General features: G+C 53.6%; 45 protein-coding genes. 40 read left to right on the top strand and 5 right to left on the bottom strand.

Features of this window, described 5'->3' with window-relative positions; genetic code table 11:
* The first annotated feature begins 148 nt into the window (after positions 1-148).
* The gene (locus tag ACE99V_RS14765) at positions 149-1,390 is read left to right on the top strand and encodes an aspartate kinase (protein ID WP_400491995.1); all 1,242 of its coding nucleotides are present in this window, start codon (positions 149-151) and stop codon (positions 1,388-1,390) included.
* 56 nt (positions 1,391-1,446) lie between these two features.
* On the opposite strand, the gene ACE99V_RS14760 is transcribed toward ACE99V_RS14765, so the two are convergent.
* Positions 1,447-1,896: a DUF2507 domain-containing protein gene (locus ACE99V_RS14760; protein WP_400491994.1), complete on the bottom strand. Its 450-nt coding sequence runs from the start codon at positions 1,894-1,896 to the stop codon at positions 1,447-1,449.
* A gap of 344 nt (positions 1,897-2,240) precedes the next feature.
* Between ACE99V_RS14760 and ACE99V_RS14755 the strand changes: the two genes are divergently transcribed.
* The 17 genes from ACE99V_RS14755 (at position 2,241) to ACE99V_RS14675 (ending at position 20,347) form a co-directional block, all read left to right on the top strand.
* Positions 2,241-2,852 (top strand): succinate dehydrogenase cytochrome b558 subunit, encoded by a 612-nt coding sequence (locus tag ACE99V_RS14755; RefSeq protein ID WP_400491993.1) that lies wholly within the window; start codon positions 2,241-2,243, stop codon positions 2,850-2,852.
* Between the two features lie 18 nt (positions 2,853-2,870).
* The gene (gene sdhA, locus ACE99V_RS14750) at positions 2,871-4,628 is read left to right on the top strand and encodes a succinate dehydrogenase flavoprotein subunit (protein WP_400491992.1); all 1,758 of its coding nucleotides are present in this window, start codon (positions 2,871-2,873) and stop codon (positions 4,626-4,628) included.
* Positions 4,629-4,646: 18 nt separating this feature from the next.
* Entirely contained in the window at positions 4,647-5,396 is a 750-nt protein-coding gene (gene sdhB, locus ACE99V_RS14745; RefSeq protein ID WP_400491991.1) for a succinate dehydrogenase iron-sulfur subunit, read from the top strand.
* A gap of 175 nt (positions 5,397-5,571) precedes the next feature.
* On the top strand, positions 5,572-9,342 hold the full coding sequence (locus tag ACE99V_RS14740; RefSeq protein ID WP_400491990.1) for a S8 family serine peptidase: 3,771 nt from the start codon (positions 5,572-5,574) through the stop codon (positions 9,340-9,342).
* A 79-nt stretch (positions 9,343-9,421) separates the two neighbouring features.
* Positions 9,422-9,805, top strand: a complete 384-nt coding sequence (locus ACE99V_RS14735) for a hypothetical protein (protein WP_400491989.1) — start codon at positions 9,422-9,424, stop codon at positions 9,803-9,805.
* Positions 9,806-9,892: 87 nt separating this feature from the next.
* Entirely contained in the window at positions 9,893-10,354 is a 462-nt protein-coding gene (locus tag ACE99V_RS14730) for a chemotaxis protein CheX (protein ID WP_400491988.1), read from the top strand.
* Positions 10,355-10,536: 182 nt separating this feature from the next.
* Positions 10,537-11,379, top strand: a complete 843-nt coding sequence (locus ACE99V_RS14725) for an ABC transporter permease subunit (RefSeq protein WP_400491996.1) — start codon at positions 10,537-10,539, stop codon at positions 11,377-11,379.
* A gap of 40 nt (positions 11,380-11,419) precedes the next feature.
* A complete protein-coding gene (locus ACE99V_RS14720; RefSeq protein WP_400491987.1) occupies positions 11,420-12,343 on the top strand; it encodes an ABC transporter permease in 924 nt (307 codons plus the stop codon).
* A 164-nt stretch (positions 12,344-12,507) separates the two neighbouring features.
* Entirely contained in the window at positions 12,508-12,729 is a 222-nt protein-coding gene (locus ACE99V_RS14715; RefSeq protein ID WP_003387736.1) for a helix-turn-helix domain-containing protein, read from the top strand.
* A gap of 120 nt (positions 12,730-12,849) precedes the next feature.
* Positions 12,850-13,764 carry a cysteine synthase A gene (cysK, locus tag ACE99V_RS14710; protein WP_400491986.1) on the top strand — a complete coding sequence of 305 codons (915 nt, stop codon included), beginning with the start codon at positions 12,850-12,852 and terminating at the stop codon, positions 13,762-13,764.
* A gap of 180 nt (positions 13,765-13,944) precedes the next feature.
* Entirely contained in the window at positions 13,945-16,209 is a 2,265-nt protein-coding gene (locus tag ACE99V_RS14705; RefSeq protein WP_400491985.1) for an immune inhibitor A domain-containing protein, read from the top strand.
* A gap of 101 nt (positions 16,210-16,310) precedes the next feature.
* Positions 16,311-16,463 (top strand): hypothetical protein, encoded by a 153-nt coding sequence (locus ACE99V_RS14700; RefSeq protein WP_400491984.1) that lies wholly within the window; start codon positions 16,311-16,313, stop codon positions 16,461-16,463.
* Between the two features lie 288 nt (positions 16,464-16,751).
* Positions 16,752-17,582, top strand: coding sequence for an electron transfer flavoprotein subunit beta/FixA family protein (locus ACE99V_RS14695; protein ID WP_400491983.1), 831 nt, complete (start codon positions 16,752-16,754; stop codon positions 17,580-17,582).
* On the top strand, positions 17,579-18,610 hold the full coding sequence (locus ACE99V_RS14690; protein ID WP_400491982.1) for an electron transfer flavoprotein subunit alpha/FixB family protein: 1,032 nt from the start codon (positions 17,579-17,581) through the stop codon (positions 18,608-18,610). Before ACE99V_RS14695 ends, ACE99V_RS14690 begins: the two co-directional genes overlap by 4 nt.
* Complete coding sequence (locus tag ACE99V_RS14685) at positions 18,594-19,889, top strand: FAD-dependent oxidoreductase (RefSeq protein ID WP_400491981.1); 1,296 nt, start codon at positions 18,594-18,596, stop codon at positions 19,887-19,889. Before ACE99V_RS14690 ends, ACE99V_RS14685 begins: the two co-directional genes overlap by 17 nt.
* Positions 19,889-20,185 (top strand): ferredoxin family protein, encoded by a 297-nt coding sequence (locus ACE99V_RS14680; protein WP_400491980.1) that lies wholly within the window; start codon positions 19,889-19,891, stop codon positions 20,183-20,185. The genes ACE99V_RS14685 and ACE99V_RS14680 overlap by 1 nt, the downstream gene beginning before the upstream one ends.
* A 15-nt stretch (positions 20,186-20,200) precedes the next feature.
* Positions 20,201-20,347 (top strand): hypothetical protein, encoded by a 147-nt coding sequence (locus ACE99V_RS14675; protein WP_400491997.1) that lies wholly within the window; start codon positions 20,201-20,203, stop codon positions 20,345-20,347.
* 56 nt (positions 20,348-20,403) lie between these two features.
* On the opposite strand, the gene ACE99V_RS14670 is transcribed toward ACE99V_RS14675, so the two are convergent.
* Complete coding sequence (locus ACE99V_RS14670; RefSeq protein ID WP_400491979.1) at positions 20,404-21,363, bottom strand: superoxide dismutase; 960 nt, start codon at positions 21,361-21,363, stop codon at positions 20,404-20,406.
* A 175-nt stretch (positions 21,364-21,538) separates the two neighbouring features.
* Between ACE99V_RS14670 and racE the strand changes: the two genes are divergently transcribed.
* The 12 genes from racE (at position 21,539) to ACE99V_RS14610 (ending at position 35,701) form a co-directional block, all read left to right on the top strand.
* A complete protein-coding gene (racE, locus tag ACE99V_RS14665; RefSeq protein WP_400491978.1) occupies positions 21,539-22,360 on the top strand; it encodes a glutamate racemase in 822 nt (273 codons plus the stop codon).
* 103 nt (positions 22,361-22,463) lie between these two features.
* The gene (locus tag ACE99V_RS14660) at positions 22,464-23,516 is read left to right on the top strand and encodes a GerMN domain-containing protein (RefSeq protein WP_400491977.1); all 1,053 of its coding nucleotides are present in this window, start codon (positions 22,464-22,466) and stop codon (positions 23,514-23,516) included.
* 439 nt (positions 23,517-23,955) lie between these two features.
* Complete coding sequence (gene rph / locus ACE99V_RS14655; RefSeq protein ID WP_400491976.1) at positions 23,956-24,738, top strand: ribonuclease PH; 783 nt, start codon at positions 23,956-23,958, stop codon at positions 24,736-24,738.
* On the top strand, positions 24,731-25,330 hold the full coding sequence (locus ACE99V_RS14650) for an XTP/dITP diphosphatase (protein ID WP_400491975.1): 600 nt from the start codon (positions 24,731-24,733) through the stop codon (positions 25,328-25,330). The genes rph and ACE99V_RS14650 overlap by 8 nt, the downstream gene beginning before the upstream one ends.
* Positions 25,331-25,332: 2 nt before the next feature.
* Positions 25,333-25,857 (top strand): metallophosphoesterase family protein, encoded by a 525-nt coding sequence (locus ACE99V_RS14645; RefSeq protein ID WP_400491973.1) that lies wholly within the window; start codon positions 25,333-25,335, stop codon positions 25,855-25,857.
* 129 nt (positions 25,858-25,986) lie between these two features.
* A complete protein-coding gene (tig, locus tag ACE99V_RS14640) occupies positions 25,987-27,279 on the top strand; it encodes a trigger factor (RefSeq protein ID WP_400491972.1) in 1,293 nt (430 codons plus the stop codon).
* Between the two features lie 191 nt (positions 27,280-27,470).
* The gene (gene clpP / locus ACE99V_RS14635; RefSeq protein ID WP_400491970.1) at positions 27,471-28,052 is read left to right on the top strand and encodes an ATP-dependent Clp endopeptidase proteolytic subunit ClpP; all 582 of its coding nucleotides are present in this window, start codon (positions 27,471-27,473) and stop codon (positions 28,050-28,052) included.
* Positions 28,053-28,073: 21 nt separating this feature from the next.
* Positions 28,074-29,339: an ATP-dependent protease ATP-binding subunit ClpX gene (gene clpX, locus ACE99V_RS14630; RefSeq protein ID WP_400491968.1), complete on the top strand. Its 1,266-nt coding sequence runs from the start codon at positions 28,074-28,076 to the stop codon at positions 29,337-29,339.
* Between the two features lie 168 nt (positions 29,340-29,507).
* Positions 29,508-31,205 carry an ATP-dependent protease LonB gene (gene lonB, locus ACE99V_RS14625; RefSeq protein WP_400491966.1) on the top strand — a complete coding sequence of 566 codons (1,698 nt, stop codon included), beginning with the start codon at positions 29,508-29,510 and terminating at the stop codon, positions 31,203-31,205.
* 135 nt (positions 31,206-31,340) lie between these two features.
* Positions 31,341-33,695, top strand: coding sequence for an endopeptidase La (lon, locus tag ACE99V_RS14620; RefSeq protein WP_400491965.1), 2,355 nt, complete (start codon positions 31,341-31,343; stop codon positions 33,693-33,695).
* On the top strand, positions 33,676-34,320 hold the full coding sequence (gene yihA, locus ACE99V_RS14615) for a ribosome biogenesis GTP-binding protein YihA/YsxC (RefSeq protein WP_400491963.1): 645 nt from the start codon (positions 33,676-33,678) through the stop codon (positions 34,318-34,320). Before lon ends, yihA begins: the two co-directional genes overlap by 20 nt.
* Before the next feature lie 28 nt (positions 34,321-34,348).
* Positions 34,349-35,701, top strand: coding sequence for a protein O-GlcNAcase (locus ACE99V_RS14610; RefSeq protein ID WP_400491961.1), 1,353 nt, complete (start codon positions 34,349-34,351; stop codon positions 35,699-35,701).
* Positions 35,702-35,881: 180 nt separating this feature from the next.
* On the opposite strand, the gene ACE99V_RS14605 is transcribed toward ACE99V_RS14610, so the two are convergent.
* Complete coding sequence (locus ACE99V_RS14605) at positions 35,882-36,823, bottom strand: DMT family transporter (protein ID WP_400491959.1); 942 nt, start codon at positions 36,821-36,823, stop codon at positions 35,882-35,884.
* A 232-nt stretch (positions 36,824-37,055) separates the two neighbouring features.
* On the opposite strand from ACE99V_RS14605, the gene hemA reads away from it, so the two are divergent.
* The 8 genes from hemA (at position 37,056) to ACE99V_RS14565 (ending at position 44,871) form a co-directional block, all read left to right on the top strand.
* A complete protein-coding gene (gene hemA, locus ACE99V_RS14600; protein WP_400491957.1) occupies positions 37,056-38,426 on the top strand; it encodes a glutamyl-tRNA reductase in 1,371 nt (456 codons plus the stop codon).
* Positions 38,427-38,450: 24 nt separating this feature from the next.
* Entirely contained in the window at positions 38,451-39,269 is an 819-nt protein-coding gene (locus tag ACE99V_RS14595; protein WP_400491955.1) for a cytochrome c biogenesis protein, read from the top strand.
* Between the two features lie 20 nt (positions 39,270-39,289).
* Complete coding sequence (gene hemC / locus ACE99V_RS14590; RefSeq protein WP_400491953.1) at positions 39,290-40,228, top strand: hydroxymethylbilane synthase; 939 nt, start codon at positions 39,290-39,292, stop codon at positions 40,226-40,228.
* A complete protein-coding gene (locus ACE99V_RS14585) occupies positions 40,225-41,025 on the top strand; it encodes a uroporphyrinogen-III synthase (protein ID WP_400491951.1) in 801 nt (266 codons plus the stop codon). The genes hemC and ACE99V_RS14585 overlap by 4 nt, the downstream gene beginning before the upstream one ends.
* A complete protein-coding gene (hemB, locus tag ACE99V_RS14580; RefSeq protein WP_400491949.1) occupies positions 41,009-41,983 on the top strand; it encodes a porphobilinogen synthase in 975 nt (324 codons plus the stop codon). The genes ACE99V_RS14585 and hemB overlap by 17 nt, the downstream gene beginning before the upstream one ends.
* 8 nt (positions 41,984-41,991) lie before the next feature.
* Positions 41,992-43,275, top strand: a complete 1,284-nt coding sequence (gene hemL / locus ACE99V_RS14575; RefSeq protein ID WP_400491947.1) for a glutamate-1-semialdehyde 2,1-aminomutase — start codon at positions 41,992-41,994, stop codon at positions 43,273-43,275.
* Between the two features lie 313 nt (positions 43,276-43,588).
* A complete protein-coding gene (locus ACE99V_RS14570; RefSeq protein ID WP_400491945.1) occupies positions 43,589-44,620 on the top strand; it encodes a TIR domain-containing protein in 1,032 nt (343 codons plus the stop codon).
* The gene (locus ACE99V_RS14565) at positions 44,617-44,871 is read left to right on the top strand and encodes a hypothetical protein (RefSeq protein WP_400491943.1); all 255 of its coding nucleotides are present in this window, start codon (positions 44,617-44,619) and stop codon (positions 44,869-44,871) included. The genes ACE99V_RS14570 and ACE99V_RS14565 overlap by 4 nt, the downstream gene beginning before the upstream one ends.
* Positions 44,872-45,126: 255 nt before the next feature.
* Here ACE99V_RS14565 and ACE99V_RS14560 read toward each other — a convergent pair whose 3' ends face one another.
* Together ACE99V_RS14560 and ACE99V_RS14555 are read right to left on the bottom strand one after the other, a co-directional pair.
* Positions 45,127-45,618 (bottom strand): Gmad2 immunoglobulin-like domain-containing protein, encoded by a 492-nt coding sequence (locus ACE99V_RS14560; protein ID WP_400491941.1) that lies wholly within the window; start codon positions 45,616-45,618, stop codon positions 45,127-45,129.
* Between the two features lie 109 nt (positions 45,619-45,727).
* On the bottom strand, positions 45,728-46,423 hold the full coding sequence (locus ACE99V_RS14555; protein ID WP_400491939.1) for an alpha/beta family hydrolase: 696 nt from the start codon (positions 46,421-46,423) through the stop codon (positions 45,728-45,730).
* Positions 46,424-46,550: 127 nt separating this feature from the next.
* Between ACE99V_RS14555 and ACE99V_RS14550 the strand changes: the two genes are divergently transcribed.
* Positions 46,551-47,351 carry an alpha/beta fold hydrolase gene (locus tag ACE99V_RS14550; RefSeq protein ID WP_400491937.1) on the top strand — a complete coding sequence of 267 codons (801 nt, stop codon included), beginning with the start codon at positions 46,551-46,553 and terminating at the stop codon, positions 47,349-47,351.
* 83 nt (positions 47,352-47,434) lie between these two features.
* Complete coding sequence (locus ACE99V_RS14545) at positions 47,435-49,309, top strand: bifunctional metallophosphatase/5'-nucleotidase (protein ID WP_400491935.1); 1,875 nt, start codon at positions 47,435-47,437, stop codon at positions 49,307-49,309.
* Positions 49,310-49,712 lie beyond the last annotated feature (403 nt).

The raw sequence follows: 49,712 nt of genomic DNA, 5'->3' as shown, positions 1-49,712 counted from the left end.
CCTGAAATAAACGTTCCGGAACGCATAAAAAGTTTCCTCTAACGAAGAACCAGCTTCTTCGAGAGGGCTTCAATCGATGCTTTTTTTATAATGGAAAAGAGACATGGAAACGATCTAGAGAGAATACGTGAGAGGGAGAGAAGCCAGCATGGGGTTGATCGTGCAAAAGTATGGGGGTACCTCGGTAGGTACCATTGAACGCATTTTGCGAGTGGCGGATCGGATTATTGAATACAAACAGGCGGGTCACGACATGGTCGTCGTGGTATCCGCGATGGGAAAATCGACGGACGTCCTGGTGGATATGGCAAAACAGCTTTCCCCCTATCCGTCAGAGCGTGAAATGGATATGCTGCTTGCCACCGGTGAACAGGTATCCATCGCGCTGCTGGCGATGGCCCTGCATCAAAAGGGCTATGACGCCATCTCTCTGACAGGTTGGCAGGCCGGTATTACGACAGAATCGGTGCATGGCAAGGCGCGCATCAAGCATATCGACAACGGCCGGATTCAATCAGAACTGAAGCGCGGGCGTGTGGTGATCGTAGCAGGGTTCCAGGGGATCAGTGAAGAAGGAGAGATCACTACGCTGGGCCGCGGCGGGTCGGATACGTCGGCGGTCGCCCTGGCAGCAAGCCTGAACGCGGACAAATGCGAGATCTTTACGGACGTTTCAGGTGTCTTCACGGCGGACCCCAGAGTTGTGCCGGCAGCACAAAAGCTGGACAGCATTTCCTATGACGAGATGCTGGAGCTGGCCAACCTGGGAGCAGGCGTCCTGCACCCTCGCTCTGTGGAGGCTGCGAAACAATACAAGGTTCGACTGGTCGTCCGATCCAGTTTTACGCCGGAAGAAGGTACGTACGTAGAGGAGGTTGCCAATATGGAGACAGGAAGAGTGGTTAGCGGTGTAGCGCATGATGAAGACGTAGCAAAGGTGACGGTTGTGGGTATGCCCGCTCGCGTCGGCACGCTGTCTCGGTTGTTTAATACCCTGGCAGACAATCAGGTCAACGTGGATATTATCATCCAAAGCTCCTATGATGCGGCTGTAACCAACATTTCGTTCACGGTTGCGTCCGATGACCTCAGGAAAACGCTGGACACACTGGCACGCAATCAGGCAAACCTCGGATTCGAGAAAGTGGATCACGAAGAAGGATTGTCCAAGGTGTCCATCGTAGGCGCCGGCATGGTTAACAATCCGGGGGTAGCGGCAGATATGTTCCGCGTACTCGCCGAGAACGAGATCAGCATTAAAATGGTCTCCACCTCCGACATAAAGGTGTCCTGCGTGATCCCGGCGAAGCATACCGAACTGGCGGTGCGTGCACTGCACACCGCTTACGGACTGGACGTGGCGGAGCAGGCTGTCGTACACGGTCTGTAGACCGATTGGGGATGCCCCTCTTCTCTGGCGGGAAGAGGGGTTTTTCACTGCAGCGATCAGGACAAGCTGACCGAAATGATGACGCTGCCCTCCTCCTCCAGTTCCAGACGGGTCTCCACGTCCTGTTCCCGCAATCGCCCAATGGCTCCGGCGACGATTCCGCACTCCAGGGAAAGCGCACGGCTCATCCGCTCCGGGGTCATATAGGAGTAGATGGAATGAAACAAGCGATAACGAAAATGGCGCTCACTTTCCTCGAGCAGTTCCAGTTTTCCCAGCCCAAGGCGGATGAACGGCAGCACCAACCCGTTCGCCGTTTGGACGGCTATCTGTCTGCCGAGATCCTTCCCCATCCAGTAGAGAATCGGGGCCTCACTCTCGCCCAGCAGCTTTGTGGTGATGGTCTCTCGCAGCAGGTGATATCCGAGGTAGGGCATATTGATCCTCTCTGCGTAGGGAATGACCCCAGGGGACAGAAGGGATGCGAGTTGATCGGGGTGTTTCATGTCTGAGATCTCCCTTTCTCTTCTGGTTGTTACTAGACTATGAGAGATGGGAGAAGCTTATGACAGATTTATAGAAAAGGATTGATTCGTCAAACTATTCCAACAATAGAACAAGTCTAACCATTGTCTTGACGCTGTATAGAGACAGGAGTACAATTGTTTTGGTCAAAGTTTTGCCCAACTTTTTTCCGTTTTCCGACATAATTTGCTACGTTTCTGGATGGAAATGCCGCGGTTGTGTACAAGCTGTCCGGGCATGTCTAACGTAACGGGCAATCGGTTAGGATAGTGGAGAAAGGTATACAAAAACGACATTACATAACAATTGAAGGGGGGACCCATGTATGGCGAAAGGCCATCACTTTTTAAACCACAAGCTTCATTCTCTGCTTGGATTGTTTCCAATCGGGCTGTACCTGGTATTCCATCTGACTGCGAACTTCCAGGCAACCCGAGGGCCTGAAGCGTTCAATCAGGTCGTTGGCATGATTGAGCATGTTCCGTTCTTGCTTGCAGTCGAATTCATTTTTATCTACATTCCACTCTTGTTCCACGCCGTTTACGGTCTCTACATTGCGTTCCAGGCGAAACACAATGTAACCAACTACGGCTACTTCCGCAACCACATGTTCCTGTGGCAGCGCATTACCGGTATCATCACACTCATCTTTATCGCCTGGCACGTCTGGGAAACTCGTGTGCAAAAAGCACTGGGCGCTGAAGTGAACTACGAAATGATGGCCAACATCCTAAGCGATCCGTTGATGGTTGTCTTCTACTCCATTGGAATTCTTAGCGCGGTATTCCACTTCTCCAACGGTATCTGGTCGTTCCTCGTTCACTGGGGAATTACTGTCGGTCCACGGTCCCAGCGTTTCGCCACGTACCTCACCATGGGTATTTTCGTGATCGTTTCGATCATCGGCTTGCGGGCGATGTCGGCATTTATTCAATAGGGATAGGGGGACGCATTCATGGCAAAAGGTAAATTAATTATTGTCGGTGGTGGTCTGGCCGGCTTGATGGCCACCATTAAAGCAGCAGAAAAAGGGGTTCCTGTCGATCTGTTCTCCCTCGTTCCGGTTAAACGCTCTCACTCCGTCTGTGCGCAGGGCGGTATTAACGGTGCGGTTAATACCAAAGGGGAAGGCGACTCGACATGGGAGCACTTCGACGACACCATTTACGGAGGAGACTTCCTCGCCAATCAGCCACCGGTAAAAGCGATGTGTGACGCTGCACCTGGCATCATTTACATGCTGGACCGGATGGGCGTCATGTTCAATCGTACGCCTGAGGGGCTTCTGGACTTCCGCCGCTTCGGGGGAACCAAGCACCACCGTACGGCGTTTGCCGGCGCTACGACAGGCCAACAGCTGCTCTACGCGCTGGATGAACAGGTGCGTCGTTTTGAGACGGAAGGTCTGGTAACCAAGTACGAATACTGGGATTTCCTCGGAGCCGTGCTGGATGACGATGGCGTATGCCGTGGGATTACCGCGCAAAACCTGCGTTCCGGTGAAATCGTTTCGTTCCGTGCAGACGCCGTTATCCTGGCAACCGGCGGTCCTGGTATCATTTTCGGAAAGTCAACCAACTCTATCATCAACACCGGTACGGCTGCTTCCATCGCCTACCAGCAAGGTGTTGTTTATGCAAACGGGGAGTTTATCCAAATTCACCCGACAGCCATTCCAGGGGATGACAAGCTCCGCCTGATGTCCGAGTCCGCCCGCGGTGAAGGCGGCCGCGTCTGGACGTACAAGGACGGCAAGCCGTGGTACTTCCTCGAGGAAAAATATCCGGCGTACGGAAACCTGGTACCGCGCGACATTGCGACTCGTGAAATCTTCCACGTCTGTGTTGACTTGAAGCTGGGGATCAACGGCGAGAACATGGTGTACCTGGATCTCTCCCACAAGGATCCGAAAGAACTCGATGTCAAGCTCGGAGGCATTATCGAGATTTACGAAAAATTCGTCGGGGACGATCCGCGCAAGGTTCCGATGAAAATTTTCCCGGCTGTTCACTACTCCATGGGCGGCATGTGGGTCGACTACAACCAGATGACCAACATTCCGGGTCTGTTCGCTGCCGGCGAGTGCGACTACTCCCAGCACGGCGCAAACCGCCTCGGTGCCAACTCGCTCTTGTCCGCGATTTACGGCGGTATGGTAGCGGGGCCGAAAGCGATTGAATACATGAACGGTCTGGAAAAATCATCCGACGACCTTTCCTCCACGCTCTACGACGGTTTCACCAAGAAAGAGCAGGAGAAGTACGACAACATTCTCAAAATGGACGGCACGGAAAACGCCTACGTCATTCACAAGGAACTGGGCGAATGGATGACCGACAACGTCACCGTCGTACGCTACAACGACCGTCTGAAGAAGACCGACGAGAAGATTCAGGAACTGATGGAGCGCTACAAGAAAATCAACATCAACGATACGCAAAAGTGGAGCAACTCCGGCGCTTCCTTTACCCGTCATCTGTGGAACATGCTTGTCTTGTCCCGCGCCATTACCATCAGTGCTCTGATGCGCGACGAAAGCCGCGGTGCTCACTACAAGCCGGAGTTCCCGGAACGCAACGACGAGCGGTTCCTGAAAACGACCATGGCGAAATTTAACGCGGAGACGACAGCTCCGGAAATCTACTATGAAGACGTAGACATCTCGCTGATTCCGCCGCGCAAGCGTGACTACACGTCTGACAAAAAGAAATAAGAGGGGAGGGAACTGATCATGGCCGACAAATTGATTCACCTGATTATCACCCGTCAAGACAGTCCTGACAGCACTCCTTACAAAGAAGAGTTCAAAATCCCGTACCGTCCGAACATGAACGTGATCGGTGCGTTGATGGAAATCCAACGCAATCCGGTTAACGCGCAAGGACAAAAGACCAAACCGGTAAACTGGGAATCCAACTGCTTGGAAGAAGTATGCGGCGCCTGTTCGATGGTGATCAACGGCAAACCGCGCCAAGCGTGCTCCGCGCTGATTGACAAGCTGGAGCAGCCGATTCGCCTGGAACCGATGAGCACCTTCCCGGTTCAGCGCGACCTGTCTATCGACCGAAGCCGCATGTTCGATGCGCTGAAGCGCGTCAAGGCGTGGATTCCGATCGACGGCACGCACGACCTTGGACCAGGCCCACGCATGCCGGAGGTAGATCGTCAATGGGCATACGAGCTGTCCAAGTGCATGACCTGCGGTGTCTGCCTGGAGGCGTGCCCGAACGTAAACGAAAAATCTCCGTTCATCGGACCGTTTGCGATCTCCCAGGTGCGCTTGTTCAACCAGCATCCAACCGGTGCGATGAACAAGCACGAGCGTCTGGAAGCGCTGATGGAAGACGGCGGCATCGCCGACTGCGGTAACTCGCAAAACTGCGTGCAGTCCTGTCCAAAAGGCATTCCGCTCACCACTTCCATCGCCCACATGAACAAAGAAACCACAAAATACGCGTTGAAGCAGTTCTTCTTCTCGTAATGACCACACCCCCCTGTCGGTTCCAATTTCGGCAGGGGGTGTCTTTGTTTTGGGACCCAGTCCGGGGGAGCAACAGTTTTGCCGGATGGGTAATTTGGCTGGATAAGGGAATACCGCTTCCCCTCTGATGGAACACTGAAAGAAATGGATGCTCTTTCAGAAGGGGAGGCAGAAGATGAAAAAACGGATTGCTTGTGCGTTGTTGGCGATGTCTTTGCTTCCTGCACAGACGGTATACAAAGGAGAAACGGTGGCGGATCTGGACGCAAAACCGCTGCAACCCTACGCCTCCTTTACACAACAGGTGCGGCACGATTTGGGCCATGTCCGGTTGCATCCTTCCGCGGTTTCCTCAGCAGATGGACGAACGGGTGTCTATTCAGCCGGAGCAGATGAATGGGCGAAGACAGAACACGTGCTGCTCGGGGAGCAGGTGACGTCGCCGCCCGTTTCCGCGCTGGAAATGATCCAGGCTCCCAAAGCCTGGCAGGAAGCAGAGGTAAGAGGGGAAGGAATGCTGGTTTCCGTCATCGACACCGGTATTAACCCGAAGCACCCTGATTTGTCGCCGCCCCGCGACAAGCGATTGGCGCAGCAGAAAACCGGTTCCAGTCAGAAGGTCATTCCCGGATACAACTGGGCCGACCGCAACCAGATCACCGAGGACGTGGGAGAGTCCCAGCATGGTGTTCATGTGGCCGGAATCGTGGCGGCCAACGGCAAGGTAAAAGGGGTGGCACCCGAAGCCCAGCTGTTGAGTCAGAAAGTGTTCAGCAACTACCAGGGTGAAGTGCCCGGTTTAAGCGAATCCATCCTGTTTGCCATCAACGACTCGATCGCCAAAAAGGCAGACGTGATCAACCTCAGCCTGGGATCGTCTGCAGGCTACGTGGACGACACCAATACCGAGCAGTACGCGATCAAACGCGCCGTGGACAACGGCGTCATCGTGGTGGCGGCAGCGGGGAACGACGGCTACTTCGGCAGTGACAAGGTTAAGGCGCAGAACCCGGATGTCGCCATGATCGGCTCTCCAGGATTGGCTCCCGATGCGTTTGCCGTCGCATCCGCGAACTCAACCACACTCGCCGGATACAGCTTTTCCGTCGACGGTGTGCCAAACGTCGACCGCGTCGTCTACTTGCACAGTCACGCGGCCAACGGCCATGCGCTGAATCCCCTCGACGCACTGATGCGTCCTTATCCCCTTATCTACATGGGCAAGGGAAAGAAGGAGGACTACCATGTCTCCGTGAAAGGCAAAGTGGTACTCCTGGAGCGGGGAGACATTTCCTTTGACGAAAAACTGCGTCTGGCCAAGGAAGCTGGCGCAACGGGAGCGATCATTTACAACAACCAGGCCGGACCGCTGATCATCAGCGCGGACAACGCGAAGAACATACCTGCCGTCTCCATTCTCCAGCAGATGGGAGAAGGGCTGGCAGCTGCGTTGAAGCGGGGGAAGAAGATAACAGTTACGTTTGACGGTCAGTACGCGCAGAACCCGATGCCGTATCCGAACGGCGGTACCGTCTCCTCCTTTTCATCCTGGGGACCTACGCCCGACCTGCAATTCAAGCCGGAGATTACCGCTCCGGGGGGAGGGATTCTCTCTACCGTAAGAGAGTCTGACTATGCGGTAAAAAGCGGGACCTCCATGGCCACGCCTCATGTGGCTGGCGGCATGGCTTTGATCAAGCAGGCGTATTTTAAACAGGGGCGCAATCTGCAGGGACGGGCGTTGGTGGAAACGATGAAAGCGGCCGCGATGAATACGGCCCAGCCGATTCTCAATCCGAGTGAAATCGCCTCCGCATCCGACGGCAGCCGGTCAGGGATGCTTCCTTATAGTCCGCGTGTACAAGGGGCCGGCATGCTTCAGATCGCCAAGGCGATTCAAACTCCCGTCATCATCACGGATCGTCGGGGCAAGGCAGGTGTGTCTCTTGGCGAGGTGAGCGGATCGACGACCTTTTCGGTCTACGTGGACAACAAGTTCGGCAAAAAACCGATCACCTATCAGATCAGGGATGAATTTGGCGTGCTGACGGACCTAAAGAGGGACGGGGTAAACCTGCTGACAGATGTGCAGATGGCGGGAGCGAAGTTGCAATTTTCCAGCCAGCAGGTGACGGTGGAACCAGGGAAGCGGGCAGAGGTAAAAGTGACGCTGCTGATTCCCAAAGACGCTCCGCGCAACAGCTTCGCCGAGGGCTATATCGCGTTTCAGCCGACGGACACGGATCTTCCCTTGCTGCGAGTTCCCTATTACGGCTTCTTTGGCGACTGGGATGAACCGCGTGTGATGGATCCTCCGATGTGGGAAGAGGCCAGCCAGGAGAACCGCACAGGTGTGAAGACGACCTGGTACCATGACAAGGAGAACGACAAGTGGAAGTACCGCGACCATCTGGGTGTCACCGGCGTCAATGAAGATGGCGGCGTTCAGATAGACCCAGGTAAAATCGCCTTCTCTCCCAACGGAGACGGTCATTACGACGTGGCAGCGCCATCCATCACCTTCCTGCGCAACGCCAAACAGGTGACCATTGACGTGGCGGACAGCGCCGGCAAGCTGGTGCGATCACTGGTGAAGGACGAAAAGGTGACCAAGTTTGACCAATCCAAGCTCGGGACGCCGTACTACTACACCGAACGGGAGCATTGGAGCTGGGACGGCAAGATGTATTCGATGGAAAAAGGGGAGTACGTACCTGTGCCGGACGGTGCCTACCAGTTTGTTGTCCGAGCAAAAATTGACGGGCGAAACACCAACTGGCAATCCCTGACGCTTCCCGTGCGGGTAGACACCAAAGCTCCGGCAGTATCCGCATCGCTCATCGGGAACAAGGTACAGTGGAGCAGCCGGGACAAGGACGTGCAGGGATACCTCCTTTACGTGAACGGGAAAAAGACGGGAGGCCCCTACTCTGCTCATGAGACAAGCGCCATTGTCAGCCAGCCGAACAAAAAAGTAACCCTGGTCGCCTTTGATTTTGCCGGCAACCTGACCGTGGTGCACGTAAACGGCAAAAGTGACGTCGTCCCGCCGTTTGTGGAGTTTCCGGATGACCTCTTTTTGCAGGTACTGGTCTCACGGCAGCCGGATGTAGCGGTATACGGACGCATTGGCGGCGAAGACATGCTGGATCGGGTGAGGCTTGCGGTCAACAAACAACCGGTAAAAGTAGGGTCGGACGGTTCGTTTCAGACCATCCTGCATTTGCCGGAGGGGCTCAATTACGTCACGTACGCCGCCAGCGACGCATTTGGGAATACGCGCCACTTTACCCAGCGCGTCATTGTGGATGCAACGGCTCCGCAGCTTGTTTTCCAAAATGACGGCAGCGAAGAGATTTCCTTTGATGCGGCGACCAAACAGATGCTGGCGCCGATACGCTTTAGCTACCGCGACGCCAGCTACAAGGGACAGACAACCGTCAACGGTCAGATCGTGTCCAGCTGGGAAGAAGACCAATTGGAGAAGCCCGTTTTGAAAAACATGGTTCATGCGCTGTCGCTTAAGCAGGGTGAAAATCGCGTGCTGTTGGAAGGAAAAGACGCGGCTGGCAATTCAAGCAGCCTTGTCATCTACGCCTATGCGGACACCAACGCCGGAACACTGGTGTTGAACCACGGGGAGCAGCGGTACACCTACCAGGCCAAACCGCTTCCTGCGCCCTCCGTTCAACTGCCGCAGAAAAGCGCGGAGGGCAAGATAGGTGAATCGCTTCTCGTTCAGGGAAAAGTGATAGCAGCTACAGCGGTCCGCCTGCATTTTTTCTACGACGACCAGCGACTGCAGGCTGATGTCAGTGACCGCGGGGACTTCCGTCTTCCGCTCGTCGGGATCAAGGAAGGCAAGCAGAAACTGACTGTGATCGCCACCGATGCCCTTGGACGGGAGGCTCATGGGGAAATGCTTATTATCGGCAAAAAACGATGAAGACATGGAGAAGGATGTCGATGGCATCCTTTTTTGTTATACGTGCCCCGCTCAGCTCGATATTTTGGAGGGATTTTCCATGTTTTTTCACGGGATTAACTGGGAATATGTATTACAGGTGTACCCCATTCTGTCGCCACGGCGGGGCGTATCAAGAAAGCGCGGGGATCAGCTGGAGGATCGGCAGCACTTGCTGGAACGATTCGGTCTGGAGCCGGTCCACCTGCTGGAGGCGAGCCACGCGTATCCCGCGCATCGCTGTTTGGGTGAGTGCCTTGCCTTTGGTGACACGGTTTTTGCCTTTCAAAACCTGCCTGATCCGCTTTGGCAGCTGAGCAGCCATGAAGTCGGCGTGAAAGTGCTTGACCTTCGCACATGCTGCCGAATCTACACGGCGCGGACAGACGCAGATGTTGCCCGATGGTTCCCGAATGTTGTACCCACTTTTATTGACGATCGATAAGTTTTTGTAAAGTGCTTGTTTCTTCCAAATTTCGACACTATAATGAGCCTAAAAGGCTCAATTACCTGGGAAAGGAACTGTTTACGGATGAAAGTCCAGTACATTAATCCGTTTTTGGAGTCAGCGTCCACCGTTATTCAGCAATTTTGCAATGTGTCTGTTACGCAGGGAGAGGTCGTGCAAAGAGAACTCACGTTTCACGTCGACCATACATGGATTCGCATCGGCATGACCGGCCAGTTTGAAGGGGACGTGATCTTTGGACTGCACAATGAAGTAGCCCTGAAAATCGTCTCTGCCATGATGGGCGGATTTCCCGTCAGTGAGATGGATGAAATGGGGAAGAGCGCCATATCCGAACTGGGCAACATGATCTCAGGAAACGCCAGTACGTTGTTGTACAATCAAGGCATGACGATTGACATTACTCCGCCCGAAATAGTTCAGAATTATGAAATGTTTTCGTCAAAAGGCAGCGAAGCTCTTTCCGTCCCCCTCAATTTGAGCGAGATGGGACGAATGGAAATCCAGGTGATCGTCGCCAAATAACAAAGGGATCGTCGCTCTGCTCGCAGCAGAGCGTTTCCTCTTATTATGGCAATCGTATGCAGAAATGATAGAATTATAAAAAATGATAAAATATTCTCTATCGTGTGGTCGCCTTTTACGAGATCGTGTATCTTTTGAAGTAGTAAGGGGGGTATCATTTGTTTACATACATCAAACAAATAATGGGAATTTTTTTTCTGGTCATCGTCGTGTGCGGCGGGCCGCTGATGCTGTACACCGTAAAAGAAGAGGTCGTATTTGAACCGGAGAGAGTGGTCAGCCGAACGGTTTACCTGATTGAAAAAATCGCAGGCGGCTCGCTTGGCGTTTACTATGTCGGCGAGACCGAAAGAGAAATTGCCAACGACATTCTGCCGTTTGCCCAGAATTCGTTTGAACTGCTGTTCTTTAGCGTTTTCATCGCTGTGGTGGCCGCTTTGTTGTTTGGACTGTTTTTGCAACGCTTCGGGGCTGTCCGTCACTTTCAGCGCGTCTTGGACATCCTCTCCACCATACCGGACTTTATCCTCATTCTTTTTTCCATTTTAGCCGCCGTCAACTTTTACAAGTGGACGGATATCCGTATCATTACCCTTTCTCCGACGAGCGACGCCTCGAATAACTGGTTCCCGATGGCGGTTTTGGCGATTGGCCCCACCATTTTTCTCCTGAAAGTCGTGAGCCTCAAATACGCTGAAATCGGCGGAGAGGACTACATCAAAACCGCATTGGCCAAAGGGATGGGCATTTGGCACGTACTTGTTCATCACGTGTACAAAAACATCCTGCCGTTTTTGCTGGCCGATTTGAAAAAAGCAATTGCCATCACGGTGGCCAACCTTTTTATCGTGGAGTATTCGTTAAATGTAGTCGGGTTGACGCGCTTTATCTTCAGCAAATATAGCCCTTACCAGTTCAACGCGGCCGTCATGGGCCTGATGGGAATCATCATTCTGTCGATTCTCGTCTATCTGCTGATTCGAGGCATTCTGTATCTGTTCGAACGCGTCGTGGTGTACAAATAATATTCCGAATAGACGATCAACAATGGAGAGAGGTTTTTCTATGCGAAGTCGGATGAACATATCGTTGTGGATCGGCTCGATCCTGGTGCTGTTTCTCATAGGTTTGGGAATATTGGGACCGTATGTAGCCCCGTATGAGGTTGATTTTCAGGAAAAGCTGCGCAATGAAACGGTGAACGGCAAAACCGTGATCATTTCACCTCCGCTGCCTCCATCCGAGGATCATCTGTTCGGAACCGACAAGTGGGGTTATGATCTGTTCACGCTGCTGCTGCACGGCGCGCGCTACACCGTATTCGTGACCATGGCCGTTGCGTTCCTGCGGGTTGTGGCAGGTACCTTGATCGGACTGTACATTGGCATGCAGGAGAGGCAGCAGCGTTGGTGGATCTCTATCGAAAACGCCTGGAGCTATATTCCGATTTTTATTCCGGTTTATTTCCTCCTGATTGGAATCAATATCAACTCGGAACTGTCAACGGCGGCGTTGGTGACGATTTTCATTTCACTGGTGACGCTTCTCGGTATTCCCAGCGTCGTCTCTTCCATTCGTCAGAAAACGGAGCAGATCAAGGAAATGCAGTACGTTCTGGCGGCTACCTCTCTCGGAGCGGGACGCAGCCAGCTCATCTTCCGCCACATTCTGCCTCATCTGAAGGAACAGATCGCCGTGATTTTTGTCATGGAGATCATCGCCGTTATGACTTTGATGGGTCTTTTGGGGATGTTCAATTTGTTTGTCGGCGGCACCAAGATGACCACGGATCCGGTCATCTATCATTCCATTACCCACGAGTGGGCCGGGCTTTTGGGATCGTATCGCGGCTTCATCTACAGCGCCCACACCTGGATTTACATGACGCCGCTCGCAGCCTTTATTTTCGCCATCAGCTCCTTTACCCTGCTTGCGAAAGGGCTGCGCGACCGATTCCAGCATACCTACCACCGTGCTCCGTTTATTTGATCGGGGTGCGGTGGAACCCATTGCCCAATTTCTGAATAGGATGTAAGGCAAAAGCCTAAAATCCCTTAAATTCCGGCACCATCACCCACCCCCCTACATAGGATAAGGTGACTGTAAATCCCTCAACCTTGTTCCTGTAGAGCCCACAAGGAGGGGTGGCACGATTGAAGGGTAGCGACCAAACCAAGCCGTTGTTAACGAACCGCGAAAGAGAAGTGTTTGAACTCCTGGTCCAAGATAAGACAACCAAAGAGATTGCTGGACAACTCTTCATCAGCGAAAAAACTGTGCGCAATCACATCAGCAATGTCATGCAAAAATTAGGTGTTAAAGGTCGGTCTCAAGCAGTAGTCGAACTCGTTCGACTTGGTGAGTTAGAGATTTGAACCCAGCCCACCCAACCCTCCCTTTTCTTCCCTTGCGAATGGAAGGGAGGATTTTTTTTGCCCATAATATATAGTATTCTTATACTATTACTAGGGATAAATGCAGGGCAGGAGGTCGCTATGAGCGTCTATCAAAATATCACCGAACTGATCGGGAACACTCCCATGGTCCGTCTAAACCGGATGGTCCCGAAAGGAGCGGCAGATGTCTTTGTCAAGCTGGAGAAGTACAATCCCTCCGGCAGTGTAAAGGATCGTGCAGCCTCTAATTTGATTGCCACCGCAGAGGCGGAAGGACTGATTCAACCGGGTGACACCATCATCGAACCGACGAGCGGAAATACGGGAATCGGATTGGCGATGAATGCTGCAGCCAAGGGCTACCGGGCGATTCTCGTAATGCCTGACAATATGTCAAAAGAGCGGATCAACCTGTTAAAAGCGTACGGCGCCGAAGTGGTGCTGACTCCGAGCGAACAACGGATGCCGGGCGCGATCGCAAAAGCACTGGAATTGCAAAAGCAGATCCCGCGAAGCTTTATTCCGCATCAGTTCGAAAACAAAGCCAATCCGGACATCCATCGCACGACAACCGCAGTAGAAATCTACGAGCAAATGGAAGGGCGACTGGATGCTTTTATCGCGACAGCGGGTACGGGGGGAACGATTACAGGAACGGGTGAGACGCTGCGGGAGAAGCTGCCTGAACTGTTTATCGCGGTTGTTGAGCCAAAGGGCTCTCCGGTACTGTCAGGCGGAAAACCAGGTCCGCACAAGCTGGTGGGAACAAGCCCCGGGTTTATTCCGAAAATCCTCAATACAAACATTTATGATGAGATCGTGCAAATCGCGGATGAGGAAGCGATCGAGACCATGAAAAGGCTGGCTACGTTGGAAGGGATTTTGGCAGGACCTTCGGCCGGAGCTGCTGTATTTGCGGCCATCATGGTTGCCGAGCGCATGGGTTCGGGAAAAAGAGTGGTTTGTATTGCTCCTGATACCGGGGAGCGTTATCTGAGCATGAACTTTTTCTAATCGCGGCCTTCCTTTCTTCTCTGGTGAAGAGAGGGAGGTTTTTTCATTTTTATAATAAGGTATTTTTTGTCGAAAAAGTTTATTTGTGTTTATATGAAATATAATGTCATAATTAGAAATAGTTGGATTAGGCGACTCTTCGTAATTTTCCGACGATAAAAACAAGAAGAGGTGAATCATTTGAAGAAGTCTCGCAAGCTATTATCCATCTTGTTTTCTACGGCATTGGTCGCGACTCCTCTCTTCGCTCAGCCTGATGCGGGTGCGGCAAAATCCAAATCGAAAGAGGACAAGCATGAACAGCACGTCGATTTGGCAACCATCAACTATGATCGGTTGGTAAACGCGTTGAAGGATCGTGGAAAGATCGACAAGAACGCTGATCCTGACGAGATTGAAGAGGCGGTCAAAGAGTTCCTTGAGGATCGTCATGTTCCTCACGGCATCGACCAGTCCACCTCATTCGGTCAGAAGGCGTTCAAGAATCAGCAATCGGCATTGCAAAAAACCTCCAGAGAAGTTTCGAAGTTGAAGGACGAGAAACAACTTCGCAGCAGCAAAAGGTTGCATACAGACAATATCGTCGTAGCCTTGATCGAGTTCTCCGACAAGGAGCACAACGAACTTCCGAAGGCGAACGACTCGGTGTGGACGAAAGATTTTAACCAAAAGCATTACGAAAACATGCTGTTTAACCGAAAAGGATACAAGACGCCGGAAGGCACTTCGATGACGACCATGGCCAAATACTACTATGAGCAGTCCGGTTACACCTGGACGGTAGACGGTGTAGTCACGCCTTGGTTGCAAGCGGAGAACGATCACAAGTATTACGGCGGAAACGACGAATACGGCAACGACGCACATCCTCGTGAACTGGTAAAAGAAACGCTGGAAGCGGTCGGGGAAGCCATTCAGGGCAAGGAAGACGAGTACGACCAACGGGATCCATACGATATCGACGGCGACGGCAATTTGATGGAACCGGACGGCCTGCTGGACAACCTGATGATCGTGCACTCCGGAGTGGGTGAAGAGACGGGCGAGGATGACGACGCAATCTGGTCCCACCGCTGGACAATCGGAAGGCCCGTTGAGATTCCGGGTACCAGTCTGAAAGCGTATGATTACATGATTCAACCGGAGGATGGGGCGTCAGGCGTATTCGTCCATGAATACGGACACAACCTGGGACTTCCGGACTTGTACGACACGATCGGCAGCGGTAAAGGCTCTCCCGTTGGTTCATGGTCGGTGATGTCTTCCGGAAGCTGGAATGGTAAAATCCTCGGTACAGAACCGACAGGATTCGATCCGTGGTCCAAGCTGATGCTGCAGGAAATGTACGGTGGCAACTGGATCAAGCCTGTGGTGATTGACCACGAAGACCTGGACAAACGGAAAAAGTCCGTTACGATCAGTGATGCATCCAGTATTTCCAAATACAACAAAGTGGTAAAAATCAACATGCCGCAGGTGGAAAAAGAGCCGCCGATTCAACCGAAGGACGGCGACTATTCGTACTTCTCCGATGAAGGGGACGATCTGAATACCAAGATGGTCTCTGAGATTATCGATCTGACAGGAGCATCGAGCGCTTCGATGGAGTTTGATTCCTGGAGAAAGATCGAAACCGGCTACGACTACCTCTATGTCAACGTGATCGATGCCGAGACCGGTGACAGGAAAGAAGTACAAGTGTGGGATGACGAGACAGACGGTTGGGAAAAAGAAGAGATCAGCCTGAATGAATTTGTCGGCAAGAAGATTCAAGTAGAATTCAACTACGTGACTGACGGCGGTCTGGCACTCCCAGGTTTCTATCTGGACAACTTTGAAGTGATCGCAGACGGTGAAACCATTTTCAGTGATGACGGCGAAGGGACGCCGAAGTTTGAACTGGATGGATTCATTCACTTCGATGGTGAAGGCAAGCTGTTTGACGCCTATTACCTGGTTGAGCTTCGTTCCTATGAAGGTGTTGACAAAGGTCTGGAGCATTACCGCCGCAACGACACGTTCTTCGCGTACGATCGCGGCATGGTGGTTTGGTACTATGACGGCCGCTACGGCAAGACTGCAGACAACCACACGGGTGAGCATCCCGGCTACGGTATGCTCGGAGTGGTCGATGCACATCAACGCGTACACTATTGGGACAACGACGAGGGGAACGAAGCGAAGATTGCCGGTGACCGTTATCAAGTAAACGACGCCGCTTTCAGCTTTGACAAGACTTCCGGTATCAAATTGGATTACATCTTTGGGACCATGGATTACGGGCCGTTGAAAGGTGTAAGTGTATTCTACGACGGGAATGACTACTCCTTGCCGGAGGTGCCGGAAATCGGAAAAGTGCTTCCACAGCTCGGTCTGCAATTCAAGCTGAAAAAAGTAGGCAAAAACTACACTGACGCTACCATTGAGTTCTCCAAACGCGATTAATGAAGAAGGCCTCCCTCCAAAAAAGGGAGGCCTTTCCCTATGTGCCGTGCATGTCCTTTGGATCAAGAACACATCATAGGAGAGTGAGGAGGTGACCCGGAATGCCTGAACAAAAGGACAGAGCGGATGCAATCTATGAAGTGGAAAACACGCTGCCTGTCGGGTCGATTGAAAAAGCCAGAGCGGGAGCGGGGAATCAGGACGAGCAGTACCCCATTCCTGCGGCTCGCCCAATCCCATGGCAGGATGTGTAAGTGAAAACCGGCGGTGAATCTCCCCCCGCTGCTCAAGCGAATGAAACCTCTCTTTCCGGTAGGAAAGAGAGGTTTTTTTGGTATGTATATAAGAATTTATAACATTGGGACATCGAATACAGCCACAAGGAAAGGGTTCGGGGCCCCAGCCGACACCAGCGTTAGCTAAAGTCGGCTGGGTTTTCTTGGTCTAAGAAGGCATGTCCGGTAATACCTTTGAAAATGAGACAACCTTTGTGAAAGATTGATAGGCAAACCGTTAGGCATTTGGCAAGGGGGAGATTACAAATGCTTCACATTGTGGCCTGTATCAAACAGGTGCCGGATACGAAAATCATCAAGATGAATCCCAAAACAAACACGATGGACCGATCGAGCGCGCCTGCGATTTTAAACCCGTACGACACCCACGCGGTGGAGGAGGCGGTCCGGCTGAAAAAACGGTACGGCGGTACCGTCTCGGTCCTGACGATGGGGCCGCCCCCGGCTGTCAAGGCGATCAAGAAATGTATCGAAATCGGCGCGGATGAAGGCTACATGATCACGGATCGGGCATTTGCTGGTGCCGATACGCTGGCAACCAGCTATGCCTTAACGAAGGCGTTGGAAAAAATCGCAAAAGAAAAGCCGATTGATCTGGTCATTTGCGGCAAGATGACGATTGACGGAGATACCGGACAGGTGGGGCCGGGCATCGCCCGCCGGCTCGACATGCCTCCGCTGACCAGTGTGAAGAAGGTGGTGGAAATCAACAAGGAGAAGGGATTTGCCATCGTCCACCGCAAGCTGGAAGACGGATATGAGGTGATCCAGTCCACTCTTCCCTGCCTCTTCTCGGTGGAAAAGGAGATCAACGAGGTACCCTATTCGCCACTCCCCAACATGCTGCGCGCGGCCCGTTACCAGCCTGTAATCTGGTCGGTAAACGATCTGCAAGAGGTGGATCGCACGCTGTTGGGACTGAAAGGTTCTCCCACGATCGTCGCCAAGGTATGGCCTCCGGAAAAACCAAAAGGGGGCGAACGGCTGGAAGGCTCGCCGCGGGAACAGGCGAAGCGGCTGATGGACGTGTTGCTTGAGAAAAAAGAACTGTTCCGGGTAAAGGGGGGAGGAGCATGAATCTGCAGGATTATCGCGGCGTGTGGGTGTTTCTGGAACAAAAAGACAGCGGCATCGCTCCCGTTTCCCTGGAGCTTCTGGGAGCGGGACGAAAGCTGGCTGACAAGCGGGGCGTGCCGCTGGCCGGCGTGCTGATCGGAGAAGGCGTGAAACACTTGGCGCAGACCGCCATACATTTTGGGGCAGACATCGTGTATGTATACGACGACCCGATCTTCCGTGACTACCGGACGGAATCGTTTATGCGTGCGGTCATCGAAGCGGTGCAGAAATACAAGCCCGAGATCTTCCTCTACGGAGCCACCTCTACCGGCAAAGACCTGGCCAGCGCGGTAGCAACCGATCTGGCAACGGGGTTGACCGCTGACACCACGCTGCTCGATGTCGATGCGGAGACGGGACTCTTGGAGGCGAGTCGTCCAGCCTTCGGCGGCAATATCATGGCGACGATTCTGTGCAAAAAGGATCGGCCGCAAATGGCGACCGTGCGGCCAAAGGTGATGAAAGCAATGCCCCCCGACTATTCGCGCACCGGTGAAATCGTCGAGGAACGGATAGCGCTTCGCGAGGAAGACATTCGTACCAAGGTGTTGAAAATCGTCCGCGAGTCACGGGCAAAGGTGCGATTGGACGATGCGGATATCATCGTCGCGGGCGGCAAAGGTCTGGGCAGCAAGAACGGCTTTCAACTGATTCACCAGTTTGCCGAAGTGATTGGAGCGACAGTAGGGGCCAGTCGTGATGCGGTGGAAGCGGGCTGGATCGAGCATCCTCATCAGGTTGGACAAACCGGCGTGACGGTGACGCCAAAAATCTACTTTGCCATCGGCATCTCCGGCGCCATTCAACATCTGGTCGGGATGCAGAACTCGGGGTTGATCATCGCGATCAACAAGGACCCCGACGCGCCCATTTTCCAGGCGTGCCACTATGGCATCGTCGGTGATGCATTCGAAGTGGTGCCCATCCTGATCGAAGAGTTCCAACGTGTGTTGGACAGGGAGGTTCAATATGGCGGAAAAGTTTGATGTGATCGTGGTCGGCGCCGGTCCGGCCGGAACCTCGTGCGCCTATACACTTGCGAAGGCAGGCGCCAGCGTTCTCTTGCTGGAGCGGGGGGAGTATCCCGGTTCCAAAAACGTCATGGGCGGCGTCCTCTACCGCAAAATGCTTGAGGACATCATTCCCGGTTTTTACAAGGAAGCGCCGGTGGAACGACCCATTGTGGAGCAGCGCTTCATGATGCTGGATAAGGAATCTGCGCTTACTTTCAGCTACAAAGGGCTGGAGTGGGCTCAGGAACCGTACAACAACTTTACGGTCCTGCGAGCCAAGTTTGACCAGTGGTTTGCCGACAAGGCCGTGCAGCAGGGGGCGCTTTTGGTCAATGAAACCGTGGCGCTGGAATGCATCGTGGAAAACGGCAAAGTAGTTGGAGTGCGCACGGATCGCCCGGACGGAGACATCCATGCAGATGTCGTCGTTTTGGCTGACGGAGTGAATTCTCTCCTGGCCAAAGGGCTTGGCTTCCACAAGGAATTCCGCCCGGACGAAGTGGCGCTCGCCGTCATGGAAGTGCTGAAGCTGGACCGCAAGATCATCGAGGACCGCTTCAGCCTGGAGGGAGACCAGGGGTGTACCATCGAGATTTTCGGCGACTCCACCAAAGGCATTCTCGGCACAGCCTGGCTCTACACCAACAAGGACAGTCTCAACATCGGAGTCGGCACGATGCTGTCGGGTTTGATCAAAAACAAAATCAAACCCCATCAGCTGCTCGACTACGTCAAGAAACATCCGATGATCCGCCCTTATATCCAGGGCTGCGAGCAGCAGGAGTACCTGGCTCACCTCATTCCCGAGGGAGGCTATCACTCCATGCCGAAAGTAGTGGGGAACGGTGTGCTGGTGGTGGGGGATGCGGCCCAGCTGGTCAATGCGATCCATCGCGAGGGCTCCAACATGGCGATGACCTCCGGAGTGCTTGCGGCCGAGACGATTCTGCAGGCGAAAGAGGCCGGCGACTTCTCCGAAAAGATGCTGGACTCCTACCGCGTTAATCTGCTCAACAGCTTTGTGGGGCAGGATTTGAAAAAGTACAAGGACGCCACTCACCACTTTGAAAAGTTCCCGCAGTACTTTGAGAAGTACATTCCGATGATGAACCGGGCGGCCAGCCAGATGTTCACTGTAGACGGCAGTTCCAAGTGGGAGAAGCAGAAGAAAATCTGGCGTGACATGGGTTCGGCGAAAGAGAAGTTCAAAATGGCTCGCGATCTTATGCAGGCGTGGAGGGTGATGAAGTGATGAGTGAACTGCCAAAGGGTCAATCCATCGAGGAAAAGCAGTACCTCGTCCGCTTCCGGGCGGATACGGAGTCTCACCTGCATGTGCTGGACTTTGACGTATGTGCGACGAAATGCCCGGATAAATTGTGTACGATCTTTTGTCCGGCCGAGGTGTACAAATGGGAAGAGATACGCATGCACGTCGGATATGAAGGCTGTCACGAATGCGGCAGCTGCCGGATCGGCTGTCCCTATGAAAACATCAAATGGGTGTACCCTAAAGGTGGTCACGGGATCATCTTTAGGCTCGGGTAACATGAGATGTTTGCCGTGGGAGATACCGTCGTATTTTCCTTGGACGGCGCCAAAGGAATCGTGATTGGCGTCGAAGGGGACCTCTGTCATGTGATGTGGGAAGACACGTTTATCAGCTGGGAAAAAGCAGATGCATTGAAAAAAGCGACACCGCATCCGTAACATCCAACTTTTGCAAACAAGAAACCCTCCCGAAACGACGGGCGGGTTTTTCTGTGTCAGTACGGCTGCCACCGAAGGCGCCGCGCCTGCAAATACCGATCCTGGACGTGGGGCCAGTTTACTACGTTCCACCAGGCATCAATGTACTTCCCGCGCTGATTCTGATACAACAGAAAGTAGGAATGCTCCCAGACATCCAGTACAAGAAGCGGTACCACATCCCATTGGGAAAGGTTTTGGTGTTTTTCCGCCTGCAGGATTTCCAGATGCTGCGCCCGTGGCGACCAGACGAGAATGGCCCAACCCCCGCCCTCCACTTTCTCGGCAGCCTGGGAGAAATGACGCTTAAACGCCTCAAATGAGCCAAAATCGCGAATGATTTGCTCCGCCAATTCCCCCCGCGGGACACCCCCTCCGCCACGACTCATTACCTGCCAGAAAATGGTGTGTAGATAGTGGCCCGCACCGTTGAAGGCCAATTCCCTTGACCAGTGCTTGACGAGTTCAAAGTCGTTGGTGGCACGGGCTCGAGCCAGCATCATTTCTGCTTTGTTCAGGTTGTCTACGTAGTTTTTGTGCAGCTTGTCGTGATGGATACGCATCGTCTCTGCGTCGATATAAGGCTCCAGGGCATCGTACGAGTACGGCAGCGGCGGCAGTGTGTGGCCGCCGATCGGCACCGGCCTCAGTACCGGCACCGGCTGTTGCCGTTGAGCCGGAGAAACGGGAGCCTCTGCCTGGAAGTCATCCTGGCTGTTCTCCTGAACGAGGCGCAAGAATTGATGGAACTGCTTCTGGATATCTTCCGCTTTTGCCGTTAAGCGGAGGATGTCCTGCTCCCCGTTTCCTTTTCCTGGATACTGGCTTGCCTTGCGCCCGACCTGAGTAAAGGCCTCTTCAAACTTGTGCAGATGGCGTTCCAGTTCGGAAGCGACTGGCGGCTTTTTTCGCAAATAGTCAATCCACTGGCGCCCCCACTGACTCCAGTCAATCAGATGTCTCACTTTCTCTTCCAACGCGATTCCTCCTCGAAGACATAAACCTTTCCCCCCTCATGATATGATGTTCGCCCAGAGGAGGTGCGGCATTCGCGGAGTACAAGAATTTTTCTTGGCGCATATGGTAGTAGCACCGATAATCTTAGTGCTATGCTGATGGAAGAGAGATATCACAACAGGGGAGAAACGACTCATGAGTGAACAACAAGCCATAGCCATTATCGACTCAGGTGTGGGAGGATTAACGGTTGCCAGAGAAGTGATGAGACAGCTGCCAAACGAACGAATCCTGTATTTTGGCGACAATGCCCGCTGTCCGTACGGTTCAAAAACGCCCGAAGAAATACGTGCCTACAGTTTTCAGATGATTGATTACGTATTGCAATTCCCGTTGAAAGCACTGGTGATTGCCTGCAACACGGCAACCGCGGTGGTACTCGGGGAAGCGAGACGGCGTTTGCATCTTCCTGTCATCGGGGTAATCGAGCCTGGAGCACGGGCAGCCGTGATGGCTTCCAAAACGGGACGGATCGGCGTGATCGGCACGGAGACCACCATCCGCACGCGAGCGTACGAGCATGCCCTGCTGCGCCTGCACCCGGATCTGTACGTGGTGGGGCTGGCTTGTCCTGCCTTCGTTCCGCTGGTGGAGCGCGGCATGCAGCGAACCGACGAAGCGCGGGAGACTGTAACGAAAACACTTGGTCAGCTTCGTCACGAAGAGCTGGACACCCTGATATTGGGGTGCACGCATTACCCGCTGCTGGCTCCGGTCATTCAAGAGGTGCTGGGAGAAGACATCAGGCTGATCAGCTCGGCAGAGGAGACGGCGCGAGAACTGTCGTCCCTTCTGTGCAGCGGACAGACGGAATTTCCACCGGCACTGCTCCATTCGCCTGACCATCTGTTTATGACAAGCGGAGACCAAGAAAAATTCCGAGAAATAGCCGAGGAATGGCTCGGACGCAATCTAACCGTTAAACGGCAGGTGCTGGAAAAATCGTTTCAATCATAACCCCCCCTCCTTCTCAAGCAACTCTTTTCGGGACAATCAAGCATAAACCCAAGCCATGCTCGTATACATGGTAGTACAAAGTGTCTTGAGGAGGCTGGGAATCATGAAAATGCGACGCATCGGCAAAATGACGGCCGTGCTTGGGGTGAGTGCCGTGTTACTTTCGGGGTGCGGTCTCTTTGGGCCGGAAAAAGAGGCGACCAGTATCGATCCACCCCCTCAATCTGAAGTGGCGCTCGAAGGGGCGGATGCGCTTCCAACGAACAACAGTGGAACAGACGCGGCAGCGGTTCAGGGATCGGTTGACCGAACCGTATACCTGCTGGACGCAAATGGCTACGTGGTGCCGGTTTCTCTGACGCTGCCCAAGGAAGAGGGCTCCGCCAAACAGGTTCTCACCTACATGGTAAAGGGCGGACCGGTGGACAATATGCTGCCGAACGGCTTCTCGGCGGTTCTGCCGGAGGGCACAAAAGTACTCGGCATGACGATCAAGGACGGCGTAGCCACGGTCGACTTTTCCAAAGAGTTCAAACAGTATGATCCAAAAGAGGAAAAGCGGATTTTGGACGCGGTGTCCCGCTCGTTGACAGAATTCCAAAACGTGAAAAGCGTGCAGATCTGGATTAACGGAAATCCGCTGACGGAGATGCCGGTCGACAGTACCCCTCTCTCCCAGTTGGGCCGCAACCACGGAATCAACCTGGAGCTGGCGGAAGGCGCCCAACCAGGCAGAACGACTCCGGTTACGGTTTACTTCCAGGGACAGCTGGACGACAAGCGCACCTACTATGTGCCGGTGACCCGCCTCATTCCTCAAACGGACAACGTCGCCAAAGCCGTGGTGGAAGAGCTGATCAAAGGGCCTAAGGAAGGTTCGCCGCTGTACAGCTCGCTGTTGCGCACGACCCAGGTGCTGGATGTAAGCAATGAAGCCGGATTGGTGAAAGTCGATTTGAGTGATGACATCCTCAAGTACGACAACGGCAAGGAAGCCAGTCCGGAAGCGCTGGAATCCCTGGTGTTGTCGCTGACGGAGAGCACCGGTGCGAAAAAGGTGCAGGTGCTCGTCGAAGGCAAGCCGTTGACGAGCGGCAGCTTCGACTTTACCAAGCCGGTTGATCGTCCCGTGCAGGTCAACCCGATGCAATTTTAATATACCCACCCGTTCCCGCTCACGTGAAAAAGAAAGCGCGCCGTGATGGCGCTCAGGCTGTCGAGAAAGTCTCGGCAGCCCTTTTTGTTTAGGAGCAGTCTCCATCGCCCTTATTATTGTGAAGGCAATGGTCGACCGAACACTTCAACCTAATTAGATGTCTATTTAATGAAATGCTAACAAAGGTTCATAAGCTGTCGAAGTTGTTCGTAAACATGTAGAAAGCATTTTGCGAGAGTGGCAGAAGGTTTCCTGCGTTTGGTATAATGAGCAAAGTTTACGAAAGAGGTGCAGCACCCAAAGGGCACCCGGATGTCGCTTGCCAAAGCAGCAGATCGACGAGGGGGCGCGACGATGCAGTACCCTACGGGCACCCGGGTCTGGCTTGCGTGCGGAAGCATCCCGGCGCAGGGTAGCCAGTAAGAAGGAGGAACATGGAATGAGACATGATGGTCGTGCCAACGATCAATTGCGCCCTGTGAAGATTACGCGCAATTACATCAAACATGCGGAAGGCTCTTGCCTGATCGAAGTAGGAGACACCAAGGTAATCTGTACGGCAACGCTGGAGGATCGCGTTCCGCCGTTCATGCGCGGCGGCGGCAAAGGGTGGGTAACAGCCGAGTACTCCATGCTTCCCCGAGCGACGGAAACCCGCAACCCGCGTGAATCGTCGAAAGGCAAGGTGGGCGGCAGAACAATGGAAATTCAGCGGTTGATCGGACGCGCCCTGCGCTCGGTGGTACATCTGGAAGCGATGGGGGAGCGGACGATCTGGCTTGATTGCGACGTCATTCAGGCTGACGGCGGAACACGTACCGCTTCCATTACCGGCGCCTACGTGGCTATGGTGGACGCGATGCACAAGCTGGTGGAAAACGGCACCTGGAAGCAGCTGCCAATCCTTGATTTTCTCGCCGCGACCTCGGTTGGCGTCATCGAGGGAGAAGCGATGCTGGATCTCAACTACAAGGAAGATTCTTCGGCCATCGTGGACATGAATATCGTCATGACCGGACAAGGGAAATTTGTCGAGCTGCAGGGAACGGGCGAAGAAGCTCCGTTTACCGGAGAACAACTGCAGGATATGCTCAGTCTTGGGAAAAAGGGCATTGAAGCGCTGATTGAAAGCCAAAAGCAGGCGCTTGCCGACGTCCCGCTTCACTTCATGCCGACGGAGGTACCGAAAGCGTCGGCCGTTGCGGAGGAGAGCCATGTCTAACCCGAAGCAGATCGTGCTCGCCACCAGAAACCAGGGAAAGGTTCGGGAATTTAACCGCCTGTTCGCCGATCTGGGTTGGGAAGCAGTCAGCCTGGACGCGTTTTCGGACGCACCTGAAGTGGTGGAGGACGGGGAAACCTTTGAGGCAAACGCATTGAAAAAAGCGACAACCATCTCTGCCTATTTGGGAGTAGCTGCTGTCGGTGACGACTCCGGGCTGGAAGTGGACGCACTGGAAGGGAGGCCGGGCGTCTACTCTGCCCGGTACGCCGGAGAGACGGCTACCGACGAGGAGAACTGGCGCAAGCTTCTAAAAGAACTCTCAGGAGTGCCGTTGGAGAAGCGGACTGCCCGTTTCCGCTGCGTACTGGCGCTGGTTGAGCCGGGCAGGGAGCCGATCGTGGCAAGCGGCCATTGTGAAGGCGTCATCGTGCACGAGCCTGCGGGAACGAACGGATTTGGCTACGACCCTGTGTTTTTCCTGCCGCAACAAATGCGCACGATGGCCCAGCTGTCCGCGGAGGAGAAGAACCGCATCAGTCACAGGTCCATGGCCCTTCGCTGTCTGATGGAGAAGATCAAGGGGGAGTAAGCGTGAGCATTCTCATCATGAGCGACACGCACGGATTGATCCGTGAGGTGAAACAGGTCGTCGCCCGCCATGCCGCAGATCAAATCTTTCATTGCGGGGATTTTTGCGTTGACCACAGCAGGGAGCCGTTTCGTTCCATGCATCTGGTAAAAGGCAACTGCGACACGGCCAAGGACGTACCGGCGGAACGGAAAACGGAGTGGAACGATCTGCGCATTTTCCAAACGCACGGCCACCTGTTTGGCGTGAAAAGCTCGCTTCTGCGCCTGCATTACCGCGCGGAAGAGGTGGGGGCAAACGTAGTCCTGTTCGGTCACTCTCACTTTCCCGTGTGCGGGGTGGAGAGGGGGATTCTGTTTCTCAATCCGGGCAGCCTGCAGCTGCCGCGGGGATTTGATGTTCCCACCTACGCTGTGCTGGAACAGACGAATGTGACAGATCAGGAGGTCAAGGTGACCGTGGTCTTCTACAACCACCAGGGGGACAAGGTAAAGCAGCTTGGCGGAAATTATTCTCTTCGCCGTTGACTTCTTGAAATTCGTCTAATATGTGATATACTAGAATGGTTATAATGGCAGTAAAATTGCTCCTATTTCTGGAAGGGTCTTCGATGAGGAGCAATGTCGCGTGGATTCAATCTAGGAGGGGAAGTTTAAGTGGCAACAAAATGGGAAAAGTTAGAGAATAACCAGGGAGTTCTTACGGTTGAAGTCGATGCCGCGCAGGTAGATGCAGCATTGGACCAAGCGTTTAAAAAAGTAGTGCAAAAAGTAAACATTCCTGGTTTCCGTAAAGGTAAAATTCCGCGCAAGATCTTTGAAGCGCGCTTCGGTGTAGAATCCCTCTACCAGGATGCTCTTGACATCCTGCTGCCAACTGCTTACGGACAAGCTGTTCGTGAAGCCGGCATCGAACCGGTTGACCGTCCGGAAGTAGACGTGGAGCAAATGGGCAAAGGGCAAAATCTCATCTTTAAAGCAACCGTTACCGTAAAGCCGGAAGTGAAGCTGGGCGACTACAAAAATCTCAGCATCGAGTCCAAGGACTTTACCGTAACGGCTGAAGATGTGGAAGCAGAACTGAAGCGCATGCAGGAACGTCACGCCGAGCTGGTTGTTGTAGAAGAAGGCAGCGCGCAAAATGGCGACATCGCCATGATCGACTTCGAAGGGTTCCAGGACGGCGTAGCGTTTGAAGGCGGAAAAGCTGAAAACTACACACTCGAACTCGGTTCCGGCACGTTCATCGCCGGTTTTGAGGAGCAAGTAATCGGCATGCAGGTCGGTGAAGAAAAGGAAATCACCGTCACCTTCCCGGAAGAGTATCACTCTCCGAACCTGGCTGGCAAAGAAGCGGTCTTCAAAGTGAAGCTGAACAGCCTCAAGCGTAAAAACCTGCCTGTTCTGGACGACGAATTTGCCAAAGACGTAAGCGAATTCGACACTCTGGATGAATTGAAAGCGGACATCAAGAAGAAGCTGGAAGAAAAGGCAGAGCGCGAGAAAGACACATACGTTCGTGAACAACTCGTTCTCAAAGCGGCTGAAAACGCTGAAATCGAGATTCCGGACGTCATGATCGAGCAGGAGCTGGATCAAATGGTAAACGAGTTTGCACAGCGTCTGCAGTTCCAAGGCATGAACATCGATCTGTATTACCAATTCTCCGGCATGGATGAAACCAAGCTGCGCGACCAACTGCGCGCTGATGCAACCACCCGCGTGCGCACTGCACTGACGCTGGAAGCAATCGGCAAAGCGGAAAACATCCAGGTGACAGAAGAAGATATCACCGAAGAATTGAACAAGCTGGCTGGCATGTACGGACGTCCGGCGGATGAACTGCGCAAAATCTTCACTGCGCAAGACGGACTGGCTGGATTGTACCGCGATGTACAAACACGCAAAACCGTTGATTTCCTGGTTGCAGAAAACAAAGTAACTGCATAATGTAGTACAGATGCGGGGTCGAAAAGGGGACAACGCTCTCGAACAACCGATCAAGAAAAGGATGAGTCAAGGCACGATATAGTCGTGCCTTGTTTTTCCACCCACCTTTTTTCTTCAACACCTGCCAACACTTTGCAAATGGACGTAACCGCCTTTTTGCATTACCTTTGAGTAAAGGAGGTAAGGTACATATGCTGATCCCTATGGTGATCGAAACAACCAACCGAGGAGAACGGGCTTACGACATATATTCGCGCCTCTTGAAAGACCGGATTGTCTTTCTTGGCAGCGAAATTGATGACGATGTCGCCAACCTGGTCGTTGCGCAGCTCTTGTTTCTTGCCGCGGAAGACCCGGAGAAAGACATCCATTTGTACATAAATTCTCCCGGCGGTTCGGTTACGGCAGGTATGGCTATTTACGACACCATGCAGTTCATTAAACCGGACGTGTCCACCATCTGTGTGGGCATGGCGGCAAGCATGGGGGCCGTACTGCTGGCTGCGGGTGCAAAGGGCAAGCGCTACGCCCTGCCAAACAGTGAAGTGATGATACATCAACCGCTCGGCGGTGTGCGCGGTCAGGCGGAAGATATCCGCATTCATGCGGACTGGATTCTCAAGACCAAGCGCCAGTTGAACCAGATTTTAGCCGAGCGGACGGGTCAATCGTACGAGCGCGTGGAACAAGACACCGATCGAGACAACTTCATGAGTGCGGAAGAAGCCAAAGCATACGGGTTAGTAGACGCCATCATTGAACGCAAAAATTGACCCGACAAGAGGTGAAGGTGAATGTTTAAGTTTAACGACGATAAAGGCCAGCTGAAATGCTCGTTTTGCGGAAAGTCCCAGGAGCAGGTGCGCAAGCTGGTAGCTGGCCCTGGCGTATATATTTGCGACGAGTGCATTGAACTGTGCAACGAGATCGTGCAGGAAGAGCTGGGGACGGAAGAAGAAATCGACATGAAAGAGATTCCGAAGCCGATGGAAATCCGCAAGATTCTCGACGATTACGTCATCGGTCAGGATTTGGCGAAAAAATCCCTGTCTGTGGCCGTATACAACCACTACAAGCGGATCAATTCCGGCGCCAAGATCGAAGACGTGGAACTGCAAAAGTCCAACATCGTCCTGATCGGGCCGACCGGAAGCGGCAAGACGCTGCTCGCTCAAACACTGGCGCGCATTCTCAACGTGCCGTTTGCGATTGCGGACGCCACCTCTCTTACCGAGGCCGGATACGTGGGCGAAGACGTGGAAAACATCCTGCTGAAGCTCATTCAGGCAGCTGATTACGATGTGGAAAAAGCGGAAAAAGGCATCATCTACATCGACGAAATTGACAAGGTGGCCCGCAAATCGGAAAATCCGTCCATCACCCGTGACGTGTCGGGTGAAGGTGTGCAGCAGGCACTCCTGAAAATTCTCGAAGGTACGGTGGCAAGCGTTCCTCCGCAAGGCGGCCGCAAGCATCCGCACCAGGAGTTTATTCAAATCGATACCTCCAACATTCTTTTTATTTGCGGCGGTGCGTTTGATGGCATCGAACAGATTATCAAGCGCCGCATCGGCAAGAAAGTTATCGGGTTCGGAACCGACCTCGTCGATGGCGTGAAGGGCGACCTGAAACCGGGCGAGTACCTCAAGTACGTCCTGCCGGAAGACATGCTGAAATTCGGGTTGATCCCTGAATTTGTCGGCCGTCTGCCTGTGCTGGCCACGCTTGAGCCGCTGGATGAAGAGACACTGGTGCGCATCCTCACAGAGCCGAAAAACGCGCTCGTCAAGCAGTACCAAAAGCTCTTGAGCCTGGATGGCGTCGAGCTTGATTTCGAACCAGGGGCACTCAGCCAGATTGCCAAAGAGGCGATCAAGCGCAACACCGGCGCCCGCGGCCTCCGTGCCATTATCGAGCAGATCATGCTGGACATGATGTACGAACTGCCGTCCCGTGACGACGTGAGCAAGTGCCTGATCACGGAAGAGACGGTTCGCGACAAGGTAAAGCCCATGCTCATGACCAAAGAGGGCCGCGAGCTGCACGGCGAAAGCGCCTAGACTCTATCAACGTACAACCACCCCCTTCCATTTCGGGGTGGTTTTTATCGTGTTGGACTTCGGAGCTGTGGCAATTTGTCGTTTACTCCCACGCACGCAAGGCAATACTACTCAATATAGTCAAGAGACGTTTCTACATAGCAAATAGAAGCGTGGGAGGGATAGCCGATGGACTATACGACATTTGTCATTGCCTGTATCGAAGTGGTCGTTGGGATCATCATAGGAACCTATTTTTGGAACCTGCTGCGAACGCAGCGAACCGCAAAAACGTCAACTGACCGGGAGTCTCGCAAGGACCTGGATCAACTGCGAAAATTGCGCATGATCGCGCTTACGGAACCGCTGTCGGAAAAAACACGGCCTACCAAACTGGAGGAGATTGTCGGCCAGGAGGATGGCCTGAAAGCATTGCGGGCAGCCTTGTGCGGACCCAATCCCCAGCACGTGATCATCTACGGACCGCCGGGAGTCGGAAAAACAGCTGCGGCTCGCGTCGTATTGGAGGAAGCGAAGAATAATTCGCTTTCTCCGTTTAAAAGCGACTCCAAGTTTGTGGAGATCGACGCGACCATCGCCCGTTTTGACGAGCGCGGCATCGCCGACCCGTTAATCGGTTCCGTCCATGATCCGATCTACCAGGGGGCGGGGGCACTGGGGCAGGCCGGCATTCCGCAGCCAAAGCCCGGCGCGGTCACCAAGGCTCACGGAGGCATGCTTTTTCTCGATGAAATCGGCGAACTGCATCCGGTGCAAATGAACAAGCTGTTGAAGGTGCTGGAGGACCGGAAAGTAATGCTGGAGAGCGCCTACTACAGCGAAGAGAACACACAGATACCCTCGCACATTCACGACATTTTTCAATACGGATTGCCGGCTGACTTCCGTCTCGTCGGAGCAACCACGCGGACTCCGGAAGAACTCCCCGCAGCTCTGCGGTCCCGCTGTCTGGAGATTTTTTTCCGTCCGTTAAAACCGGCCGAAATCGGAAGCATCGTGAAGACGGCTGTCGCCAAGATGGAAATCTCGATGGACCCGGAGGCCATCGGCGTCATTGAGCGATATGCGACCAACGGCAGGGAAGCGATCAACACCCTGCAAATTGCAGCTGGAATTGCTTTGACGGAAAGCAGGAATCACATACTCCCGTCCGACGTGGAATGGGTGGTGCACAGCAGCCAGAAATCTCCCCGTCAGGAAAAGCAGGTACATCAGACTCCGCAGATCGGGCTGGTTAACGGTCTGGCCATTTACGGACCCAATATGGGCAGTGTTATGGAGCTGGAAGTAACCGCCAGCCGCTCTGTCGCGCCGGGCAACGGCAAGGTGACGATGACCGGACTGGTGGAAGAGGAGGAGATGGGCACCCGCAGCCGTACCATCCGCCGCAAGTCCATGGCGAAAGGCTCGATCGAAAATGTCTTGACCGTGCTGCATCGTCTTGGCATCCAGCCGTTTGACTACGACCTGCACATCAACTTTCCCGGAGGGGTGCCGGTAGACGGGCCTTCTGCCGGTATCACCATCGCAACAGCGGTCTATTCGGCCATCATGGAGAAGCCCGTGGACAACCTGGTCGCCATGACCGGAGAGGTAAGCATTCATGGAAAAGTAAAACCGGTCGGCGGCGTCGTGTCCAAAGTGGAAGCGGCCCGTCAGGCAGGCGCCAAACGCGTGCTAATCCCCGAGGAAAACTGGCAATCGCTGTTTGCGGAGATGGAGGGCATCGAGGTGGTACCGGTATCGACCGTACAGCAGGCCATTGAACTGGCACTGGTGAAAACCGTGCAGCCTGAAGAGGATTCCGCTTCCTTTACCCTGCAGGTGGCTCCTGAGGATCTCGCCTCTTCGCCGCTGTCTTTATAGGCAGGACCCATAACGGGCAAGTGTGGCACAGATTAGACATTGTCATACAATTGCGCTACAATGGTACAAAAACGGCTAACACAGCCGTTTTTATACATTGGAAACCTGATTGAGAACAAGGAGAGGTGCATAAGCTTGGGCGAACGTTCCGGTAAACGAGAAATACCGCTTCTCCCTTTGCGCGGTTTGCTTGTGTATCCAAGCATGGTGCTTCATTTGGATGTAGGGCGTGAGAAATCAATTAAAGCCCTGGAGCAGGCCATGGTGGATGACAACAAGATATTACTGGCGACACAAGAAGAGGTTCAAATAGAAGAACCAAGTGCTGACCAGATTTACAATGTGGGAACCGTGGCGCGTGTAAAGCAGATGCTGAAACTGCCGAACGGAACGATCCGCGTGCTGGTGGAAGGGCTGCAGCGCGCGAAAATTGAGGAGTACCTGCGGCATGACGACTATTTCCAAGTCGCCATTACATACCTGGAAGAAGAAGAAGTAAACGAGAATGAAGTGGAAGCGCTGATGAGGGCCGTACTCAGCCACTTCGAGCAGTACATTAAGCTGTCCAAAAAGATTTCTCCCGAGACGCTCACCTCTGTCAGCGATATTGAGGAACCGGGTCGTCTCGCTGACGTGATTGCCTCCCATCTGCCGCTGAAGATGAAGGATAAACAGGAGATTTTGGAGACCACCAACATCCAGGAGCGGCTGGAAATCCTCCTGACCATCCTGAATAATGAACGCGAGGTGCTGGAGCTTGAGCGCAAGATCAGCAACCGCGTCAAAAAGCAGATGGAACGTACGCAGAAGGAGTACTATCTCCGCGAGCAGATGAAGGCAATCCAGAAAGAGCTGGGGGAAAAAGAGGGGCGTCAGGGTGAAGTGGATGAGCTCCGCGCCCAGTTGGACAAATCCGACGCACCCGAGCGGATCAAGAAGAAAATTGAAAAAGAACTGGAGCGGCTTGAGAAAATGCCCTCCACTTCGGCGGAAGGCAGCGTCATCCGCACCTACATCGACACCTTGCTGGCCCTGCCGTGGACGAAAAAGACGATTGACAACCTGGACATCAAGCACGCAGAAAACGTGTTGAACGAAGACCATTACGGTTTGGAAAAGCCAAAGGATCGCGTGCTGGAGTACCTGGCTGTACAAAAGCTGGTCAACCGCATGCGGGGGCCGATCCTTTGCCTCGTCGGCCCGCCTGGCGTGGGAAAAACCTCTCTCGCTCGCTCCATCGCACGGGCGCTGGAACGTGAATTCGTCCGGATTTCCCTTGGAGGCGTACGCGATGAAGCGGAAATTCGCGGCCATCGCCGCACCTATGTAGGAGCGATGCCGGGCCGCATCATCCAGGGCATGAAATCGGCGGGAACAGTCAATCCCGTGTTTTTGCTGGACGAAATCGACAAGCTTGCGTCAGATTTCCGGGGAGATCCGGCGTCCGCCTTGCTCGAGGTGCTTGATCCTAACCAGAACGACAAGTTCAGCGACCACTACCTCGAAGAGACGTATGATCTGAGCAACGTCATGTTCATCACGACGGCCAACTCGCTGCACACCATTCCCCGACCGCTATTGGACCGGATGGAAGTCATCTCGATCTCCGGCTACACCGAGTTGGAAAAACTGAAAATCATGCAAGGTTACCTTTTGCCGAAACAAATGGAGGAGCACGGACTCGGCAAGGATAAGCTGCAGATGAACGAAGAGGCAATGCTAAAGGTGGTTCGCCAGTACACGCGGGAAGCGGGTGTCCGCAACCTGAATCGCGAAGTGGCCAACATCTGCCGCAAGGCCGCGAAGCTGATCGTCAGCGGTGAAAAGAAAAAAGTGATCGTCACCCCCAATACCGTGGAGTCTCTCCTCGGCAAGCCACGTTACCGCTACGGCTTGGCGGAGAAGGAAGACCAGGTCGGGTCCGTAACCGGCCTCGCCTGGACGGAAACCGGCGGCGACACGCTGAACGTGGAAGTAAGCATCCTGCCGGGAAAAGGCAAGCTTACTCTCACCGGCCAGTTGGGAGATGTGATGAAGGAGTCGGCGCAGGCGGCGTTCAGCTATATTCGCTCCCGCGCAAACGAATGGAATATTGATCCCGAGTTCCATGAAAAGTATGACATCCACATCCACGTGCCAGAGGGAGCCATACCAAAAGACGGACCGTCTGCGGGCATTACCATGGCGACAGCGCTCGTCTCCGCCCTCTCTGGCATTCCTGTGCGAAAAGAGGTGGGCATGACGGGAGAAATTACGCTCCGCGGTCGTGTTCTGCCGATCGGCGGGCTGAAGGAAAAGGCGCTGTCCGCACATCGTGCCGGTCTGACGACGATCATCCTGCCCAAAGAGAACGAAAAAGACGTAGACGATATTCCAGAGAGCGTGCGAAATGATTTGAAGTTCATCCCGGTAGAACACATGGATCAGGTGTTGGTTCATGCACTGAAAAATCAATCGCTGGTGAAAAAAGATGAAAATAACGTCCGCTGAGTTCGTCATTAGTGCAGTTGCACCGAAACAGTATCCGACCGACGGCCTACCCGAGATCGCTTTGGTAGGTCGCTCCAATGTCGGAAAATCCTCATTGCTCAATAAAATGATGAACCGCAAATCGCTCGCCAGAACCAGTTCCCGACCGGGAAAAACGCAAACGCTCAATTACTTCCGTGTCAACAACCAGCTCTACTTCGTCGACTTCCCCGGCTACGGCTACGCCAAGGTAGCCAAGTCGATCAAAGAGCAGTGGGGCAAGATGATTCAAACCTATCTGTCGAAGCGAGAGGAACTGCGCTTTATCATCCAGCTCGTTGACATTCGGCATGCTCCCAGCAAGGATGACATCGCCATGTACGACTGGTGCAAGCAAATCGGGATCCCGACTGTTGTGGTGGCAACAAAAGGGGACAAAATAGCCCGCGGCAGATGGCAAGCGCACACCAAAGTGATTCGGGACCAGCTGAAGCTCCGGGACACCGACACCATCATCGTCTTTTCTTCAGAGACAGGGCAGGGCAAGGAGGAATTGTGGGCCGAAATCATGCGGCGTCTGAAGGAGCAAGAAGACGCAATCCCTGCCAGTGAAACAGCGGCTGAAAAGACAGCGGGACAGGAATAGATATGGGACGGGGAGAGGGGGAACCACGTTGAAACCATACGAGTACTTTTCCATACGAGGCGTAATCGAAGGGTTTTACGGAACTCCTTGGGCCCACGCTGAGCGGATTGATATGATCGCCTTTCTCAAGCGGCATGGCTTCAACGCCTACTTTTATTCTCCCAAGGACGACCCCTATTTGCGGGAGCGCTGGCAGGAGCCTCATCCGGAGAGAGCGCTAACCGACATTGCAGACCTGATTCGGGAATCCCGGGAACAGGGAGTCGACTTTATCTACTGTCTCAGTCCTGGTTTGAACATGGAATACAGCAGCACCAGCCACTTTGACCGGATGATGGACAAATACCGGCAGATGTATGAGCAAGGTGTGCGGAAATTCGGTCTGCTGTTTGATGATATTCCCCAGCAGCTTTTGCACGCCGAAGACCGCGTCCGTTTTGCACATCTGGCCGAAGCCCATGCGGCGACGACCCTGAAGGCGTGGGAGGTGCTGCAGGGCTGGGGGGAAGAGGTCAGCCTGATCATCTGTCCGACGGTGTACAACGGACTCGGGAATGAACCGTACATTACCTATTTGGGCAGACAGCTTCCGCCGGAAATCCATCTGTTCTGGACAGGTCGTTTTGTCTGTTCACCCTTTCTCACAGAGGGGGATGCCGTTCGTTTTTACGAGTACACCGGGCATCGGCCTCTCTATTGGGACAACTATCCGGTGAACGATCTGGCGATGGCAAACGAACTGCACATCGGGCCGCTGCTTCATCGCGATCGGCACCTGTACCAGCATGCGGCGGGATACGTTGCCAATGCGATGGAGTACGTGGAAAGCTCCAAGATCCCGCTCATTACCATTGCCGATTACCTGCGTGACCCGGAAGGCTATGACCCTGTGGCCTCGTGGCAAAAGGCGGTGGAAGAAGTGGCCGGGACAGCCGATTCCCCCCACTTTCTCCGCTTCGCCGACAACGTCCAAAGCTCATTTTTAAACGAACAGGAGTCCCCGCAGCTGCTTGAGGCCTTTCAGGAGTTCCGGTTTCACTTCCTGCACGGCAATCAGCGCAAGGCTGTCAGCCAGTTAAAATCGCTCTTCACTGAAATGGAGCAGACGGCAGGCTACCTGATGACACGGATGAAAAATCGCAAGCTGGCCGCAGAAATCCGCGGCTGGCTGGAGAAGTACCTGCTTTGGGCCAAAGTAGGGCAATCGGCAGCGTCGCTAATCGAAGAAGGCGTGCGCGGACGGACGGCACAGGCTGTTTTCCACCTGATTCGGCTCAAGCAGCTGTTGAAGCGGACGGAGCGCTTGCCGCAAAAAGTGTGCGGCAATGTCATGAAGCTGTTCGTGGACGCCGTGCTGCAAGAGGTGCAGAAAGCACGGTAAGTCGGTCAGGTGCACGTTAGCTATCGCTGTGCCGAGTGGGGTCCCCTTCTTCGCCGGGCGGGGCCTCGAACACTTTTCTAGCGGCTGTATGGGATGTCCAAATTTATAAATTCTTATACACGAATCAAAAAAAGCGGCTTGCCCAACCAGAGGGGCATGCCGCTTTCCTGTTTTTCCTGTTTACGCCGACTCCTGGTTTTTGCTCTGATTGGGCCGTTTTTTGCGCCATGAATTCCACCAGGCTTGAATCGGCAGCTCTGCCAAAATCATCCCGGAGAAAATCAGGAGACAGCCTAGCAGCTGACGGACTGTCAATATCTCGTGAATCCAGATGTACGAAGTGAGGGCGGCGAAGACCGGCTCCAGTGCGAAGATGAGAGCAACGCGTGTAGAGCTGGTGTACTTTTGGAATGCAGTTTGTGCAAAAAACGCGAGGGCAGTGGCAAAAATCGAGGTGATAAACAATCCCCAGGCCACTTCAGGCGCTAGCAGTACCGTTGGAGTAAACGCGCGCTGCCAATCTTCAAACAATACGGCGTAGCCAAAGCTCATTACGGCTACCGTCGCCAGCTGTACGATGGCCAGCGGAAGCGCCGGATACACCGGAGCGTATTTGCCGGTGATCACGATCTGAAGCGCAAAAGAGATCGCGCAGCCCAACACGAGCATGTCCCCCAGGTTAAGTGACAAGGATTGATTCAGCGTCAACAGATACAGTCCGAAGGCAGCCAGCAGCACGCCGACAATGGCCGCAGGCTTTACCCTGTCCTGCAAAAAGAGCAGGGATAAGAGCGGTACGAGTACGACGGCCAGACCGGTAATGAATCCTGCTTTCGACGGTGTCGTGTACAACAGACCCACGGTTTGCAGGGCGTAACCGAGACAAAGCCAGAACCCGATGATGACGCCCGCCCTTACGAGAGGCAGGGTGAACTGCTTCAACTGCTCCCGGGCTGCCAGGACCAGAACCAACAGCAAAAAAACGGTGGCGATGGAAAAGCGCACCGCGTTGAAGGTGTTGGGCGGCAGCTCGGCGATTGCCTTCTGAACCACCAAAAAGGTAGCTCCCCAGATGAAGGCGACCAAAAACAAGGTGGCATCGGCGAACCATTGCTTTTTCAATTGGTATTCTCTCTCCTCCCGGATGGTTCCCTTTTTCTCCAGTTGGTAATCTTCCCAGCATCATAAGCCATTCGGATCCAGAAAGCAAGGAAAAAACATCGAGATCGAGACGGGTCGAAAGTGCGCTCCGTTAATAAACTTTTCACATTTTAAACTGGTGGTTTGAGGACATAATGTTATAATAATAGTGCATTTTAGATAGAGTCATTGCACGCGATTCTGGGAGGACGTTATGGATATCCTTTTGCTGGGTCTCAACTACAAAACGGCACCTGTCGAAATTCGCGAAAAGTTTACTTTCAGCGACGACAGCACGGCTCGGGCTCTTCATCTCCTCTCCCAGACGAAGAGCATTGCCGAATGTATCATTATCGGCACCTGCAACCGCACGGAAATTTACGTTGTTTGCGACCAGCTGATGGCTGGCCGTTTTGAAACACGTAACTTCCTGTCTGGATGGTTCGGCGTGGACAAGGATGAGTTTCAGAACCACCTGTACGTAAAGGAAAACGAAGCGGCAATTGAACACCTGTTCCGTGTCACCTGCGGTCTCGACTCCATGGTGATGGGGGAGACGCAAATTCTCGGTCAGGTTCGGGACGCGTTTTTGCTTGCTCAGCAGCACGAGACGACCGGAACGGTGTTTAACACGCTGTTTAAGCAGGCGATTACATTTGCGAAACGGGCTCATACCGAGACGGGGATCGGACAAAACGCCGTATCCGTCAGCTACGCGGCGGTGGAACTGGGGAAAAAGATCTTCGGTTCCTTTGACGGCAAGGAAGTGCTGATTGTGGGCGCAGGCAAGATGAGTGAGCTGACCGCCAAGCATCTGCACACAAACGGTTCCTCGCGCGTGCGTGTAGCGAACCGCACACTGGAACGGGCCCAGCTCCTGGCTGAGAAGTTTCAAGGGGACGCCTGTACGATGGAGCAGCTGCCCCAGGCGCTGCTCACAGCAGACATCGTCATCAGTTCTACGGGTGCGACGGGCTATGTCATTACCAAGGAACAACTCAAGCCGATCATGAAACAGCGGAAACATCGGCCGCTGTTTATGATCGACATCGCGGTACCGCGCGACCTCGATCCGAACATTCACGACCTGGACAACGTGTATCTCTACGACATCGATGATCTGGAAGGCATTGTGGCCAGCAACCTGGCAGAACGTTCCAAAGAGGCGGAGCGTCTCGAAGGCATGATTCGCGAGGAAATCGTGGCATTTACCACCTGGTACCAGACACTCGGGGTCGGTCCGCTCATTGCCGCCTTGCGGGAAAAAGCCCTCGCCATCCACAACGACGCCATGCGCAAGATGGAGAACAAGCTGCCCAATCTGACTGAACGGGAACTGCACATCATTCGGAAGCATACCAAAGGCATTATCAATCAGTTGTTACACGAGCCCGTTGTTCGATTGAAAGAATTGGCAGCGAAAAAGGATGGAGACGAGGTGCTGGAGACGTTTTCCACCATCTTCGCGCTTGAGGAGATCCTGAAGAGAAACGAGCAGGAAGCGAACTGGGAGGCAGAGAAAAAAAAACACCTGTCCGATCGTGAGCAGGTCCTGATGCCTCAAAGAATCGGGCAGGGAAACTGATAAAAGAAAGAGAGGAGAGAGTACATGGCCGACACGAGATGGATCTACGACTTGACGATCTTTCTCTACGCAGCAAGTGTTCTCTTCTATTTCAACGACTTCTTGCAAAGCAACCGGAAAGTCAATCGCTTGGCTTTTGGGTTGCTTGCTGTCGTTTGGGCGCTGCAAACCGCTTTTTTTGTCTCACAGATGGCCGAGAAAGCATATTTTCCCGTCATAACGCTGTTTGAGACGCTCTTTTTTTATTCGTGGGTACTCGTAAGTCTATCGCTTGTCATCAACTATTTTTTTCGAATAGATTTACTTATTTTCTTCACCAATGTGATTGGATTCGTCGTGCTGACCCTGTCGATGTTTTTGCCGGAGACGCCAACGGCAGCCGTACCGGAAACGCTCACGTCCGAGCTGTTGTTCATCCATATTACGCTGGCCATTGTCAGCTACGGGGCCTTTTCCTTGTCCATGATTTTTTCCGCCATGTATCTCTTGCAGCATAAGATGCTGAAGAAAAAGCGATGGACCCCGCTCCTGCAGCGCCTGCCGAGCCTTGAACGACTGGAGACCTACGCCTATCACATGAACATGCTGGGGGTGCCCATGCTGCTTCTGGCCATCATTCTCGGGATCATCTGGGGCCGTCTGGTACTTCCGGGAGAATTCTGGATCGATGCCAAGGTCGGGCTGTCCCTGCTCGTTCTTTTCGCTTACTCCTATTGGCTGTACAAACGCTTCAGCGACACCTGGCATATGCGCAAGCTCGCGTTGTACAACCTGATCGCATTTGCCCTGCTTCTCATCAACTTCTTGGCGACAGATACGTCAAGTTTTCACCGGTGGTTGTAACCACGGAACAGGAGGCCATCATGAAACACTGGAAAGTGGGAACGCGCCGAAGCATGCTGGCGCTGACCCAGACCCAATGGGTCGTCGATCAACTGAAAGCATTGGACCCTGACGCAACCTTTGAACTGCGCGAAATCGTGACGAAGGGAGACCGGATTCTTGATGTCACGCTCTCGAAGGTAGGCGGAAAAGGACTTTTTGTAAAGGAAATCGAACAGTCTCTTCTGGACAAGGAAACCGATCTGGCGGTACACAGCCTGAAGGATATGCCGGCAGAGCTTCCGGAGGGACTGGTTATCGGGGCGATACCGAAGCGCGTCGATCCTCGCGACGTCCTGCTCTCAAAAGAGGGGAAAACGCTGGAGGAACTGCCCCAGGGCGCCCTGGTAGGCACCAGCAGCTTGCGCCGTTCCTCTCAGCTGCTTGCCTATCGGCCCGACATCCAGATCGAATCGCTGCGCGGCAACATCGATACCCGCGTCCGCAAGCTGAACGAGGGCAACTTTGACGCCATCGTACTGGCTGCAGCCGGGCTGGAGCGGGTAAACTGGAACGGGACGATCAGCCAGTACTTGCCGGTGGAAATCAGCGTGCCCGCTGTCGGTCAGGGAGCACTGGCCATCGAGTGCCGGGCTGATGACGAAGAGATGCTGGCGCTCTTGAAGAAGTTCGATCATGCGCCGACCCGCCTGGCGGTTACGGCGGAACGCAGTTTCCTGCACAAGCTGCAGGGAGGCTGCCAGGTGCCGATTGGGGCCTACGCTACGATAGACGAATCCGGTGCCAAGCCGGTCATTACCTTGACAGGTCTCGTGGCCGCACCGGATGGTTCCCGTGTATTCAAGCACACGGCCTCCGGTACGGATCCGATCGCGCTGGGGCGGGACCTCGCTGAGCAGCTGCTTGCCAAAGGGGCAGACGACGTACTGTCCAAGGTCCTGAAGGAGAATCAGGCGTGAGTGAGAAACCGCTCTCAGGCAAGCGGGTAATGGTCACGCGCTCCCGCAGCCAGGTGCGCGAACTGGCGGAGCTGATCGAAAGCCTGGGGGGTGAAACATACGCCTTTCCGCTGATCAAAATGGTTCCGCCGCGCAACAGCGGCCCGCTCGACGAAGCGCTCAACCGGATCGAGACGTTTGACTGGGTAATGTTCACCAGTCCAAACGGTGTCCGTTTTTTTCTTAAGCGGATGGATGAGTTGGGGATCAAGCGGAGCCGGCTTACAGCCAGGCTTGCGGCAGTTGGGCCAAGGACAGCGGCTGTTCTTCGGGAAAACGGTCTTACGGTCAGTGTGCTTCCCGCCGAGTTCGTCGCGGAAGGTCTCTTGGGCAGCCTGCGCGGTCGGCTGAAAGCGGGTGAGACGGTTCTCCTGCCCCGCGCTGACATTGCGCGAAAGACGCTGCCTGAAGAGCTGAGCCGATTGGGACTGTACGTGACGGAGGTAGACGCCTACGACACTGTGATCGACGGCGAAAATGCGGCAGAAGCCGCTGAAATGCTGAAAAGCAATGCGATTTACGCAATCGCGTTTACTAGCTCATCTACAGTGAAACACTTTGTTCAGGTGATGGAACCGTACGGCCTTCCCGCCCTGCTGGAGGGCGTGCTGATCGCCTGCATCGGACCGATTACCGCCGAGACGGCCGCCCAACTGGGGCTAAAGGTTCATGTCGTGGCCGAACAGTTTACCGTGGAGGGTCTGGTGAACGCTTTGTTATCCATACAGGGAGGGGATTCACATGGCAGTAACGTTTGATCGTCACCGCCGCCTGCGCACCAGCGCGGCGATGCGCAATCTTGTCCGGGAGCATCACGTTCGTCTGGAAGATTTGATTTATCCGCTGTTTGTCGTTGAGGGTACGGGGGTAAAAGAAGAGATTCCGTCCATGCCGGGAGTGTACCATTTCTCCCTCGACCAGCTGCAGGCGGAGTTGAAAGAAGTAGCGGAGCTGGGCATTCAGTCCGTTCTGGTGTTCGGTGTACCGGAACACAAGGACGCCTGTGGTTCCGAAGCGTATGCGGAAAACGGCATCGTGCAGCAAGCCATCCGCCAGATCAAGGAAACCCATCCGGAGCTGGTGGTGATCGCTGACACCTGTTTGTGCCAGTACACCGATCACGGTCACTGCGGGGTATTGCACGAAGGCGACGTCGTGAATGACGAGACGCTGAAGCTGCTGGCGCAAACCGCCGTCTCCCAGGCCAAGGCTGGTGCAGACATCATCGCTCCCTCCAACATGATGGACGGTTTTGTGGGCGCGATTCGCGAGGCACTGGACGAAGCGGGATTCGTGAATGTGCCCATCATGTCCTATGCAGTGAAATACGCTTCCGCATACTACGGTCCTTTCCGCGATGCGGCGCACTCTGCACCGAAGTCGGGTGACCGCAAGACCTATCAGATGGATCCGGCAAACGCGCGCGAAGGATTGCGCGAAGCGGCTGCTGACGTTCTGCAGGGTGCCGACTTCCTGATGGTGAAGCCCGGCCTGGCCTACATGGACATGGTGCTGCGGTTGCGTGAGAACTTTGACCTGCCGATCGTGGTGTACAACGTAAGCGCCGAGTACTCCATGGTGAAAGCGGCGGCAGCGCAAGGTTGGATCAACGAAGAGCAAATCGTGATGGAAACGCTGGTCGGCTTCAAGCGGGCCGGTGCCGATCTGATTATCACGTACCATGCCAAAGACGTGGCAAAATGGCTGGCGAGGTGAAACCCCACATGAAGAGAGAAACATCGACACGGTTGTTTGCGGAAGCGCAGCACTACATACCAGGCGGAGTAAACAGCCCGGTGCGCGCGTTCAAAAGCGTGGGGGGCAATCCTCTCTACATTGAAAAGGGGGAAGGCTCCCGTATCTATGACGTCGACGGCAACAGCTTTATCGATTATATCGGTTCCTGGGGGCCGCTGATCCTCGGTCATGCCCATCCGCGGGTGCTGGCAGCCATTCAGGAAGCGGCTGCGCTGGGAACCAGTTTCGGTGCCCCGACGGCGCGGGAGACAGAAATGGCGAAGCAGGTGTGCGAGATCGTACCGTCCGTGGAAGTCGTTCGGATGGTCAACTCCGGCACGGAGGCGACGATGAGCGCGCTGCGCCTGGCACGCGGCTACACCAAGCGGGACAAGATCATGAAGTTTGAGGGCTGCTATCACGGCCACGCAGACAGTCTTTTGATCAAAGCAGGCTCCGGCGTCGCGACGCTGGGCTTGCCGGACAGCCCGGGTGTGCCGGAGACGACAGCGGTCAACACGATTACAGTGCCATACAACGATCTGGACAGCGTACAACTTGCCTTTGAAAAGTTCGGAAACGAGCTGGCAGCCGTGATCGTGGAGCCAATCGCAGGCAATATGGGTGTCGTGCCGCCGCAGCCGGGCTTTTTGGAAGGCCTGCGGGAAATTACCGAGAGTCACGGTACGCTCCTGATTTTTGATGAAGTCATGACCGGGTTCCGCGTAGCCCGCGGCGGTGCGCAGGAGCTGTACGGCATCACGCCTGACCTGACGACGATGGGCAAGGTAATCGGCGGAGGTCTGCCTGTCGGCGCTTACGGAGGCAAACGGGAAATCATGAACCAGGTGGCCCCTGCCGGACCGATTTACCAGGCAGGAACGCTATCCGGCAACCCGCTTGCGATGGCTGCCGGGTTGACCACTCTGCAGGAGCTGGGCAAGCCGGGCGTCTACGAGCAGCTTGAAAAGCGGTCGGCCCGTCTCGCGGAAGGACTCGCGGAAAACGCCCGCAAGCTTGGATTGCCGCACACGTTGAACCGGGTGGGTTCGATGGTCTGTCTGTTCTTTACGGAGACACCGGTGATCAACTACGAGACGGCCAAGACGTCCGATCTGAAGCGCTTTTCCGCCTACTTCCACTATCTGTTGGAGGAAGGCGTCATGATTCCACCGTCCCAGTTTGAAGGCATGTTTGTATCGCTGGCGCATACCGATGAAGACATTGAGCGTACCATCGAAGCGAGCTACAATGCGATGAAAAAGCTGTAAATAGACCCGCTCGGCATGAGCTTTCCTCAACCCACTTGGCGGTAGCTTTTGCTGTGCCGAGAGGGACCCCTTTCTTCGCGGGAAGTGGCCCCGAACAAGGGGCTGTATTTGATGTACGAATGAACCAGTGGCTCGGAAGAATGAAACAAAGAAGGGCTCTTGCATTGTGTATCGATCACGATGTAAGAGCCTTTTATTATCTAAAGACGCAGAGCTGATCGCATTCCCGTTTTGTGTCCGAGCTTTTCTAAAGTTGGAAAGATTTTGTATAATGAAAAAGACTATGCACAACGAATGAAAAGGAGCACAAAATGTGATTAAACCCCCCAGAAAACCGAAATTATTCATTGGCTCGTCTCGAGAAGCGATTCATTATGCCAAAGCGGTTCATTCCGTCCTGCATAAGCAAAAGGTAGTACAAGTGATCCCTTGGTATGACGGCACGTTTAGAGGCAATATGTATACCATGGAAGACCTGGAACGTCGGCTTGACGAATGTGACTATGCTGTCTTTATATTCGCTGCGGATGATGTGGCGCTTATTCGTGGAAAACATGTCTTCATTACAAGGGACAACACTATTTTTGAAATGGGACTATTTTGGGGGAAACTCAGAAGAATGCGTGTGTTCTGCGTCGTGCCGCAGGAGGTCGAGGTCAGTGACGGAGAGCACATCAAAGGCATCAAGGTGGACAAACTGCATGTATTATCCGATTTAAACGGTCTAACGTTGCTGGAGTACGAATATGCTCACGACAACGAATTTGAGGCTGCTGTATCCGTCGCATGCGGGGAAATCAAGAAAAATATTGAATCTGCGGACGAACCATTTTTTATTGATCCGGTTGACCAAGCACAGCGCTGCGGCAGAATCGTAAAATTGCTTTGGGAGTATGCCCGTATCGTACCCATAACAGAGGATGCATTATTGACCCAAAAGTACCATGCACTATGCGAGGCGATACGGATATCCTTTGCAGCACCTCCGATCGGCAATTCCAGCGTCACTCATGTTGCCCTATATTCGAAACAGGGATCTGATGGAATGAAATTTGTTGGGGGGAATATAGACAAAGATGCCTTTTACTCGTTCCAAACCGACAATCCGAATGAGGAACCTAATATTGTAACGAAAGTGCAGCGAAGTTCACAGTGGACCTTCACGCATGAACAGCACTTTTCAAAGGTAAGCGTGCTATGTTATCCTTTAGGTAACGAACATGTTCTCTCCGTAAGGCTGACTGGGGACACTGTTCTTTCAAAAGATCATTTGCAAATGGTTGTTGAGCAAAATGCGGAGCTTTTAACCACAATCAAACATTTAGTAGGAGGGGATTCGAAATGAAGGACAGAATGAAAGCTAGACGTGGACGATGTAACGGATCTGTATCCTCTAACGGTTTGATTTGGTGGAGCAATGCTTCAGGTTCCCGAAAAAACATGAGGCCCAAACGGCGTTTACTTGTTCAAAGAGGGGTTATTTTAAAAGCTCAAGCACCCAAAGTTTTCATTGGACCTTCAGTTGAAGGAAAACGAATGAAACTGGTGGAAGTCGTCAGTGGATCCGTTGAGGACAAAAAGCCTTTTTACGTATAAAACTACGTTCCAATAAACAGCACGGCTTTATAGGCCGTGCTGTTTTTCTTAGTGTATAAGAATTTATAAATTTGGACATCCCTACAGCCGCTAGAAAAGTGCTCGGGGCCCCGCCCGGCGAAGCGTTAGCTAATGCCGGGTGGGTTTTCTTGTTCATAAGTCAGTCTGTGTTATTACCGCATAGAGCTTTGTAACATGGTTCATTACGTTCTAACTTACTGAGCAAGGGGGGCTTTCGTGTGTGATGCAGTTCGCTCATTCCGGCAACGGTATCGGGAGCTCCATCCTCCTGCTGCCGTCTTTCGCGCTTGTCTCGAAGAGGATGAGCATGAGGGTGGAATTGGGTTCCGCTTTCTTTACCTGTAGCGTAAACTGAAAATTTCCCCATTCCGGCGCGCCTTTCTCTGCCATGACGGATCCCTTCGCCAGTTCGTTGTGTCCGTCCTCTACAACGTAATCCACCATCGCTTCAAAAATCCGCGCTTTTCCCCGCACTTCATACTCGCCGTCTTTGATTTTCTTTACCGTTACTTCCTGAAAAATCTCGTTTTCATAAGGTTTGGTCTGCGTGTCTGGAGCAGGCGTTTGCGGCTGCTGCGGCTGTGGAGGAGTTGCAGGGGGCTGCTGCGGCTCGGTTACGGGTGGATTTGCCGGGGTTTCGGTCACGGGCGGTTGTTCGTTGACGGGAACGCATGCTTGCAGAAGCAGGAGACTTCCTGTTGCCAAGGCCAACAAAGTAGCTTTCATGGGTGTCCCTCCAGCAGGTGTTTTTTCCGACTGTCAATGTGTAAGACGCAACGAATGCGGCAGATGTTTCGCCAGTTTCTTTGCCTTGTATGGCATGATCCTTTTTTTCCTATGGAAGAGAATTCGTTAGCAGCGGGGAACCTTCCACAAATCTGTCAAGCTGCTTCATGACTCTCTGCATCACCGCCAAAGAAGCCGACACGTCCCATCCAATCTCAAGAGCATGGTTGGCCTCTTGGATGACGGATAGACGGATGTTTGGCTTTTGTGAGCGGATGGCCTCCAGATTCGCCTCGTGGTAGAAGTGATCATTCGTCCCGATCACAATCAGCATCTCCTGCTGGCAATCCATCAGGCTTTTGGCCAGCTTCTCGTTGTCGATGATCGGCGTCAGCAGAACGGCTTTAGCCGCGGCAAAACGTGGGTCCCGGCACAGGCCGTTCGCGATCGGCATCGTACCTACCGATTTTCCGAGAAACAGGAAGTTTCCGTAGGAGTGTTCGGCCAGTACCTTCTCTGCGACTGCGTTCACATCCTCGTACATCCAGTCGCTTTGCTCCTCCCTGGACAATTCCCAAAACGCGGGTTTGTCCTGGTAATTGTACTGAATGTGAACGACATCGATGCTCTTTTGAAGCATGAGCATCGTGGAATAGTAGAGGAGAGGCTTGTCGAAGGAGTAACCGGTGCCTGGACACATGAAACAAACCGTTTCGCTCCGTGTTTCCGCGGGGCGAATTTGCACATAGGGGATGTTCGAACGTTTGCCGATTGCAAAATGATTGAGCACCTGTGGCGGCTTCATTGACGATCAACTCCCATTCATCGTTTCCCCAAATGATGGGGGACGGGTAAAAGAGACGTCAAGACTGTGTTTAAAACTGCCCCCGAAACGGTTACAATCTAAAAAACGGAAAAAGGAAGGGATTTCCATGAAACGGACGTTTACAGCGAACTCAGTCACATTGTCTTACCGCGACGCAGGCAGCGGGACACCGCTTGTCATGATCCACGGCTTTTGCGGAAGCTCGCAGTACTGGCAGGAGATCTTTCCCGCGTTATCCCAACAGTTCCGTGTGATTGCCCCCGATCTGCGCGGGCACGGCGACAGCTCCGCTCCCGATGAGACCTACACGATGGAACGAATGGCAGACGATCTGGCCTGTTTGCTGGATCACCTGCAGCTCCCCAAGGCGATCCTGTTCGGACACTCGCTGGGCGGATACGTCACGCTTGCCTTTGCCGAGAAGTACGCGGACAAGCTTTTTGGTTATGGACTGGTTCACTCCACCGCTTATCCGGATGATGAAAAAGGGAAGGAAAACCGGCAAAAAGGGATGGACAGCATCCGGGAGAACGGAATGGAGCCGTTTGTCAAGGCACTGATCCCAAAACTGTTCGCCCCTCAGAACCTGAAGGCCATGCCGGAAGCGGTTCAACTGGCAAAGGAAATCGGCTGTGCCACCAATCCCCAGGGAGCGATCCGTACTTTGGGAGGGATGCGGGAGAGGCCTGACCGGAATGACGTACTGAGCAGATCGGAACTGCCCGTGCTGTTGATCGCCGGGGAGAATGATCAGATTATCCCGGTAGAAAAAACCTTCTCCGTTGATGCTCCGCATGTGGTCCGGGAGATGATTTCATCTGTCGGACATATGAGCATGCTGGAAGCTCCTGAAGAGTTGAATAAAATAATCAGACAATTTGCGGCGTCGATCACCTCTAAAATCTAGCTAACTTCTCGAAATATTTGGTATAATTCTAGATATGTGCTGATATTTGCTATTTTTGTAAATGAGAGAGGGGATTCTTACACATGAAAAAGGCACGTCGCATTAGCGCGGCACTGCTGGCGGGCGTCATCAGTTCGTCTTTGATGGCGAGCGCAGCGTTTGCCGCACCGGTTCATCCGGTGAATCACGTGGATTGGTTTGTGAAAAAAGCGATTGTCATCGGGGGAGTAGGCGGGCAACTGGAGCTGGAGCGCAATGTTACCCTGGCAGAAGCAGCGGCGGTATTTTCCAGGTTGAAAGGAGCCAAGTTGCAGGCCGCAGCTACCAAAGGCAGCCACTGGTCCGCTCCTTATTTGGCCTGGGCCAGGACGCAAGGCGCGGTCACACAGGACGATAGTAAAAACCCGACGCAACCGCTTTCTTCCGCCAAATTGACAGAAATCGCCAATAAGCTGGGCTACGAACTGAATCTTGAAAACAAGGCGCAAGTGACCCGCGGGGAGTTCTTTCAGGCGATGGGCGATGCCGCAACCACCCACGTAACCATTGCCCACACCAATGACGTGCACGGCCATATCGAAGAAAACGCAAACGGGAAGGAGTTCGGATATGCCAAAATCGCCACTTTGCTGAAACAATGGCGTGAAGAAAACGATAACTTCCTCTTGCTCGACGCGGGGGACACCTTCCAGGGAACCGTGTTCGTCAACCAGTTCAAAGGCGAATCGATTGTTCCGATTCTCAATCACCTCGACTACAACACCATGGCAGCAGGCAACCACGAGTTTGACTTCGGCTATGAACAGCTCCTCAAGCTGCGGGACATGCTGGAGCACCCGGTGATTTCAGCCAACGTGTTTAAGGCAGACGGCAAGGAGCTGCTGGTTCCGACCTACTATGCAGAGGCGGGCGGCAAGAAGTTCGCCTTTATCGGGTTTGTAGCCGAAGATACCCCGATCCTTACCCATCCGGACAACGTCAAAGGCTTGACCTTCAAAAACCCGGTAGAGGTAGCCAAAGTGGCTGTACCAAAACTGAAACAACAAGTGGATCACGTTATTGTCGTCTCCCACGTGGGCATTGACGTGGACCGCGAAATGGCGAAAAACGTTCCAGGAATCGACCTGATCGTAGGGGGGCACTCCCATACTCCGCTGAAGACGCCGGAAGTGGTAAACGGAACCTACATCGTTCAGGACTGGGAGTACGGCAAATCGCTCGGACGCGCCGACCTTTACTACCTGGGGAAAGAACTGGTCGCTTTCAGCGGCGGTCTGGCTGAATACGATGAAAAAGTACAGGCTGACGCCGAAGTGGACAAGATGGTAAAAGAGGTTGTCAAGAAGATTGACGAAGTGATGAACGTAGTGATCGCCAAGACGGAAGTGCCGCTGGACGGTGACCGTACCCTGGTGCGCACTCGCGAGACGAATGTAGGCAACCTGATTGCCGACATCATGCTGGAGCGCACCAAAACGATCAAGGGACAGGAAGCTGATATCGCCCTGACCAACGCCGGCGGCATTCGCACGCAGCTGAATGCCGGCGACATCACGAAAAAAGATCTCTACACGCTGCTGCCGTTCCCGAATACCCTCGTCGTCGTTGAGGTAACCGGGGAAGAGCTGAAGCAAGCGCTGGAAAGCGGCGTGAGCGAAGTGGAAAAAGGGGCGGGCCGCTTCCCGCAAATCAGCGGCATGTCCTTCACCTACAATCCGGCCAAGCCGGCGGGCGAGCGCGTGGTAGAGGTCAAAGTGGGCGGTCAGCCGCTCGACCTGAAGAAGACGTACAAGCTGGCAACCAACGATTTCATCGCTGCAGGCGGGGACGGTTACACTTCTCTGAAGAAACCGGCCTTCAATACCGGGCTTACTCTCTACAGTCTGGTGGAGGAAGCGTTCATCCAGCGCAAAGCCCTCCATCCGACAGTGGAAGGACGTATTGTCGAAGTTAAATAAGGAATACCGTAAGACAGGAAGCTGAATCTTCCTGTCTTTTTTCTTGGTGTATAAGAATTTATAACATTGGGACATCCCATACAGCCGCTAGAAAAGGGTTCGGGGCCCCGCCCGGCGAAGAAAGGGACCCCACTCGGCTCAGCGATAGCTAACGTCGAGTGGGTTGAGGATAGCTAGTTTCCCCTGAAAAATTCCTGGGGTAAGTCAAAAACAAAAGGAATTCAGCTCTCTAAATGGAAGTAGTGTTGTCGAGGCAATACATCCAAAAAGAGGGACTGAATTCCTTTCTTCATAAAGAAATTCAACAGTGCTCCTCGAAAATCCTTTTTGAGGTGAGCGATTATGTTAAAACTTCGTAACGAGCAAATCACATTGTGGGATACCCTTCTCCCTGAACCAATCC

The organism is Brevibacillus soli, from assembly GCF_044759095.2.
Taxonomy (GTDB): Bacteria; Bacillota; Bacilli; order Brevibacillales; family Brevibacillaceae; genus JBIYSM02.
The sequence above is the reverse complement of the archived record's forward strand: the minus strand, read 5'-3'. Positions and strand labels throughout refer to the sequence as shown.

Coding starts and splice junctions, on each gene's coding strand:
- ACE99V_RS14560 (WP_400491941.1), bottom strand. CDS start 45,618: ATGAAAGCTACTTTGTTGGCCTTGGCAACAGGAAGTCTCCTGCTTCTG.
- ACE99V_RS14740 (WP_400491990.1), top strand. CDS start 5,572: ATGAAAAAACGGATTGCTTGTGCGTTGTTGGCGATGTCTTTGCTTCCT.
- ACE99V_RS14695 (WP_400491983.1), top strand. CDS start 16,752: ATGCTTCACATTGTGGCCTGTATCAAACAGGTGCCGGATACGAAAATC.
- rph (WP_400491976.1), top strand. CDS start 23,956: ATGAGACATGATGGTCGTGCCAACGATCAATTGCGCCCTGTGAAGATT.
- sdhB (WP_400491991.1), top strand. CDS start 4,647: ATGGCCGACAAATTGATTCACCTGATTATCACCCGTCAAGACAGTCCT.
- clpP (WP_400491970.1), top strand. CDS start 27,471: ATGCTGATCCCTATGGTGATCGAAACAACCAACCGAGGAGAACGGGCT.
- ACE99V_RS14545 (WP_400491935.1), top strand. CDS start 47,435: ATGAAAAAGGCACGTCGCATTAGCGCGGCACTGCTGGCGGGCGTCATC.
- ACE99V_RS14555 (WP_400491939.1), bottom strand. CDS start 46,423: ATGAAGCCGCCACAGGTGCTCAATCATTTTGCAATCGGCAAACGTTCG.
- ACE99V_RS14595 (WP_400491955.1), top strand. CDS start 38,451: ATGGCCGACACGAGATGGATCTACGACTTGACGATCTTTCTCTACGCA.
- ACE99V_RS14755 (WP_400491993.1), top strand. CDS start 2,241: ATGGCGAAAGGCCATCACTTTTTAAACCACAAGCTTCATTCTCTGCTT.
- sdhA (WP_400491992.1), top strand. CDS start 2,871: ATGGCAAAAGGTAAATTAATTATTGTCGGTGGTGGTCTGGCCGGCTTG.
- ACE99V_RS14720 (WP_400491987.1), top strand. CDS start 11,420: ATGCGAAGTCGGATGAACATATCGTTGTGGATCGGCTCGATCCTGGTG.
- ACE99V_RS14735 (WP_400491989.1), top strand. CDS start 9,422: ATGTTTTTTCACGGGATTAACTGGGAATATGTATTACAGGTGTACCCC.
- ACE99V_RS14730 (WP_400491988.1), top strand. CDS start 9,893: ATGAAAGTCCAGTACATTAATCCGTTTTTGGAGTCAGCGTCCACCGTT.
- ACE99V_RS14550 (WP_400491937.1), top strand. CDS start 46,551: ATGAAACGGACGTTTACAGCGAACTCAGTCACATTGTCTTACCGCGAC.
- ACE99V_RS14765 (WP_400491995.1), top strand. CDS start 149: ATGGGGTTGATCGTGCAAAAGTATGGGGGTACCTCGGTAGGTACCATT.
- ACE99V_RS14685 (WP_400491981.1), top strand. CDS start 18,594: ATGGCGGAAAAGTTTGATGTGATCGTGGTCGGCGCCGGTCCGGCCGGA.
- racE (WP_400491978.1), top strand. CDS start 21,539: ATGAGTGAACAACAAGCCATAGCCATTATCGACTCAGGTGTGGGAGGA.
- hemC (WP_400491953.1), top strand. CDS start 39,290: ATGAAACACTGGAAAGTGGGAACGCGCCGAAGCATGCTGGCGCTGACC.
- hemA (WP_400491957.1), top strand. CDS start 37,056: ATGGATATCCTTTTGCTGGGTCTCAACTACAAAACGGCACCTGTCGAA.
- yihA (WP_400491963.1), top strand. CDS start 33,676: ATGAAAATAACGTCCGCTGAGTTCGTCATTAGTGCAGTTGCACCGAAA.
- ACE99V_RS14565 (WP_400491943.1), top strand. CDS start 44,617: ATGAAGGACAGAATGAAAGCTAGACGTGGACGATGTAACGGATCTGTA.
- ACE99V_RS14700 (WP_400491984.1), top strand. CDS start 16,311: ATGCCTGAACAAAAGGACAGAGCGGATGCAATCTATGAAGTGGAAAAC.
- ACE99V_RS14680 (WP_400491980.1), top strand. CDS start 19,889: ATGAGTGAACTGCCAAAGGGTCAATCCATCGAGGAAAAGCAGTACCTC.
- hemB (WP_400491949.1), top strand. CDS start 41,009: ATGGCAGTAACGTTTGATCGTCACCGCCGCCTGCGCACCAGCGCGGCG.
- ACE99V_RS14760 (WP_400491994.1), bottom strand. CDS start 1,896: ATGAAACACCCCGATCAACTCGCATCCCTTCTGTCCCCTGGGGTCATT.
- ACE99V_RS14660 (WP_400491977.1), top strand. CDS start 22,464: ATGAAAATGCGACGCATCGGCAAAATGACGGCCGTGCTTGGGGTGAGT.
- ACE99V_RS14650 (WP_400491975.1), top strand. CDS start 24,731: ATGTCTAACCCGAAGCAGATCGTGCTCGCCACCAGAAACCAGGGAAAG.
- ACE99V_RS14725 (WP_400491996.1), top strand. CDS start 10,537: ATGGGAATTTTTTTTCTGGTCATCGTCGTGTGCGGCGGGCCGCTGATG.
- cysK (WP_400491986.1), top strand. CDS start 12,850: ATGAGCGTCTATCAAAATATCACCGAACTGATCGGGAACACTCCCATG.
- lonB (WP_400491966.1), top strand. CDS start 29,508: ATGGACTATACGACATTTGTCATTGCCTGTATCGAAGTGGTCGTTGGG.
- hemL (WP_400491947.1), top strand. CDS start 41,992: ATGAAGAGAGAAACATCGACACGGTTGTTTGCGGAAGCGCAGCACTAC.
- ACE99V_RS14690 (WP_400491982.1), top strand. CDS start 17,579: ATGAATCTGCAGGATTATCGCGGCGTGTGGGTGTTTCTGGAACAAAAA.
- clpX (WP_400491968.1), top strand. CDS start 28,074: ATGTTTAAGTTTAACGACGATAAAGGCCAGCTGAAATGCTCGTTTTGC.